This is a genomic window from Rhodovulum sp. P5 (assembly GCF_002079305.1).
GTDB lineage: Bacteria > Pseudomonadota > Alphaproteobacteria > Rhodobacterales > Rhodobacteraceae > Rhodovulum.
Window position 1 is genome coordinate 3,044,249 of record NZ_CP015039.1, and the last position, 55,835, is coordinate 3,100,083.

The following is a 55,835-nucleotide window of genomic DNA, read 5'->3' on the forward strand; positions in this document are numbered from 1 at the left end:
ACCGTCGAACATCTGGTCATTCGGGTCATAGGGCATGATCCATGGCGCCAGGACCGCCGCGGCCACCATCGTGCCGATCACGATCACCGCGAAGGCAGAGCGCGGCCGTCGCAAGAGTTGCAGCACGACTGGACCGCCGATGGTGGATGGTCGGCTCTGCGTGGGGTGCGCCTTGCTCATGCCCGGCCTTCCCGTGGGTGGCGGTCGGTCTCGCGCAGGTACAACTCGGCTGCGTCTTCCAGCGCGACCCGTTCGACCATGGCAAAGGTGCGCAGCTTCTTCAGGGCTGCGATCTCGTCCACACCATGGGACGACATGATGGCGATCACCGCCCGGATCAGGATGTCGCGCATTCCGGCGCGGCGGGCGGCCTCGGCTTCGCGTGCGCGGTGCTGCACTCGTGCGGCATGCTTCGAGGCGGCGATCACCAGCGCGGAATAGACCAGTTCGGGCGCAGCCTCTGAGAGAAAGGCGTCGAGGTTCTGGCGCATCGCCCATGCCAGTCGTCCCGGGCTTTCCGACCGGATCACGCCGATAACTGGTATCGGTGCAAGTCCGGGAGACCATGGCAGTTGCTCGTCGTGCCCCATATCGATGTCGATGAACAGGAAATCCGTTCGCGTGTCGGGCAGATCGGGCCAGTCGCCGCAGGTGTGCAGCCCAAGGATTTCCAGACGGGACACCAGCCGTTGCCGAACCGTCTTGGTCGGGTGCAGCACCACGGCGCGACGACCGGTGAAATTCAGGTCCAAAAGCTCGGTCATGACACGATCCTGAGATTGGCTTTGCGCCCTGAAGATGCGGGCGGGGGAACGCGGGTCAGGTAGGGGTCGGGGGCCACCGGCGCGACGCTGTCATGGATGATTTCAAAGCTCCCGGCACGGGCTGTGGCCATGCGCGGAACGAGGCTGGTATGGCGCGTTACCGGATCGATCTCTGCTGGCCCAAGAACCGTGGTCAGTGGTCGGCCGGCGATCGCGTCGAAGACCGCGCGCGGCTCGTCATGGCCGGTCCGGGCCAGTCCCTCCGCAAGGAGCCGTACAGCGGTGTAGGCCGTCGCGAAGTTGCATGACGCACGATAGCTCTCCCCGAAAGCCCGCGCGATCCGGTCGCGAAAAGCCATGTTCTCGGGCGTCTCGATCCCCTCAAACCACGCCGCGATCGACAACATCCCGTCGGCCGCTGTCCCCAGGTCATCCAGATCGGCCTCGGTCTGGTTGGCGCTCAGGACCAGACAGTTGCAGCCCAGATCGGCCACCCCTTTCATGAAGGCGTGGTTGGACGGTCCGATCAGGCTGTTCACGATCAGGTCGGGCCGGCAGACGTCGATTTCGTCGATCAGATGCCGGCACTTGGTGTCGCCCAGCGGTACGAAGCGTTCCGCGGCGATGTCGACGCCGGCCGCGGCAAGCCGTTCGCGGGCCACGCGCAGGGTTTCCCATCCCCAGACATAATTCGACCCGACAAGAATGGCGCGGCGCGGGCGCGCCCGCAGCACATGGTCGACAAGGGGAACGAGATGCTGATTAGGGCAGGCCCCCAGATAGACGACGTGATCGTTGCACTCGAAGCCCTCATAGGGACAGGGATACCACAGCATCGCGCCGTGCCGTTCCAGGACCGGAATCATGTCTTTGCGCGACCACGACGTGATACCGCCGACGATGTGACGCATTCGGCCGTGTCCCACCAATTCATCGGTGAATTGTTCATATAGCTGCGGGATGCCTTCGGGGTCGCGGAGCTCCGGCGACAGGGAAACCCGTCCTTCGGCATTGACCTCGTCGACCGCCATCAGGGCGCCATCCAGCGCCGAACGGCCAAGGGCCGCGTAAGGGCCGGTCGTCGAAAAGAGCAATCCGATCCGGTACGGCGTTTCGTGTGTCAAAATTCCCCCGACGCGTTGCCACAAAGAAAAAAGCCCCTTGCCTCGCGGATGGAGGTTTGGGGCTCGATTGCCGTTGCACGTGCTTCAGATGCGTTTGGCCAGAGTGAGACAAATTCAGCGCAGCCCGGCAAGGACTTTCCCGGCCTGACTGGCCCTGTGCGGGTCGCGCCGGGTAACAGCCGACCAATTTGCCCAATATTTGGGCGTTCGCCGTCCGAGTCCGGCTGGCGAGGAGGTGTCGATCGATGCGAACCGGAACCCGACATCCCGGTGGCCCCGGCGCATCATCATGCGCGCCGCGTCACACGCCCGCGGCCAAGACCGGGGTTCGGTCGATCCCACGCGGGCCGGTTGCAGCGGGGCGGGATTTGCGATACCCGGTTGACGCTTCGATAAAAGGAAAAGGCCGATGTCCAAGTTCGATCTGGTGGCCGAACTGTTCCAAGACATCCCGTATATGCGGCAGTTCGAGGCGGAAATCCTGCGCGATCTCATCTTGCAGGAAGGCGCGCGGAAGATCATCGAGGTCGGCTTTTATCAAGGCAAGAGCAGCGCCTATATCGGAGCGATCCTTGAGGATCAGGGGGAGGAGGGGAGCCTTCTGACCCTCGATATGGCCTCCGCCCGTCGGCATCGCCCGAATATCGAGGACCTGCTGGAAAAGGCGGGTCTTGCACAGCGGGTCACGCCGATCTTCTGCAAACGGTCCTACACTTGGGAATTGCAGCGGCTGATCAGCGCGCCAGAGCGGCCGCTGTTCGACTTCTGCTATTTCGATGGTGGACACACCTGGGACTCGACCGGATTTGGCGTTCTGCTGATCGACATGCTGCTGCGGCCGGGCGGTTTGCTCCTGCTCGACGATATGGATTGGACGATGAGCCGGTCCAAGCACTACCAGTCCAAGCCCGAATTGCTGCGGAAATTCGATGCCGACGAGGTGGAGTCAAAGCCCGTGCGGCTGGTCTGGGACACCGTGCTGACCCATCTGGGGTATGAGCAGGTGCGCGAATATCCCGACGCCCATTGGGGGCTGGCCCGCAAGCCGTTCTGACCCAAGTCTCAGGGCCGGCGGGGCAGGCTTTCGATCTGCATGCCTCGTGGTCCGTCCGTCGCTAGCAGAATCTCAGTTTCTTCGGGCAGCGCGTCGAGCAGCGGACCGACAGCTTCGTCTTGACGGTCTTGCCCACGCAGCACGACAAGGTCGGCATGGCCCAGGCGTTCCGGCGCGATCTCGGCGGCGGGAAGATACGCCAACGCGGTCAAGCGGAAATCGGCCGAAACCATGTCGCGGGTGATCTGGCCAAGCTCTGCGCCAAGATAGGCCGACGCCCCCGCCGCCAGGAAGCCGACGCCCGAGAGCCCCAGTCCGGTGCCGATCTCCACGATGGTGCGGCCAGACAGTTGCTGGCCAAGCTCTGCTGGCAGGACCATCGCACCGCCTTCCGCGGCGCGCACGATCAACTCCGCATCGAAATCCGCCGTGCGCCATGGGTGATCGGCGGCGTTCAGCCAGAAGCCGCGCAGGGCCGAAACGGGGCCGCGATCGATCGGAAAGGGGGACCGGTTCCGGGCCGCGCTGTCGGTTTGTGCGGCGACCAGTTCGGCAAGGACCGCAAGAAGGATCTCGGTCTCTTCTGCCCGGGGCAGGGCGGCCGAACAGATGTCCCAGTCGCGGGCAAGGGCGGGGTCGAGGGGCAGTTCTGCGACCCGCGCATATGCCCCGGCCCAGTCCCCGGAAGCGGCCCGTTCAGCGACCCGGGCCGCCGCGAGAAGCCGTCCGCCCCACGGGTCGCGGACCGTGTTCGAAACCGGCTCTTCCCTTATCATCTGGTCCTGCATGTCGAGTTCAGCGAGGCTCTCCCACTCCGGGCCGGGACGCGCGGCAAGGATGTTGCACCAGGGCGCTTGTTTGGTTTCCACCGGGGCCAGCACTCCCCTCCCAAGGAGCACCTCCAGAAGGGCCGGCAGTTCGGGGTAACCGGGGTTGAGGCCGTTCTTGAAGAGGATCACGCTCTCGGGGTCGAGACCCGCCGCCACGCCGGCGAGGCACTGAAGCAGCCCAGAGGCGCTGCGCGGTGCATCGATCAGGCACAGGCCGATACGGCCCCCAGGCCAGACGAAATCCCGGCAATCGGTTTCGTGAACCTGCACGGGCGGGTCAAGATGCGCGACAGTCGCCTCGAACAGCGGCCGGAAGGAGGCGCCGATTTCGGCAAGACCCGGCCACGCCGCCGCGTTGCTTTCGGACCACAGGAAGCGGTCCACGACATGCAACTGCCCGTAGTCGGCAAGGATCAGGCTGACCCCGCCCAACCACGGCCCGATCTCGACCAGGGCGGACTGCGGCGGCAGCCGCGCCGCCATCGCGCGGATCAGATCCAGGTCGGCCTCGCCCATCATCCGCGGGACGTCGGCGGGCGCGTCGGGCCCCGGCTTGTTTTCGGTCAGCGTGGGATTCATAGTGGCGCGCAAACCCGGCTTTGGCAGTGAGGCATGTCGGAAAGCACGTTCCTTCAAGATCTTGCGGCGGTTCGCAGGCAACTCGCCGAGATGTGTTCCGACGGCCGCTTTGCTTCGGGGCAGCTTATGCTGGTTGGGGCGGGCTGCAACGCGGAAACGCATCCCGGGCTGTGGGAATACCTTGCGCGGCAGGCGGACGATGGGGGTAACGCCACCCTTGCCCATGTCGCGCGACAGCGGCTGTGGGACGCGAACTGGCGGTCATACGATGTTGCGCTGAAGGAGGCGGCGCATTTCCTGCAGGAGGGCGACAGCGACAGCGCGGCCTTCGTGATCGAGGATGTCTGCGGTCGCGATCCGCAGGATATCGAGGCGCGTCTGGTGCTGGCGCGCTGCCATCTGATGGTTGCAAAGCGCCGGGCCGAAGGGGGCCCGGTGCGGACAGATGCGGAATTCGCCAAACGCCTTGCCGGAACGACGCGGCCACAGCGGCTGGACGATCTGTTGATACTGATCGATCTCTTGCGGTTTTCGGGAGAGTTCGACCGGGCGCTGGCCCGGATCGATGCCGAGCGGGACCGTTTCCCCGATGATCCGCGGCTCGACATGCGCGCGGCCAGCATTCAGGACCAGCGCGGCGCGGCCGATGAGGCGATTGCGCTTTGGCTTGGGGTGGCTGGCCGGTTCGCGTCCTACCGCAAGGCTGCCCTGTTGCGGGTGATCCAGACGCTGTCCCGTCTCGACCGGTGCGAGGAGGCCGTGGAACATGCCGCGGCACTCCTTGGCGAGGACCTGGATGTGGCCGAGCGGATCCGGCTGGGCATGCTGATGGGGCAGGGCGATGTCGTCGAGATTCTGGCCGAATACGCAGCGGCCGGCGGTGATCCTGCGGCCCCGCTGGATCGTGCCCAGTCGGTCGAGATCGGCGACATGCTGCTGGAGGGCGGCTATATCGGTCTTGTGCATTGGCTCCGCCGACAACGGGCGGGGATCAGTGAGCGGGCAAAGTCGGTGCTTGATGCCTGCGGTTTCGATGCGCAGGGAAACCTTCCCCTGCCGCGGAACTTTGCCGCTTCCGCCCGCATCAGGTCGCCCGATTTCCTTGTGCCCGTGGCCGATTTCCTGAACCTTCCCCCCAAACCGGCTGGGTGGCCGGGTGAGGGGCGGCTGCCTGCAAAGCTGTTGATGGTGAATTTCTCGCTCGCGGCCGGCGGGGCGGAACGGCAGTTCGTGGAACTGATCCGGGCACTGTCGTCGGGCCCCTTGCCCCCCGGGGCCATCGAGGTTGCATGTTACACATTGGCGCATGATCGCGGGCATGACCGGTTCCTGCCCGAACTGGAGGACCTCGGCCTGCGGGTCCATGATCTGACCCGGCGCAAGATCGCCAACACCACCGTCCCACCAGAGGCCGAGCGGCTTATCGCGGCCCTGCCTGCGCCGGTGCAGGGCGATACCCGCGCGCTCTGGCATCTGGCCAACGAGATCCGTCCCGACGTGCTGCATGGCTGGCAGGACAAGTCTGCGCTCGCCGCGGGGCTGGTCGGGCATCTGCTGGGGATCAAGCGGGTCGTGCTGAGCATGCGGAACATGAGCCCCGACACCCGCCGCGACGCCGACCTTGCCCGGATGCGCGCGCTTTACGCCGATTACGCGGCAACCGGGCAGTTCAGCCTGACGGCCAATGCCCGCGCCGGGGCAGAGGATTACGCGCGCTGGATCGGCTGCGCGCCGGCGCGGATAGCGCTGTTGCAGAACGCGGTGGACGAGACGCGTTTCACCCCCGCCCTGCGGCAGCCGGCGAGCGATCATGCGCTCCGGATCGGCGGGATCTTCAGGCTGGCCCCCAACAAGCGCCCCGGTCTGTGGCTGCACACCGTTGCCACGCTGGCCGGTCGGCTTGACCGTCCCGTGGCCCCGTGATCTTCGGCTCCGGCCCGCTGGAGGCAGAGACCCGGGCCCTTGCCCGCGACCTGGGGCTTTCCGAGCTTGAGATCGTGACGGGCACGACGGCGCCCGAAGACCTCTATGGTCGGCTGGATCTGTTGTTGCTGATGTCGCGGGTCGAAGGCGTGCCGAACACCCTGATCGAGGCACAGGCCTGCGGGCTGCCGGTCGCGGCCTGCGATGTGGGCGGCGTGGGGGAGGCGATGCTGCGGCGCGGGCCCGCCGCCGGGTTGCTGATGGCGCCCGACATCGCCCCCGGGGACGCGGCCGATTCACTGGCCGAGTGGCTTGACGGTGCGCTGGCCGCCGATCCTGCGCCGCGCGTCCGGTTCGCGCACAAGGGCTTTGGCCGGGCGGCGCTGGCCGGGGCGGCCTTGGCGCTTTACCGCGGGAAGGAGCCCGGCAGATGACCGTTGCAACGACCCGCATCGGGGTGTTCGGGGACTGGACCGACCCGGCCATGCAACTGATGGAAGACGCCCTGTCCGACCAGAATGCCGAACTGGTCGTGATCGACGACCCGCTGGCGGATGCGGCGGCCATCGACCGGTTGATCGTGCTGTCGCAGGCTTGGGCGCTGGCGCATTTCGCGGCGCTTGTCCGCTCTGGCCTTGATGTCACGATCCTTCTTCGGCGCCACGGTGCGTCGGTCGATCTGCCGGCATGGCGGCAGGGGCTCGACTGGCTTGCGGCCGGGATCGAAACAGCCGCGCCCACGCAATGGCGGTTTGCAGCCCTGACGCCAGAGGCGGCCGAGGTGCTTTCCTCGATCATCCGTCAAGCGGTCGATGCACTGCCCGCCCTTCCCGAGATCGCAGGCGAGCGACCGGTTCTGCCGCTGGACCGCCGGCAGGAGGTCGCGACATTCTCGCAGGCAACCCCGGACGGACGGCGCGAAAGCCGCCGGGTTCATCCAGAGTTTTTCAACTGGGTCCGGCTGCGGCGCCTCGCGCGGCTCAGGGCAGCCGACGCCGACGATGCCGACCTTGCCGATCTTGTCAGTTATGCCAATGGCGTTCCCGGTGCGGCGCCGGTTCTTCCCCGTGCCCGGCCATCCCAGCTTTGCATCCTGTCGGTCGTGCCGAACGGGGTCGGGCTTGGGCATGTGACGCGGATGATGTCTGTCGGCCGGGCCCTGCAGGAGGAGTGCGGCGCCCGCGTGATCTTCTGGAGTTTCTCACGCGCCGCCGAGATCATCCATGCCGCGGGGTTCGAGGTGATCCTGCGGCAGACCGCGCTGCATCTGAGCGCCCATCCCCCCGACTGGCGGCACTGGGAGACGCTGGAATTCGCCGATGCGCTGAGGCATTTCCGGCCGAATGTCATTACCTATGACGGCGGCACCTTCGATGTTTTCATGATCGATGCGCTGCGGCAGGCCGGATGCGGGCGCGCGGGCGTGGCCTGGATCCGGCGCGGTATGCTGCAACCGGAGTCGGATGCGCAACTGCTCGAGTCAGAGGAATATTGCGATGTCGTCCTGGAACCCGGCGACATCGCGATCGAGCGCGATCAGGGGCCGACACGGCTGAGGCAGGCCCAGTTCAAGGGGTTTTCGCGTTATCACTATGCGGCCCCCGTGACGCTGAAACCGTTTCTTGCGACCTATCCGCGGCGCGTGGCGAAACGGCGGCTCGACCTGGGGCGGGGTCGGCATTGCCTTGTCTCTCTTGGCGGTGCCTTCGGCGACTGGGAGGAGTTGCAGCGCCTGATCGAACTGCATGCCGCGCGTCGGCGGATCACCCTGATCTGGGCGAAATCGCCGCTGGCGCCCGCGCCTGCGAAAACCGCAAAGGGCACGAAGATCCGTCAGCTTTACCCGCTTGGCAGTTATCTTCCAGCGTTCGATGGCGTGATCTCGGCTGCGGGCTACAATTCCTACCACGAGCTCATGTTGGGCTATGACGGGCCTGTCCTGATGACGCCCACGAACAATGACCGGCTTGACGATCAGGTGGCCCGCGCGACCCATGCCGCCGAAAAGGGGTGGTGCGATCTCTATCTTGTGGGCTCGCCCGAGAACCAGGAACATGTCGTCGCCCGGTTCATGGACAGGGTCCGCAGTGGAGAAAAGATCACCCACCGCCCGCCTGAACATTTCGGCTGTAGCGAGATGGCGCGCGAAATCCGCGCCGTCGCCGCGCGTTACGTTTGACCGGTTAGGGAGAGGTTTCCGACCATGCGCCGCCCGACCGACATCGCGCTTCTGAACCGGCTGGCCCGTGAAAACCGGCAAATGGGTCAGCGGCTGGCACAGCTTGAACTGCGCGACTTGCTGTCGGATCTGGACAATCCTTCGCTCTTCGAGCTTCGGATCGACTTCGGGGCCGAACGCCCGCCGGCGCAGCCGTTCTGGCCGGTCACCCATGCCACGCCCCTTGCGCGGCGGCTTGCCGAACTCGACGTGCCGCTTGGCAAGATCGCCTGGGCGGAGGACCCCCGGGCGCTGCCGGTGATCGGCATCCATGTCCCCGGCACGCCAGAGGGCTGGCGCGACCCGCTGCGCGACCTGATGAAACAACATCACCTGAAACCTTTTGCGCGTTTCATCTTTCTGTGTGCCAGCCTGCGGCCGGTGCCGTTCTTCGGGCGCTATGGATTCGCCTATGATCATGTCGGCGATCTGGCCGTGGCGACGATTGCCGACAGGCTGTCGTGCCGGTTCGGAATCCGGCAGATCCGTGACATCGTGACGGGGGAAAAGGTCTGGTCTGCTGCGGAACCTGCCGAAATGACCGACAGCTTTCACAATTTGGCCGACAACTGACCCTTTCTAAGACGTAAACGACCGTTATCAATAGTGTGGGGGTGAAAAGGCTTGCGTCGCATCGGGCCGAAAGGTGATGCGGGGCAGGAGAGGGCGAGTGGATGAAGACAATCGGATTGGTACTCTGTGCGGGTCTTGCGGCCTTGTCGGGCGCACCGGCGTCTCACGCCGCAACCTGCGCCGAACGAAATCATGTGGTCGGTCAGCTTGAATCGCGGTTTGGCGAGGTGCTGATCGCGAATGCGCTGGGCACAAACAACGCGGTTCTGGAAATCTACGCCACGCCGGGCGGCAAGACATGGTCGATCGTCGTGATCCTGCCGGAGCGCGGTCTGGCCTGCCTTGCGGCCACCGGCAAGGGCATCTCCGACCTTCAGGCGGCCGTTGGCGCAGACGTCATCACGGGGATCGAAAAGGCGGCGTACCCGGTCGGATACTGAGGTGATAGCAGGGTCTTTGTTGGCGCATGAAAGGCCCATGTGAGCCGCCCGTTTCCTGCGCCGCGGGGCATGGCAGCGGTCGATAGCCGCTCAGACGCTCATACCCCGGTCGCCTGTTCCGAAGTCGTTCCCGTTCGGGCTTTCGCCGGCACGCCCGGTGTCCTTGTCGTTGCCCGGGTTGCCCGCGCCCTGGTCGCCGCTGCTGCCATTCCCTTGACCATTGCCATTGCCGGCGCCATTTCCGTTGCCGTTGCCGTTGCCGTTGCCGTTGCCGTTGCCGTTGCCGTTGCCGTTGCCGTTGCCGTTGCCGTTGCCGTTGCCGTTGCCGTTGCCGTTGCCGTTGCCGTTGCCGTTGCCGTTGCCGTTGCCGTTGCCGTTGCCGGCACCATTCCCGTTCCCATTGCCGCCGTCGCAATCGCCGGCGCGGGTTTTCCAGACCCAGTTCTCGATGAAATAATCCCGCGTCTCGCCCTGCGGCAGGATCAGGGCGGTCCGGACGCCGATATAGGTCTCGATGTCGCCGCCCCGACCGTCTGCCACGAGCGTCTCGATCCAGAACCGGTCAAGCGCGGCGATCTCTTCGAGTGTCGCCATGCTGTAGGACTGGCGGATCCGTATCTCCAGTTCATCGGCGATCAGGGCACCCGCAACGAAATCCTGTATATCGATGCGGAGATCCGGACGCCGGCGCGGGGTTTCAAGCTCCGACCGCAGGTCGTCCCATCGCGATTCCTGTCGTTCGGGCATGCGGAAGACGTAGGGTGGAAGCACCGCCGCGAAGGCGCGTCCGCAGATCGCAAGCCCAAGCAGGGCGAGCCCCAGAAAACGTGTCCATCTCCGGATCAGGTTAGTTCGCGACACCGGGAGTTCCGCCTTCAACAATAATACCGGCGACCGAGAAGTCGTTCGAGGAATCGAACGGGGCAAAGAACCTTACGGTATCCACCTCGAACTTGTCGGAGAGTTCTACGCCGAGTTCGCCATTCGACCAGTCCCCGGCCGCACGCTGGCGGATCGCGGTTTCACGGAGTTCTGCCAGACCGTCGGGATCGAAAGACAGCGCCTTCAGCAGGTCGAAGTTCTGGGTGCCTGCAAGAAACATCCGGGCATTGCGGAAACCCGACAGTATCGTCGAAAGGTCGATCTCAACGGTTTCCACCCCTTCGAAAACGCCCCGCTTGTCAGCATCGACCTGACCAAGGGGTATCCGCAACGACAGCGCCGCCCCACCGGCACCGGTGCCATCCGCGATCACGGTGATGACGTCGTTGTCGATCAACAGGCGACGGCGCAGATCGCCATCTTCCAGAAACAGCGTCGACACGTTCTGGTTGAATTGATGATCGGGCAGTTCGACCTCGCCCTTGACCGTGAAATTCAGGATTTCCCGACCTTCCGACGCCAGCGCGATGCCTGCCACCTCGACATCGTCCGGAACGCCCTCGACCCGATCATTGCCGGCCGCGCCGTAGCGCTTTTCCTCGCCAAGGAAGAGGTCGCTGAGCCAGATCTTGCGGATACGCACCGGCGCGGCGAACCGGATCGAAAGGCGTTCGTCGATATCGACTTCGTCATTTTGCGCGCCGTCAGTGATGCCAAGACCGTCCACCGGATCCCAGTAAAGACGCGCCGGTGTCCAGCTTGCCCCGTCTTCGGTCTGCCGTTCGGCGGTGACGGTCACGTTGCCGACCACGCAGACGGGACGGTCGGCACATGCCTCGAACGACCGACTGCGGAAATCGAGCGCCCCGAAAAGTTCCCGGTCGATCAGGGCCCGGCCATCCTGCTGTGCCGAAACACGCGTCCCGCTCAGCGCAAGGAGCGTCAGCCCGGCAACAAGGCAGGTCGTCCTTAGAATTGCGCTCGGAAGCTTCGCCGGCATCGTCTGTCCGAATAGGTCTATTTCCGGTCACATTTCCGGAATTTTGACACATAGATTACACTTTTGCCTTGTGGTAAGCCACGCCTTCGCCAACGTAAATCCGGCAACGCACCGTTTCCCCACACGAACAGGGCGTATTGTTGAATTTGTCACACTATGAACTCCAAAATGCGGCGACGTGCCGCGCGGGCACAAAGCTGACAGCCGTGATGCTGGCGGCCCTTGTCGCCGCTTATTCCTTTGCCCTCCCCTGCGCCGCGCAGGACAGGCTGGATGACCCCAAGGCGGTCTATGATGCAGCCGAAAACCTCCGAAAGGGCACCGACGGAGACGTGGATCTGGTCCGGGCGCTGGAACTTCACGAGGCGCTGATCGCCGAAGGGTACAACCATTCCCTGGTGCGCGCCGCGGACATCTATGAACGGCAGGGCCGGTATGCCGAGGCCATCGAAGCCTTCACCCAGGCGGAAACACTTGGCAGTGCCTATGCGGCCGTCCGGCTTGGCCGCGGCCATGCGAGGGGCGATTTCGGTGCCCTGTCGCGCCCGGCAGAGGGACTGGCAAAGCTGGCCGACCTCGCCGGCACGGGCGACAACGATCTGGCCGAATTCTATCTGGCAGATGTCCTTGCGGCCCAGGACGGGCCAGCGCCGGATCCCGCGCGCGCCATCGCGATCTATGAAAAGCTGTCGGCGCGCGGCTACGTCTTTGCCGATGCCCGGCTTGGTCGGGTCTATCTGGACGGCGAATTTGTCAGGCGCGATGTCGATCGGGCCATCGGGTTCTTTCGCGCGGCGGTGGCGGGTGGCTATGACAATGCCCGGATCGGGCTGAGCCGCGCGCTGATCGAGGCCGGGCGCGGCCCCGAGGCGTTGCAGGTCATAGATGCGGCTGTTGCCGAGGGGGTGAACGGGGCCGCAGCGCTGCGTGCAGAATGGCATCGCGACCGTTCGTTTGGGGATGCGTCCGACCGTGAGTTCGGTGCCGCCGATCTTGGGCGTCTGGCTGAGGCCGGCGATGTGTCCGCAGCACGGCGGGCCTTGATCTACCATGAGCGGCGGTCGACCCGGCTTCCCGATCTTGACTTGCCGAAGGTTCTGGCTGGGCTTGAGGCCGCCGCAAGCACCGGCGACCGGTTGGCGATGCTGGGTCTTGCGCGGGCCTATCGCAGGCTGGACTGGCTGATCCCCGATGCCGCCGAACGGCATCGCAAGCTGATCGACGAGCACGGGGACAGTTTCGACGACCGCAACGCGGTGGCAGAGCAGATCACGGCGCTTTACGATTCGGACGACCACAACGGCTCCCGCGTGGCGGCGTATCGCCTGCTGGATGCGCAGCAAGGCGAGGCGTTTTCCTACGGCCTGATCCGGCTGCGGTCGATCGAGCAGACGGCCTTCGTTTATGTCCTGCAAAACGAGCTTGCGCGGCTTGGCTACGATGTCGGGCGCATCAATGGTTTCATGACCCAAAAGACGCTGGCCGCGACGCTTCAGTTCTGTGCCGATACCGGCATCGCCGGGAAATGCCGGCATGGTCCGATGCTGTACGGCGCGGGGCGCTTGATTGCCGATGCGCTAGCAGAGCGGCGTGAGACCTCCGACGAGAATTAGGGGTTGGCCTCACGGGGACCTGCTGCGGAAAAGTACGGGACGATAGGCACTTGCGCTGATCCGCGGGCCTATGGGGCGTTGGGCATCTGATCGCTCAAGTTCACCAGTAAAACGCGTAAGTGATTGATATCGTTATGGCGAGATTGGCCAAAATGTAACTACGCGAGGGTGATCAGGCGGGTTTTGGCAGGTTCAGGGTGTCGAAGAGGTCCAGTTGTTCGGGGGTCGGGGTGGTGAGGCCGTCGAGCTTTCGGTCGGCGATCCGGGCTTCGTGGCGGTGGATGCGCGCGAGCATGTCGAGGGCGGTTCGTGGGCTGGCGTCATGTCCTTTTGCCTTCAGCCGCATGCGCATGACGCGGTAGAGGACGAGGGCGAGAAAGCAGATCAGCGCGTGGGCGCGGATGCGGTCGGGCAGCCGATGGTGGACGGGGGCGATCTCGATATCGGATTTCAGGACGCGGAAGCCGCGTTCGATATCGGCCAGCGACTTGTAGCGGGTCACGGTTGCGGTCGGCGTCAGGTCGGGGGCATTGGTCAGCAGGGCGAGCTTGCCGTCGAAGAGTTCGGCTCGGGCGACGGCGTCTTCGTCGATGCTGTAGCTGAACCGGTCGGCCTGCAGGTCTGCCTTGAGGAACCGGGTCAGTTCGGCCTCGGCCACGGCGCGCGTGAAGCGGCTATAGGCGCCGCGGTCGGAGGCGCGGCGGCCCCGCGCCGTCTGGCCGTCGTCTTGCGCATCGAGCTTGGCGACCATCTTTTCGGCCTGGGCTTCAAGTTCGGCGATGCGGGCGCGACGTCGTTCGGATTGGTCGGCGGCTCGAACGGGATCATGGGCGACGATCAGGCGATGGCCGGCAAAATTGCTTTCCGCCAGGCCGCCTTCGTCGAAGGCAAGGCCCCGAAAGGTCTCGACCAGATCGGCATAGCGACGGGCGGGGACGGCGAGGATGAACTCCAGCTTGCGGTCGTCCTGATCGGCCAGGGCGGTCAGTTCGTCGATGTTTTCAAGGCTGAGCAGGCCACGGTCGGCGACCAGGATGACACGCTGCACGGGAAACCGCTGCAACACCGTCTGCAGCATGCCCTGCAGGGTTTTCGTCTCCCCGACATTGCCGGGGTGGACCGTGTGCATGAGCGGCAGGCCGTCGGCGGTTTGCACGACGCCGAGCACGAATTGCCGGGCGATGCCACCGGTTTCCTTGTTCATGCCATAGGCGCGGAGGTCGTCGTCAACCTCTCCGTCGCCATGGATGCGCACCGTGGTCAGGTCGTAGAAGACCACGGCCAGGTCCCGATCGACCAGCGGACGGATTTGTCTGGCCAGTTCCATCTCGACCCGCTCGGCATGGTCCATCAGCGCATCCATGGCGCGGAGCAGATGTTGATGCGTGACGGTGTCCGGCATCGCGGGCATCGCGACCGTTTCCAGCCAGCGCAGGCAGCCCAGCTTGCTTGTGGGGTCGCACAACCGATTGAACACCATGGCGCGGACCAGCGCCTCCACGTCGACTTTCCGCTTGCCGGAACGCAGCGCACGGCCGAGGGCATGATCGAAACCAAGGTCCTTCCACAACTCGTGCAGGGCAAAGACGTCGCCATAGCTGCGCGCCGCCTCGTAGGTGATCTCGGCCTTCTCGGGCTCGACCCGACCCGCGGCGCGACTGAGCCCCCGGATCAGCGCATCGAGCTGGCCATCCTTCATCCCGTCCACGCGCCCCAGATTGGCCACGACGCGCAGCCGGGGCTTGCCCGCCTCGTTACGGAAGGACTCGACAATCTGCAGATAGCGACGCCCGCCGCTCTCGGTGATGCGCGTGAACATGGCATGCAGGATATCGCACGTTTGGGCGCATTCATAGGGTCTTAAACATCATAACGTGTAACTACACGACTTCGGCCGAACTGCCCACCTCGCGCGCCTTAAGCTATTGAAATCCCATACCTGCGCTGAACGCGCTCACGCAGATTCCCCCGGATTTTGTCGAAGTTCGGCGTTCCGTTGACCGCTTTGGCAGCAGTGCGAACATGTGCTATCGCCTCATTGCCTACAGCGTCAGCGTTCCCGCTAGGGTGCGATGTGCTGTGACACACCAGTCAACGTCCTACTATCCGCGAGACAAAAACGAGACAACGACTGGAGAGGGTATCAGCTAAGTGCTTGATTTATTGGTCGGAGTGAGAGGATTCGAACCTCCGGCCCCTGCCTCCCGAAGACAGTGCTCTACCAGGCTGAGCTACACTCCGACCGTGGCAGGCGGATTAACCTGCTGCGAGGGCTTTGGCAAGGGTCAAACGGACGGATCTTCATCGCTTAGCAGGGCGGGGTCGGGGGCGATGCCGGGGCGGTCTGTCGCAGTCAGGGCGGGTTGGGTGCGAGAGACGTCTGGCTTGCCTTCGCGCAGAAGCACGATCAGGCCGCTGGCCACGATCACCGCCGAACCGAGGGCCGTTCCGGTGTCTGGCACTTCGGCGAAAAAGACATAGCCAAGCACCACGGCCCAGAGCATCTGCGAATATTGCATCGGGGCCACGACGACGGCCTCACCCGCGCGATAGGCGGCGATCATGAAGCTCATGGCCACCAGCGCACCGACCGAAACAAGCGCGAGCGCGCCGAAATGCAGAATTGGCATGGGCTGATAGACAAGCGGCAGCAAAAGGCCCATCGCGAAGACATTGCCCAACATCGGGTAGAGCAGCATCACGACGCTGCGTTCCTCCTGCCCGATCTTGCGCATGACGACGGCGACCAGAGAGCCGCTGAGCGCACCGACGAGCGCGGAGAGATGGCCAAGGGTCAGGTCGGTTGCGCCGAAGGGCCGCAGCACGATCAGAACGCCAAGCAGTCCGACCACGACGGCGGCCCAGCGGCGGGGCCCTACATGTTCCCCCAGGATCGGCACCGAAAGCGCCGTGATCAGCAATGGCATCGCGAAGATCAGGGCATAGACCTGCGTGATGGGAATCGTGGCAAAGGCATAGAAGACGCACAGAAGGTGGATCATGATCGCCCCCATCCGGAGCGCCGTCCAACCCGGCCGGACAGGGCGCAGGCTGCCGACCTCGCGCTGGCGGATCAGCATCAGCAGGATCAGCGGAAAGCCCAGAAGCACGCTGAAGAAGACGATCTGGACGGGATGGTAATGGGCGCCGAGCGCCTTGATGATCGCGTCGTGCAGCGAGTAGATCGCAAAGCCGGTCAATGCCAGCACCGCGCCGCGGAGGTTGGATGATCCCATTGGGCCGATTCCCGGAGAAATGTCGGGATCACCCTTGCCGCAGGCGGGCGCGCGGGCAAGCCCCGCGTCGCCCGTTGGGAGCTATCAGAGCGAGGCGTCCAGCGCAGCGAGGATCGCGTCGCCCATCTCTCGCGTGCTTGCCGGGGTGCCGCCCTCGGCCTGCATCAGGTCCGCGGTGCGCACGCCATCGGCCAGCACTTTCTCGACGGCCTTTTCCAGCCGCGTCGCTTCGTCCCCCTGGTCGAAGGAGTAGCGCAGCGCCATCGCAAAGCTGAGGATACAGGCGCAGGGGTTGGCCTTGCCTTGGCCCGCGATATCGGGAGCCGAGCCGTGCACGGGCTCGTAAAGCGCCTTGGGTCGGCCATTGGCCATCGGAGCGCCGAGGCTGGCCGAGGGCAGCATGCCGAGAGAGCCGGTCAGCATTGCGGCCACGTCGGACAACAGGTCGCCGAACAGGTTGTCGGTGACGATCACGTCGAACTGCTTGGGCCACCGGCAAAGCTGCATGCCACCCGCATCGGCATACATGTGGGACAGCTCCACCTCCGGGTAGTCCTCATCGTGCACCTTCTGCACGACCTCTCGCCAGAGGATGCCCGACTCCATCACATTGGCCTTCTCCATCGAGCAGACCTTGTTGCCGCGCTTTTTCGCCAGTTCGAAGGCTGAGCGTGCGACCCGGTCGATCTCGCTTTCGGTATAGCGCTGGGTGTTGATGCCGACGCGCTCGTTGCCTTCCTCGAAAATCCCGCGGGGTTCGCCGAAATAGACGCCCGAGGTCAGCTCGCGCACGATCATGATGTCGAGGCCCGCCACCACATCGGTTTTGAGCGAGGAAAAATCGGCCAGCGCGTCGAAGCACTGGGCAGGGCGCAGGTTGGCGTACAGGTCCATTTCCTTGCGCAGGCGCAAGAGGCCGCGCTCTGGCTTCACGCTGAAATCGAGCGTGTCGTATTTCGGCCCGCCGACGGCGCCCAGCAGGACCGCGTCGACTTCCTGTGCCTTGGCCATCGTCTCGTCTGCCAGCGGCACGCCATGAACGTCATAGGCCGCCCCGCCCACCAGATCCTCGGTCACATCAAAGGCCAGCCCGCGCTTGTCCCCGAACCAGTCGATGATGCGGGAAACCTCGGCCATCACCTCGGGGCCGATGCCGTCGCCGGGCAGGATCAGAAGGGTGTTCGTCATGGGCTGCGGGTCCTTGTCCTGAAAAGCTTGTCGCTGAGAGTCGGCAAGGGCGTAGCGGCTGGCCCAGACGGGGTCAAGGCAGCGCGATATCCACCCAGACAAGACGGTGGCGAGAGGCGCGTGCGACGGTTTCGGCCAGTTCGCCCCCCTCTGGCCAGAAGACCCCCGACCCTGTGACGGACAGGTCGGCAGACGGCAGAACATAGTCCACCCTCAGGTTGCCCGGTCCGTCAGCGGCATCGTCCCAGTCGACCGTATCAAGGGCGGGGTCGCCCCGGTCATCCAGATTCGCGCCGCCCTGCAAATGGCTGGCCGCGGTGGCGCCATCGCTGGTGGGCTTGGGGTCGGTCAGGCGCGGGTCGTTCAGAAAGGCGCGCATCGCGGCGCTGCGCCCATCACCGTCCTCGGGGTCCAGGTTCGCGTCGCCAAGCACCACGAACGGCGCGGCGGGTGGAACGGCACCCGCCAATGCACCGTCAAGATAAAGCGACCACAGGCGCAATTCATCCCGGTTGCGCAGCCCGTTGGCATCCTCCGGCCCGTCAAAGACCGGCGGGGTCGCGTGAAAGGTCAGAAGGTGGAGAACTGTATCGCCCACCTTGACGGGCACATCCCAATGGGCCGTCGTCGAAAGGCGTTGTATCGCCTGCGCCTCGGCCGAGGGAAACGGGCCCTCGTCTTCTGGCAGGGTCGCGCCCGGCAGATCGGGCCAGAGCATGGTGGAGAACTCCCGAACCTCGTCTTCGAGAATCGGGAACCGCGACAGGATCGCGATCCCGCCCTGACCCGCGAAATAGCCGAAACCCTGCGCGTCGCGCGGGCCGCCGGTGCGGCCATCGCCATCCATGTCCAGACCGGTGCGCAGCCCGGTATTCGGCGGGTGCGCAAAGTGATAGGTCAGGTCCAGTCCCTGCGCGCTGATCCGCTCTGCCAGCGCCTGCACGGCCAAACCATCCAGATCGTAGTCTATCCCCTGCAGGGCAAGAATGTCCGGGCGCATATGGGCGATGACCGCGACGACGGCGCGCACCTGCGGGTCGTCGCCTTCCATGATGTCGCGCAACAACAACCCCGGACCTTTCCGGAACAACTCGGTATTGTAGGTGGCGACCCGCAGGTCGGCGGCCCATGCCGGGGGGACAGACACCCCAATCAGTGCGGCCGCGCCCATGCCGGCCAGAAAACCCGTAAGCGGGGCTTGCATCCTGCAACCTTCTCAATTCCGTCACGTGACTTTACTAGACCGGCATCGACGGAAGAAGCCCGTGACAAGCAAGGGAGGCGCCAGATGGCGACCTATCAGGCAATCTTGATGCATGGTGGCCGCGAGGCCGAGGCCACGCGTGAATTCGACGGCCCGGACGATCTGATGGCCGGGTCCCCGGCGGCAGTGATGCGCACCTATATGGAATGGGTCGACGCCCATGCCGGTGTCGGCCATGTGGATTATGAGCTGAACGCCGCGATGAAGAGCAAGGATGGCCGTGTCGTCACGACACTGGGCAGCCTGATCTTCCACGGGAACGATCATCAGCCCTTTGTCTGCATGATCTCGAAAGGCTGATCGCGACCTCGCCGGGGCCGGTCGGCCCCGGTGTCGTTGCGTCGGTTTCCGGCCCGATCAGACCCAGGGGCGTTCCTGCGCCATCTTGCCTTCGAAGCCGTCGATGGCGGTCACCTTCTCAAGCGTCAGGCCGATATCGTCGAGCCCTTCCAGAAGGCAGTGCTTGCGGAAGGGGTCCACGTCGAAGGCGATCTCTTCGCCGTCCGATGTTGTGATGACCTGATTTTCCAGGTCCACCGTCATCCGGGCATTCGCCCCCTTCTCGGCATCCTTCATCAGGATATCCACCTGCTCTTGCGGCAGAACGACGGGCAGGATGCCGTTCTTGAAGCAGTTGTTGAAGAAGATGTCGGCAAAGCTGGGCGCCACGATGCAGCGGATCCCGAAATCCTTGATCGCCCAGGGCGCATGCTCGCGCGAGGAGCCACAGCCGAAATTGTCGCCCCCGATCAGGATTTCCGCGTCGCGGTACGCGGGCTTGTTCAGGACGAAATCTGGGTTTTCATTCCCGTTGTCGTCATAGCGCATCTCGTCGAAGAGATTGACGCCCAGCCCCTCGCGCTTGATCGTCTTCAGGAACTGCTTGGGGATGATCATGTCGGTATCGACATTGACCAGCGGCAGCGGTGCGGCAATGCCGGTGAGTTTTTCGAACTTGTCCATCTCCGGGCCTCCTTGATGCACATGGGCCTGTGCCTTGGCCGCTTCTGTTACTGGACAATCCGCGCCGGTGCAATCGGCACTGGGGCCATGGAGGGCGTTAAAAGCAAAGGGGCCGCGCACCCTGCGCGGCCCCTGTCATTTTCAATCCCTGGCAAATCAGGCGTTGCGACGGCGGGCGGCGGCCCCCATGGCAGCGATGCCGGAGACGAGCAGCCAGCCGGCGGCCGGCAGCGGAACGACCGGGCCCGGATCGACGATGCCGTTGCGCGCTTCGAACAGGAAGCGGCCCTCAACCCCGATGTTGGAACCGACGTTCAGTGCGTTCGCGCCACCGTTCAGGAAGGCACCGTTCACGGCCGAACCTGCCAGTTCGTAGAACGTGCCCGCATCGCCCGTGCCGTTCGAAAAGCCGGCGCGGGCGGAATCGCCGCCCAGACCGTCCACACCGTTCGAGGCATCACCGGTTTCCCACTCGATATCGCCGTAGTTGAACTCAATATCGAAGTTGCCTGCGCCGGTGTCGGAGCGATCGATCAGCACAAGCTGGAACGAGTTCAGCTTGTCGGTGCGAACCGAGAAGTACCCGACGTCGATCCAGTTCACGCCGAAGGCGGCATGCCCGTCGACCGTACCGGTGCCATAGCTCACCAGGTTGCCGGAACGCGTGTCGACGTCGGCGAAGAACGGCGCGATGATCTGACGCCCGGTCGAGGTCAGATCGAACGGCGTGTAGGTGCCCAGCGCCGAATCGAATGTGACGTTGCCGTTGTTGTTGACGTAAAGCTGGGTGTTTTCGACGCCGAAGAAGTTCGCCGTGAACCCGATGCTGACAAGGCCCGTCGAGCTATCGTCGTTCGCCGCCAGCGTATTGCCGTCGAAGCCAGCGCGGATCGTGTCTGCGAGAGACGCACCAGCCGAAATACCAAATGTTGCGATAGTTGCAGCTGCAAATACAGCCTGTTTAAGAAACGACATGTCTTTCCCCCTCGTAAAGAGTCGGTGCCGAAATAGCGCCAACCTACGTTGGGGAAACTACCAAACAGCCGCCTTGCTGCAAGCGGAATGCGGCAACAATGTGTCGCACTGGCGCTCAAAATTTGAAACTGTTCCCAAGGCGTGGACGGTTGTTTGGAATTTCAAATATTTTGCATTATTTGGGGGTTTAGCGCCCGGCCGGAAAGGCTTTGGGGGTTTAGCGCCCGGCCGAAGGGAACTGGTGCCGGCCGGGCACAGCGTTTTGACTCTGCTCAGGTCAGGGTCCGCACATCCGTCAGATGTCCGGTGATGGCGGCGGCGGCGGCCATGACCGGGCTCATCAGATGGGTGCGTCCGCCGCGGCCCATGCGGCCCTCGAAGTTGCGGTTGGACGTGGCCGCGCAGCGTTCCCCGGGGGCCAGCTGGTCGGGATTCATGCCCAGACACATCGAACAACCCGCAAGGCGCCACTCGAAGCCGGCATCGGTGAAGATGGTGTCGAGTCCTTCTTCCTCGGCCTGCGCCCGGACAAGGCCAGAGCCCGGCACCACCATGCCGCGCACGCCGTCGGCCAGCTTCTTGCCCTTCAGGATTTCGGCTGCGGCGCGCAAATCCTCGATCCGCCCGTTCGTGCAGGAGCCGATGAAGACCGCGTCGACCTTGATGTCGGTGAGCGGCGTGCCCGGTTCCAGCCCCATATAGTCGAGTGAGCGGCGCGCGGCGTCGACCTTGCCGCCGGCGAAGTCCTCTGGCGCCGGGACCTTGTCGGTGATGGGCAACACGTCCTCGGGGCTGGTGCCCCATGTCACCACGGGCGCGATCTCTTCGCCCTTGATCGTCACGACCTTGTCCCAATGGGCGTCGTCGTCGGAATAAAGCGTCTTCCACCAGGTCAGCGCCGCTTCCCACTGGGCACCCTTCGGTGCATGGGGCCGGCCCTTTACATAGTCAAACGTCTTTTCGTCCGGGGCGATCAGGCCCGCGCGCGCGCCGCCCTCGATCGCCATGTTGCAGACGGTCATCCGGCCTTCCATCGACAGATCGCGGATCGCCTCGCCGCAATACTCGATGACATAGCCGGTGCCGCCGGCGGTGCCGGTCTTGCCGATCACGGCCAGGGTGATGTCCTTGGCCGTGACGCCGGGGCGCAGTTTCCCGGTGATCTCGACCTTCATGTTCTTCGATTTCTTCTGGATCAGCGTCTGGGTGGCCAGAACATGCTCCACCTCGCTGGTGCCGATCCCGTGGGCGAGCGCCCCGAACGCGCCATGGGTGGCGGTGTGGCTGTCGCCGCACACCACGGTCATGCCGGGCAGCGTCCATCCCTGTTCGGGGCCGACAATATGCACGATGCCTTGGCGCACGTCGGACACGGGATAGTAGTTGATGCCGAAATCCTTGGCGTTCTTGTCCAGCGCCTCGACCTGAATGCGGCTTTCCTCGGTCATGTTGGCGACGTTCTCGCGCCCCTCGGTGGTGGGCACGTTGTGGTCGGGCACCGCGATGGTCTTTTCGGGCGCACGCACGCTGCGTCCCGTCATGCGCAGCCCTTCGAAGGCTTGCGGGCTGGTGACCTCGTGCACGAGATGGCGGTCGATATACAGAAGGCAGGTGCCATCCTCGGCCTGATCGACCAGGTGGGCATCCCAAAGCTTGTCATAAAGTGTCTTGCCGGTCATGGACCTCTCCGCGGCTAGTCTGCTGTCAGTTTGAAACGGGAAGGGTGTTCCGCCTCATAGGCGGGCAAGCACCGAATGCGTCGCGCCATAGAAGCGCCAGGGCAGGCGCGCGCGATCGTCCATGTCGAAGACGCGTTTCATGGCGACCGAGATACGCCCTTGGCCCCCGGCGATCAAGGGCATGTGCTTGTCGATGCTGCGCCGCTCATGCCATGCTTGCCCGACGCCCGCCTTTTCGATGGCGGGCCTTGGGAAACGTGCATGGAAACCGATCCGATACCGATCATGCAGGAGCTGCAGGCGCTGGCCGACCAGGCCCGTATCTTCCTGCTCAGCCTGACCCGGCCGGGCTGGCGTCTGTACCAGGTCGGCATCCTGCTTTCGCTGGCGGTGTTTGCGCATCTTGCCACCATGGCGCTTCGCGGCCGCGTCCACGACTGGCTGCGCCGGCGGGAGGGCTGGCGGGTCTGGCAACTGCGGATGTCGCTTATCCTGCTGCGGCGGCTGCGCCTGATTACGTTCATCGCGCTCATCTGGCCGCTGATCTGGATCATGCGAGAGGTCACCTGGCCTTCGCGGACCTACCTTCTGGGTATCGCCGCAACGCTTGCCAGTGCTTGGTTGCTGGTCGGGCTGGCCGCCCGCCTGGTGCATAACCCATCGCTCCGCCGCGTCGTGACCTGGGGGCTTTGGGTTTATGCCACGTTCTATGTCCTGAACCTGACCGAATGGGCGGCATCGATTCTGGACGATGTCGCGGTGACCTTCGGCTCGTTCCGCCTGACGGCGCTGATGCTGCTCAAGGCGGCCGTGCTGACAGCCCTGCTGTTTACCGGCGCCCGGTTCGTCGCCCGAATCTCTGCCGCGCGCATCCGGGCGGACGAGGATATCTCGCCCTCGATGCGGGTGCTGATCGTCAAGGTGTTGCAGGTCGGCCTGTATGGCGCGGCGGTCTTTGTCGGGCTCAAGGCCGTGGGCTTCGACCTGACCGGCCTTGCGGTTCTATCCGGCGCCGTCGGGGTCGGGCTGGGCTTTGGCCTGCAAAAGGTCGTGTCCAACCTCGTCTCGGGCGTGATCATCCTGCTCGACAAGTCGATCAAGCCGGGTGACGTGATCTCTCTGGGGGACACCTTCGGCTGGATCAGCCAGCTTGGCGCCCGATACGTCTCTGTCGTAACACGCGACGGGAAGGAGTTCCTGATCCCCAACGAGGATCTCATCACCAGTCAGGTTGTGAACTGGTCCCATTCCAACGAATTCGTGCGGCTGGATATCTTCTTCGGTACGTCCTACGCGGATGATCCACACAAGGTGCGCGCCATCGCGGTGGAGGCCGCAAAGGGCGTCAACCGGGTTCTGCACTCGACACCGCCGGTCTGTCATATCGTGGGCTTCGGCGACAGTTCGGTCGACTATATCCTGCGCTTCTGGATCGGCGATCCGACCCAGGGCCTGACCAATGTCCGGGGCAATGTCTATCTGGCCCTTTGGGATGCCTTCCAGACGAACGACATCTCGATTCCCTTCCCTCAACGAGAGGTCAAGCTGCTGCCTGGCAGTCGGGTCGAGCGGGCAGGGCCCCCCGACCCGGGGGACGGTTCGGCGACCTGATGCCGCCCTTTTCGGCAAAGATTGAGATTTTAACTTTCAAATGCTAGATTGTTGTCATGCCCAGCGTCGGGGCAAGGGCGGCGCGCAAAGCAGGAGGACAATGTCCTGTCTCACTATGCTGATGCGGCCCCGGGGCGGGCCGCGGCGAACGCAGCCATGACCGGGCTGATGCCTGATGTGTCGAGCGAAGAGCTTCTGGAACACATCCTTCACTCCATCTCCGAGGACAAGGCCGAAGACATCGTGACCATCGACCTGCGCGGCAAGTCGAGCATGGCCGACTATATGGTCATCTGCTCGGGGCGGTCGACCCGGCAGGTGTCCGCGATCTCGGACAAGCTGAAGGACCGGCTGAAGGAGGATCTCGGACGGTCCTCCAAGCTGGAAGGCAAGGATCAGGGGGATTGGGTTCTGATCGACACCGGCGACGTGATCGTCCATGTCTTCCGCCCCGAGGTGCGCGCCTTCTACCAGCTTGAGAAGATGTGGCTGCCCGTGGGCATGCCGGCCCCACAGGCCTGAATGCGGGTTCATGTCTGCGCGGTGGGCCGCCTTCGGGCGGGCCCTGAACGCGAGTTGATCGACGACTATGCCACCCGGTTCGACCGGGCAGGGCGTGGTCTTGGTCTTGGGCCGCTGCACTTCACCGCAGTCGAGGATCGCAAGGGCGGCGGACAGGCCGAGGAGGCGCGGCTCTTGTCGCGCGCCTTGCCAGAGGGGGCGGTTCTTTGCGCGCTGGATGAGCGAGGCAAGACGGTCACCTCTCCGGCTTTCGCGGACATGCTTGGCCGTTGGCGGGACGAGGGACGCTCTGACGCGGTGTTCGTGATCGGCGGGGCGGACGGGCTTTTGCCAGACCTGCGCGCGCGTGCCGATACCATCCTGTCCTTCGGCAAGATGGTCTGGCCGCACATGCTGGCCCGCGTCATGCTGACCGAGCAGTTGTACCGCGCCGCCTCCATCCTAGCCGGGGCGCCTTACCACCGCGCCTGAGCCGTTTTTTGTCCTCAAGCGCAGCGCCCGGGAAACGGGCGCATGCCTGTGATCTGTTGGCCCGCATGGCGGCCTTCGTCGCGCGAACGGTTGTCCCGCGGGCAGAGCCCGCCTAGAAGGGCACCGACATCGAAGGACACTCCCGCATGACCACACCTAAACCCGTTGTTCTGTGCATTCTTGACGGCTGGGGCGTCGGTCCCACCCATGACGACAACGCCCCCCTTCTGGCGGAAACGCCCAATTTCGACCGGCTGATGGCGACCTGTCCCCATGCGACGCTGACCACCCACGGCCCCGATGCGGGGCTGCCCACGGGGCAGATGGGCAATTCAGAGGTCGGCCATACCAATATCGGCGCAGGCCGTGTGGTGGCGATGGATCTGGGGCAGATCGACCTTGCCATCGAGGATGGCAGCTTTTTCCAGAACGCCGCGCTGAAGGATTTCATCGCGCGGGTGAAGGCTGCGGGCGGAACGGCGCATCTGATGGGGTTGGTGTCCGACGGGGGCGTGCACGGGCACATCACCCATATCCTTGCCGCCGCCCGCACGATTGCCGAGGCGGGCGTTCCGGTTGCCATCCATGCACTGACCGACGGTCGCGACGTGGCCCCGAAATCCGCCGACCGGTTCATTGCCGAGTTGCAGGACGGGCTGCCCGAGGGCGCCCATATCGCCAGTGTAATCGGCCGCTATTACGCGATGGACCGCGACAACCGGTGGGAGCGGGTGAAACTGGCCTATCACGCGATGGCCAGCGGTCTGGGTGAGGAGGCTGCAACGCCGGTCGAGGCCGTCACCGCGGCCTATGCGCGGGGCGAGACCGACGAATTCATCGAACCGACCGTCATTGGCGACGCGCCGGGCATCAGGGATGGTGACGGGCTGTTTTGTCTGAACTTCCGGGCCGATCGGGCGCGGGAAATCCTGCGCGCCTTCGCCCAGACCGATTTCGATGCGTTCGACACCGGCAAGCGCCCCGACCTTTCGGCGATCCTTGGCATGGTCGAGTATTCGACCGACCACAACCAGTGGATGACGACGGTCTTTCCTAAGCGGAAGATCGTCAACACGCTGGGCGAGTGGGTCGCCAAACAGGGGCTGCGTCAGTTCCGTCTGGCCGAGACCGAGAAATACCCCCATGTCACCTTCTTCCTGAACGGCGGCAAGGAGGAACCGGAAGAGGGAGAGGACCGCTTCATGCCGCCCTCGCCCAAGGTCGCAACATACGATTTGCAGCCCGAGATGAGCGCGTCGCAAGTGGCCGACAAGCTGGTGGAGGTGATCGGCGCGGGCTACGATTTGATCGTGGTGAACTTCGCGAACCCCGACATGGTGGGCCATACCGGCGTGGTGGAAGCCGCGGTCAAAGCCTGCGAAGCGGTCGACCAGGGGCTTGGCCGCGCGCTGGAGGCGTTGGAGGCGGCCGGCGGCGCAATGATCGTCACCGCCGATCACGGCAACTGCGAAACCATGGTCGATCCGGCGACCGGCGGCCCCCATACCGCCCACACGCTGAACCCGGTGCCGGTAATCCTTGTCGGCGGCCCGGAAGGCGCGCGGTTGCATGACGGTCGGCTGGCCGATCTGGCGCCGACGCTGCTGCAACTGATGGACCTGCCCCAACCGCCGGAGATGACCGGCCAATCCCTGATCGACGGTTGAGACGCGCGCGCGGCCCCCTGCTTGCCCTGATCCTTGCCGGTGCCACAGGCGTGGCTCTGGCCCAGCCCGGCCCGGCCGAGACGGCCCGCGCCGCGGCCGAGGCGATGCGGGCGGCCAGCCGCGTGCTTGAGGGGGCCGAGACCCGGCAGGACCGCGTGGCCGCCCTGACCGAAACCGTTCAGGCCTATGAGGCCGGTCTGGCCGCATTGCGCGCCGGGCTGCGGAGCACTGCGATCCGGGAACGTGCGCTCCGCCTCGATCTTGAAGGGCGGCAGGCGGACATCTCTCGCCTTCTGGCCATTCTGGGATCGATGCAGCGGGCGCCCGAGGCGCAGATATTGTTGCATCCGCAAGGGCCCGTTGCGGCGGCCCGCGCCGGGATGTTGCTGGGCCATGTCACGCCCGTGCTGCAAGCGGAGGCCGAGGCGCTGCGCGGTGAACTGGAAGAAATCGCCCTTATGCGCGCGCTGCAAGAAAGCGCGGAAGCGGCCCTTGCCGACGGGTTGGCCGAGGTTCAGACTGCCCGCACCGCGCTGTCCCAGGCGATATCGGAGCGGCGCGATCTGCCCCGGCGGTTCACGGCGGATGCCGCGCGCATGCAGGTGCTGCTGCTTGACAGTGAAACATTGGATGCCTTCGCCGTGGGGTTGACGCGTCTGGCCGAAGACACGGCGCCGGATGCCGCGCCGGCAGGCTTTGCCTCTCTCAAGGGGCGCCTGCCCCTGCCGGCGGATGCCACCGTCTTGCGTGGGTTCGATCAGCCCGACGCCGCCGGCATTCGCCGCCCGGGGCTGGTTCTGGCCACGCGACCCCTTGCCCTTGTCACAGCGCCGGTTACGGCGACCATACGCTATCGTGGCCCGCTGCTCGACTACGGGAATGTGATGATTCTGGAGCCGGCCGAAGGCTATCTGCTGGTACTCGCCGGTCTGGCACAGGTCTATGGTGCCGAGGGTGAGGTTCTGCCCGCAGGTCATCCGGTGGGGCTGATGGGAGGCGAGGACCCGACGACGGCCGCGTTTCCGGCAACCACGACAGAAGGTGGTGGCGATTTGCGAACGGAAACGCTTTATATGGAGCTGAGAGAGGGCGGACGCCCCGTGGACCCGGCCCCGTGGTTCGCGCAAAAGGAGAATTGAGGACGCCATGAAGAAATTCGCGATGGCCGCACTGGGCGGCACCCTTGCAGGCGCCGTCCTTGCCACGCAGGTTGCAGGTCCGCTGATCGCGCAGGAAACGAGTCGCAAGAGCTCGGTCTACGAACAACTCGACCTGTTCGGCGACGTGTTCGAACGCATCCGTGCCCAGTATGTCGAAGAGGTCGACGAGGGCGAACTGATCGAGGCCGCGATCAACGGCATGCTCACCTCGCTCGACCCGCATTCCAGCTATCTGCCGCCGCAGGATTTCGACGACATGCAGGTGCAGACCCGGGGCGAGTTCGGCGGCTTGGGCATCGAGGTCACGCAGGAGGAGGGCTTCGTCAAGGTCGTGTCGCCCATCGACGATACCCCCGCGGACGAGGCCGGGATCGAGGCGGGCGACTTCATCACCCATGTCGACGGTGAAAGCGTGCTGGGCCTGACGCTGGACGAAGCCGTGGATCTGATGCGCGGCCCGGTGGGCAGCGAGATCGTCATCACCGTGGTGCGCGAGGGTGTGGACGAACCCTTCGACGTCACGATCATCCGCGACACGATCAAGCTGACCGCGGTCCGGTCGCGTATCGTGGGCGATACCGTGGTTCTGCGGGTCAGCAGCTTCACCGACCAGACCTACCCAAACCTGATCGAACAGTGGAAGAAGTCGGTCGAGGAACTGGGCGGCATGGACAATGTCAACGGCACCGTGCTTGACCTGCGCAACAACCCCGGCGGGCTGTTGCCGCAGGCGATCAAGGTCTCCGATGCCTTCCTTGATGCTGGTGAAATCGTGTCGACCCGCGGTCGCAACCCGCAGGACAGCGACCGGTACAACGCCACCAAGGGCGATATTTCCGAAGGCAAGCCGCTGGTCGTGCTGATCAATGGGGGGTCTGCCTCGGCCTCTGAAATCGTGGCCGGCGCGCTGAAAGATCATCGCCGCGCCATCGTCGTGGGCACCAAGAGCTTCGGCAAAGGCTCGGTGCAGACGGTGATGCCGCTGAAGGGTGACGGTGCGATGCGCCTGACCACCGCGCGCTATTACACGCCGTCCGGCCGGTCGATTCAGGCGCTGGGCGTCGCCCCCGACATCGTCGTCGCCCAACCGCCCCGCCGCCCCGAGGCCGAGGGCGAGGACGAAACGCAAAGCGCGGCACGCCGTACCCGGTCCGAGGCCGATCTTCGCGGTGCGCTGAACAACGACAGCATGACCGAGGACGAGCGCAAGCAGGCCGAGGAAGAACTGAAGAAGGCAGAGGATGCCGCGAAGCTGCGCGAGGAGGATTATCAACTCGCCTATGCGATCGACATCCTCAAGGGCTTCGCGGCCCTCGACCCGCAGTAATCGGTTGAAGGGACGGGGCCGGTGTTGGCCGGCCCCGAAACGGTCATGACCCCAGACAAAATCTCGAAACTCCCCTATCGTCCCAATGTCGGCGTCATGCTGATGAATGCCGAGGGGAAGATCTTCGTCGGTCAGCGCCAGGACTGGGACGAACCCGCCTGGCAGATGCCTCAGGGCGGGATCGATGACGGCGAAGACGCAGAGACCGCGGCCTTGCGGGAACTTGAGGAAGAGACCGGTGTTTCGCCCGATCTGGTGGAGATTATCGGCCGCACCCCGGATTGGGTCTATTACGACCTGCCGCCAGAGCTTCAGGGCAAGATCTGGAAGGGCAAGTATCGCGGTCAGAAGCAGCTTTGGTTCCTGATGCGGTTCCTCGGCTCCGACGACCAGATCAACATCGAGACCGACCATCCCGAATTCTCTGAATGGGCATGGCTGGACCCGTCGCATCTGGTGCAAGGCATCGTGCCCTTCAAGCGCGCGGTTTACGAACAGGTGGTGGAAATCTTCTCGCCCCACTTCTCGTGACGGCATCGCTTGCCCACAGTTTTGAAATGGCGCATTGAACCCGAAACCGCGAGGGAGCGAGGGTAAGATGGGCGAAAAACTGGACACCCGCGCAATTGGTCTTGATGTGGGCCTGTCCTTCATCCGCTGGCTGACCGGGGCGGAAAATCTGCATTACGGGCTTTGGACCGGGTTGGAGGCGCGGGCCGAGAATCTGGGCCGGGCACAGGCGGCCTATACCGAGAAGTTGTTCACCTATCTGCCGGAAGGGCGGCTCCGCATCCTTGATGTCGGCGGCGGTGCAGGGGTGACGGCGGGCAAGCTGACGGCGCTGGGCCATGAGGTCGACATCGTCGTGCCAAGCGCCTTTCTGGCGGGCCGCTGCCGGGAGAATGCGCCGGAGGCCCGCGTTCATCAGATGCGGTTGCAGGAGTTCCGGTCAGAGCCGCGCTTCGACCTGATCCTGTTTTCCGAAAGCTTCCAGTACATCCCCCGCAGCGAGGTCTTCGACAAGGCGCTGTCGCTTCTGGCCCCGGATGGGGACATCCTGATTGCGGACTGCTTCCGGTCGGACGACTTCCAGCGTGGTACGGGCCCGCGCGCATCGGGCGGTGGGCATCCGATCTCGGACATCCGCTCGCTGATCCCGCAAAAGGGACTGACCGTCATTGCCGAGGAAGACATCACCGAGGCGGTGGCCCCGTCCATCGATCTGGAACAGGCGCTGTTCAACGTCTTTGGGCATGGCATCGCGCGTATCGACGCGGAACTCCGACAAAAGCGGGCGCGAAGCCGGTGGCTGATCGCGCGCGCCCTGAACCTGATTGCGGGTCGTGATAAGCTGGGCAGCCTTTCCGCACGCCTGACAGGGCAGGAGCGGAACGCGGCGCAGTTCCGCCGCGATAACCGCTACATGATATTCCGCATGCGCCGGGCTGGCTGACCGGTCACGCCGCGTCGTTGAGCCCGCGTCCTTTCAAGAGCGCCGCGACCCCAGGCAAGCGCCCGCGGAAGGCGGTATAGAGCGCCTCGGGTTCCTGCGTGCCGCCGGTGGACAGGACGTGGCGTTCCAGCGCCTCCGCCGTGGTGGGGTCGAACGGATCGCCCGCTTCCTCGAACGCGGCAAAGGCGTCGGCGTCCATCACCTCTGACCACATGTAGGAGTAATAGGCCGCGGCATAGCCGCCACCGAAGACATGGGCGAAATGGGGCGTCGCATGGCGCATCCGGATCGCGCGGGGCATCCCGATCCCTTCCAGGATCTCGGCCTGTTTCTGCATCGGGTCCGCAGGGGGTGGGCCGGCGTGAAACTCCAGATCGACTAGGGCGGAGGCGATGAACTCCACCGTCTGGAAGCCCATGTCATAGGTCGCGGCCTCCAGAACACGGTCCAGCATATCCTGGGGCATCGCATCGCCCGTCTCTGCATGGGTGGCGAAGGTCTTCAGCACGTCGGGTACTTCCAGCCAGTGTTCGTAAAGCTGGCTGGGCAGTTCGACGAAATCCCGCGCGACCGAGGTGCCCGACACGCTTTCATAGGTCACGTCGCTGAGCATCTGGTGCAGCGCATGGCCGAATTCGTGGAACAGCGTCCGAGCATCGTCATAGGACAGAAGCGCCGGCTGCCCCGCGCCCGGCTTGGCGAAGTTACAGACATTGATGACATGGGGCCGGATCTCGCCAGCCAGTTTCTGCTGGCTGCGCAGGGCCGTGCACCATGCGCCCGACCGCTTGCCAGAGCGCGCGAAGTAGTCGCCAATGAATACCGCCATATGGCGGCCATCCCGCGTCACCTGCCACGCGCGGGCGTCTGGATGATGCAGGGGCACGTCAAGGGCCGCGAACTCCAGCCCGAACAGGCGATGGGCACAGTCAAAGGCCGCCTCGATCATCCGGTCGAGTTGCAGGAAGGGTTTCAACGCGGCCTCGTCGAGGTCATGTTCGGCCTTGCGGCGCTTTTCGGAATAATAATGCCAGTCCCAGGGTTCCAGCGGGGCGGGATGGCCGTCTGCGACCAGCATTCCCTCCAGCACCCGCGCATCGGCATCCGCGCGCGCCTTGGCGGGCCCCCACACTTCCATCAGCAATGTGCGCACGGCCTCGGGCGTCTTGGCCATCTCGGTTTCCAGCTTGTAGGCGGCGAAATTCTGATGGCCGAGCAGCGCCGCACGTTCGGCGCGGAGCGCTAGCGTCTCTGCCACGATGGCCCGGTTGTCGGTCGCGCCACCGCGCGCGCCGCGTGCTGTCCAGGCCTCATACGCCTTTTCCCGCAGGTCGCGCCGCGCAGAATATTGCAGGAAGGGAACGATAAGGGAGCGCGACAGGGTGATGACCGGCCCCTCCGTCCCCTTTTCGGCACCTGCTGCGCGGGCGCCCTCCACCACGAAGTCGGGCAGCCCCTCCAGATCGGCCTCGGCCAGCGGCATGGTCCAGTCGCGTTCATCGGCCAGCAGGTTCTGCCCAAAGGCGGTGCCCAGTTCCGCAAGGCGGGTGTTGATCTCACGCAGGCGTGCGCGGCCTTCCTCCTCCAGCGCCGCGCCGGCCCGGACGAAGTCGCGATGCTTCAACTCCAGAACGCGTGTCTGCTCCGGCGACAGGTCAAGATCTTCGCGGGCCTGCCAGACAGCGTCGATCCGCGCAAAGAGGTCGGTGTTCAGCATCACATCCGAGGAGAACTCCGCCAGTCGCGGCGCGAAGGCCCTTTGAAGTGCTTCCCGTTCGGGATTGGCCTCGACCGAGGCCAGAAGAAAGAACACGCCAAGGACGTCATTCAGGGCCTGTCCGGCCAGTTCCAGCGCCTCTATCGTATTGGTGAAGTCGGGCGCGTCGGGATTTGCCGCGATCGCCTCTATCTGTGTTTGCGCCTCTGCTAGCGCGGTGTCGAATGCATCGGCGAACTGGTCGTCGGCGAATGCGGCGAAATCGGGCAGATCGAACGGCGCCGTGCGCGGCGCGAGAAGGGGATTGGTCATAGAGCCTCCGTTTCCCCGAAAGGCTTAGCTGGATGGCGGGCCGGTTCAAGGCTGCATTTCACGGCGAAGGACGTGGCGTCGCCTTTGGGTCGTTAGAGTTTTCGCCAAACCCTCTGTTTTCCGCACGGCTGCGATGATCCGGAGAAACCAAATATGAACCGGCCGCCCCGATCTTCGGCCGCACGTCCTGCACTCAGAACGAGGTAGTCATGATCGCGCGAACCGGGTCGCTGATACTCGCCTTTGCATACGTTTTTGCCGGGTGGGCTGCCCCCGTGTCCGCGGAGCAGATGAGCCTTTTCTCGGCCTCTGCCTTTTCCCGCGGCCCCGAAACCCTGGTTCCCGCGTCGCAGCCTGTCTCCGTTGCCGCGCCCCCGGCCGCCGGGGCCAGCCTTTTCGCGGGGCGGGAAGGCGGCAGTTTGTTCGCCCCCCTGCCGGAACGGGAGTTCGACGCCGATGGCGCGACCCGCGCGGCCATCCTCGACGCACTGACGCCCACCGGGGCAAAGGCTGTTCTTGCCGAACGTATCCGCCACCTGATCGGCCGGGCAGAGGCAGGCCGCCGCGGCTATGATGCCGTGCAGCACGGGGCGACACGCCGGCCTGCAAAGCTGCCCACCCGCATGACCATCGCCGAAATCTATCGTTGGATCGACAACACGCCCGGGCAGCCGCATGCCATCGGGCGCTATCAGTTCATCCCGGCAACCTTGCGGCGTCTGGTCCGGGATCTGGGGGTCAGCGAAGGCGTCGTGTTCTCGCCCCAGCTTCAGGACAGGCTGGCCGATCTGCTGCTGGAAGAGGCGGGGCTGAGCGACTATGCCGCTGGCCGGATGGGGCGGCAGGCGTTCATGAACAACCTTGCCAAGATATGGGCGGGCTTGCCGACTTCCAGCGGTAAATCCCACTATCACGGCTATGCCGGAAACCGCGCCACGATGACGTGGAGCCAGTTCGAGGCGGCGATGATGAAGATGTCCCGCGGCTGAGCGCGGATGTTCAAGCCGCCGCGGCGGAGCGCCGGCAATTCGGTTCAAATTTTCTTATTCTTCGCTCCTTTCTGCCACGTTGCCGCCCGAGGGTGTGACTAGCTTTCCACCATGACGTGCAGCGCATCGGCCTCCGGTTCACGGAACGCATGTTCTGCGCGGTCAGGGTAGCGCCCGGATCGTTGTGCAAGGCTGCTTCGGACGGGCAAGTGAGCGAGTGAAGCAGATGCAGATTTCCGTCCTCCCGTTTGAAACCCAGCAGGACCTCGATTGCCATGTCGCATCGCTGATGGCGGATGAGGAAGATCGCACCTTCTGTCTGCTGCATCTGAACGCGACGATGGACCCGTCGAGCGCCTTGGCCTGCGCCAGCCGCCGCGGCACGGTTCTTATTGGCGGAAGCTCCTGCCAGGGCGCGATCACCGATGGGGGAATGGCGGGCGGCGCCATCTTTAGTATTCGCGACGCGAAAGGTTCTTACGGGGCTGCGTTGCGTTCCTTCGGCGACACGGCCGAGACGCAGCCGGAACAGGCCGCGCGCGACGCCACGCTGGCGGCAATCCGGGATGCGGCGCGGCCGGGCGAACGGCCCGGTCTTGTCTGGGTCTATGGCACGCCGGGCGAGGAAGAGGCGGTCCTGAAGGGTATCGAAAGCGTCGTCGGCAGTGAAACGCCGATCCTCGGTGGCAGCGCGGCGGATAACAGCGTTGCGGGGGAGTGGTTCATCTTCGCCGAGGGGAAGCGGACGAGCCGGGGCGTGGCGGTCGGGGTGCTTTACCCGTCCTGCGAGGTGTCGATGGCCTACCAGAACGGCTATGCGCCGACCGGGAACAGCGGCATCGTCACCCGGGTCGCGGGGCGGCGGGTGCTGGAAATCGACGGGCGGCCCGCGGCCGAGGTCTATGATGACTGGACCGGCGGACTGATTTCAAAGGCGGGGGACACATCGCGGCCCCGGTCGATCCTCAGCGATAGCGCGTTCTGGCCGCTGGGCCGGGAAACGCACCGCGTTGCGGATGTTCCATTCTACATTCTGGCCCATCCCAGCGTGGTCGATGCCGATGGCGGACTGGAGCTTTTCGCCGATGTGGCCGAAGGGGAACGGCTGACGCAGATGACGGGGTCGGTCTCGGGGCTGACGTCGCGTGCGGCTCGGGTGGCGGACCTTGCCGCCAAGGCCGGTGGGCTTGATCCCGACAGTATTGCCGGGGCGCTGGTGGTCTATTGCGCCGGGTGCATGCTGAGCGTGCGCGACCGGATCGGCGACGTGGTCGGCGGCGTCCGCGAGGCGATCCCGAATGTACCATTCGCCGGGGTTTTCACCTTCGGTGAACAGGGGCCGATCCTGAGCTCGGGCAACCGGCACGGCAACCTGATGATTTCCTGTGTTGTGTTTTCGAAGGAGGAGTTGGGAGCATGGTAATGGAAAACGACGAACGTCTGCGTGAGTCCCTTCTCGAACTTCAGGTTCTGCGGGACCGCGAACGGCAAGCCCACCAGGAGACGTCTGGCCTTTTGTCCGCGATCGAGGGGTATGCCCGTGCGAAATCGCCCGCTCTTGCGGTGGCGTCGCTGTTTGGCTCTCTCAACGCGGCGACGGGCGCGGCAACCTCCGTCATCGTTGAGCAAGGCGCCGACGACATTGCGTGCGTGCTGATCGGCACCGATGATGTGGATCGCGGCAAGACTCTCGCGCTGCCCGCGCCCATGCTGTCCCGCGCCCGCAATGTCGCGGATCTTTCCGCGCTTGGGGATTTGGCCGGCAGCTTCGACACCGCGGCGTATCTCAGCATGGTGTGCACCCCGCTTGAACCGGCCGAGGATGGGCGGCAACGGGCGCTGCTGTGCTTTGGCCCGAACCGCGCAATGTTCACGCCGTCCCATATGCGGCTGGTGACGCGCCTGGCCCGGCTGTTCGCACCGGCGCTTGAAACCGCACGCCTTGCCGCCGACAATGCCCTTCTTGCCGCCGTGATCGAGGGCGCCTCTGCCGGGTTCGCGATCACCGACACCAGCGGGAATGGCGACCCGCTGGTCTATGTCAATCGCGCCTTCGAGGACTTGACCGGCTATACCGCGGACGAGGTCGTCGGGAAGAACTGCCGTTTCCTGAGCGACGAACGTCTCGACGCGACAGAGCGGGCCCGGCTTCGCGAAGCTGTCCAGAACCGGTCGAAAGGTCAGTTCCTGCTGCGCAACCGGCGCAAGGATGGCGAGCCGTTCTGGAACGAGCTGACGCTGTTCCCCGTCCGCGACGCCGCCGGGAACTCCACCCATCTTGTGGCTACGCAAACCGATGTCTCTGCGCGGGTAGAGGCGGAACTGGAACGCGACAAGCTGCGCAAGCGGATGACGCAAGCCCTGACCATGACCGAGGATGCCTTCCTTCTGCTGTCGGAGGAGGGAGAGGTGCTTCTGGCGAACGATGCGATGCGCGTGGCCTTTCCCGCCCCCGGCGCCGACTGGGAGGTCGCCAGTTCCTTCGGCAAGAACCGCGGTTGCCACATCACCCATCTGACACCCGTTGTCGGGACATCGACCTTGCCATCGTTCCACGCGTTGCGCGAAATCGCGCGGTTCGAACAGAGCACCGATATCACCCTGGCCAACGGCAAGTCCTATCTGCTGCGCTGCCGTCGCGATGTCGATGGAACGTTGGTCCTGACCGCGACCGAGATCACACGCGTCAAGAAGATGGAGGCCCTGCTGCGCCAACGGCTTGCGGCGATCGAGGCGACCTTCGACGGGATCGTGCTGCTGGATGAGGACGAGCGGATCGTCTACATGAACGGCTCTGCCAGCGCGATGCTGGGTTATTCCCGGGCCAATGATGCGCGCACCCTTGACTGGCGCAGTCACTACGTGACAGCGCCGGAAGAAGGCGACGGCAAGCAGGTGATCGAGTGCAAATGCGCACGCGATGGGGCGCCCAGGACGCATGAGATCACGCGCTCTACACTTGATGGCGGCAGGGCGGTGCTGATCCTGCGCGACATCACTGAACGCCTGGCGGAGGAGAACCGCCAGAACCAGCTTCGTGGTGCGCTGGCCCGGGCCCAGAAGCAGGAGGCCCTGACCCAGTTGGCCGCGGGCATCGCGCATGATTTCAACAACCTTCTGTCGGTGATCCACGGGTCGGCCAGCATGATCCGCATGGACGGCAACACCGGGGAAACCGGCCGCGACCATGCCCGCCGGATCCTGACCGCAGGGGAGCGTGCAGCCCGGCTGGTCAATCGACTGCTCGACATCGGGGGGGAGCCCGAGATGACGGCGTTCGAGTTGCACATGGCGTTGTCGGACGTGACGACGATGATGGGGGCCTCGCTGCCGTCCAATGTCTCCCTCGATGTCGGGATGGAAGATGAACTGATGCTGCTGCGGGGCGATCCCGGAACGCTGAACCAGATCTGCGTCAACCTCATCCTGAATGCCGCCGACGCGATGCCGGCGGAAGGGGGCGAGATCGACCTGTCGGTGACGGTCGAGGCTGTCCCCCATGCCCGCGCCCTGAGCGTCGGCATGCTGGGGGCGGGGCAACGCTATGCCCGGGTCGAAGTGGCCGATACCGGTTCGGGCATGGATGCCGACACGATGGCACAGATATTCGAGCCGCACTTCACGACGAAAGGCGCGCGGGGTACCGGGCTCGGCCTGACCATGGTTGCCCTGGAAAGCCGGAGCGCCGGCGGCGGGGTTGAAGTGCACAGCACCCCCGGCGAGGGCTCAAGCTTTGTCGTCTACTGGCCGCTGGAAGATGCGGGGGCCGAGATCGACCTTTCGGCGGACGCCCCACCGCTGGAGGACCTCAGCGGCCAGAGCTTCCTGATCATCGACGATGATCTTCAGGTGGGCGAGGTTCTGCAGGCCTATCTGGAAAGCCGCGGGGCAGAGGTCGCGTTCTGCGAGATGCCCGAAGTCGCGCTCGATGTGATCGAGGAAGAACCCGAGGCGTGGACCGCGATCATTTCCGACTATGACATGGTCGGAATGAATGGCGGGGACCTTGTCGAACGACTGGGCCGGACCGTGCCCGATCTTCCGGTGATCCTGATCACGGCGCTGGCCCGCCGCCTGACCGATCCGCGCGTCGCCCCTGGCAAGATCGCAGGCCTGATCGCCAAGCCCGTGGACCTGGGAGAGTTCGAGCGGACCCTGTCGGCCGTGGCCACCCGGCGAGAGATGCCCTGCGCCGCCTGAGCGGGGCAGGGCCGTCGCCCGGGGCGTCAGGTATTTTGACCAAGCAGAAGGGACGGGGGCGACCCTGTCCCTTCCCTTGGCTAGAACATCACCGGTGCCGCCATTCCCGCGCCCTATGGCAGGGGGTCAGGCGCGCGCCCCCGCGAACTGCGCCTGCCAGCCTTCGCGCTCTTCATCGGTAATCTTTCCGAACATCACGTCCGGCACGGTGAAGGCGTGGCCGGGTTTCAGCGTGTCGAGGGCAGCGACCAGATCCTCGGGCCAGGTGTCGTCATCGCTGTTCATGGCCTTGAGCATGGTCGCGCTGGCATCGGGAAGGAAGGGCGACGACAAAACCCCGTAAAACCGGATGAGGTTCAGCGAGAAGCGGACGATTGCGGCGGCGGCATCGGGGTTGGTCTTGAATTCAGACCACGGCGCGGCGGCCTGCAGGTATTCGTTGCCCGCGACCCAGATCGCGCGCAATTCTGCTGCGGCCTTGCGGACCTCGATGGCCTCCATATGCTCCTGATACGCCCGCAGGCGGATATACAGATCGTCGATCAGTTCGTTTTCGCGGTCGCCATAGGCACCGCCTTCGGGCACCACCTCGCCGAATTTCGACCGACAGAATTTCGTGACGCGGCTGACGAAATTGCCCAGAACGTCGGCGAGGTCCTTGTTCACGCTGGCCTGGAAGTTCTCCCAGGTGAACTCGCTGTCGGAGTTTTCCGGGGCGTGGGACAACAGCCACCAGCGCCAGTAATCGGCGGGCAGGATCGACAGCGCCTGATCCATGAACACGCCGCGGCCCTGGCTGGTGGAGAACTGCCCGCCATCGTAGTTCAGGTAGTTGAACGACTTGATGTAGTCGACCAGCTTCCACGGATCGCGGGAGCCCATGATGGTGGCGGGGAAGGACAGGGTGTGGAAGGGCACGTTGTCCTTGCCCATGAACTGAACGTATCGCACGTCGTCCGCGCCTTCATCGGTGCGCCACCAGCGGCGCCAGTCGGCGTCGGACTTGTCGTTGGCCTCGGCCCATTCGGCAGAGGCGGCAATGTATTCGATGGGCGCGTCGAACCAGACATAGAAGACCTTGCCCTCCATCCCCGGCCAGTCCTCTTCGCCCTTCCTGACGGGGATGCCCCAGTTCAGGTCGCGGGTGATTCCGCGGTCCTGCAGCCCGTCGCCATCGTGCAGCCATTTCTTGGCGATCGAGGTCGTCAGCACCGGCCAGTCGGTCTTGCTGTCGATCCAGGCCTCCAGTTCGCCTTTCAGGGCGGACTGGCGCAGATACAGGTGCTTGGTCTCGCGCACTTCCAGATCGGTAGAGCCCGAGATTGCCGAACGCGGCTCGATCAGGTCGGTGGGGTCAAGCTGCTTGGTGCAGTTCTCGCACTGGTCGCCGCGGGCCTTTTCATAGCCGCAATTCGGGCAGGTCCCCTCGATATACCGGTCGGGCAGGAACCGGCCGTCGGCGTTGGAGTAGACCTGTTTTTCGGTCACCTCCTCGATAAAGCCGTTGTCCGCCAGCCGGCCCGCGAAATACTGGGTCAGCTTGTGGTTCTGCGGGCTGGAGGACCGGCCGAAATGGTCAAAGGACAGCCGGAACCCTTGGGCCAGTTCCGACTGAACCATGTGCATGCGGGCGCAATAGTCGGCCACGGGCTCACCCGTTTTCGCCGCGGCCAGTTCCGCGGGGGTGCCGTGTTCATCGGTGGCGCACAGGAACATCACCTCGTGCCCGCGGGCGCGCATGTAACGGGCGTAAAGGTCGGCGGGCAACTGGCTGCCGACGAGGTTGCCCAGATGCTTGATCCCGTTGATGTAGGGGATCGCCGAGGTGATGAGGATACGTGCCATCTGCGGTTGCCTTCTTCCCGGGGGTGCGGCTCCGTTTAGCGGATGGTTTTGGCGATGGCTAGCGGGTCTCGTCCTCGCCATGGTCGCGGCCGGGCTTGATCAGCCGGCCGACGAGGAATGAGGTCTGCGGCGTCCAGACATAGGGCGTTCGTGCGCCGGCAGCGCGGATGCGCATGCTGGTCAAACCGAACAGCACAAGCCCGGCATGGCCCGCTGCGATCAGCCCGAAAAGCGCGGCCGGTCCGTGCTGCGCGACAAGGCCGGAGGCCACCAGCGGCGAGGCGATGGCCCCCACGGCGAAGAAGAACAGCATGGCCGCGGACAGATCGACACGTTCGTCGTCGCTGGCGCAGTCATGGGCATGGGCGGTGGAGACCGAGTAGACCGGGAAACTGGCGGCCCCGAACAGGGTGGAGGACAGGAACACGGCGGCGGTGCCCCCGGCGCTGACGGCAACCGTGATGGCGCAGGTGGCAATGGCGGCGAGCGACAGGCCGATCAGTACGCGGCGCCGGTCGAACCGGTCGGCAAGCGCGCCCACGGGATATTGCGCAAGCGCCCCGCCGGCCACGAAGGCCGCAAGAAACAGGCCGATCTGATCGGGCCGCAGGCCGACGGCCTGCCCGTAAACCGGGCCGACCATGCGAAAGGCGGCCGCCGACAGCCCGGCCACGATCACACCCACGGTCGCCAGCGGCGAACGCCGGATCGCAAGGCCGGGGCGCAGGCGCGGCGCGATGGGCAATTGCGGCTGGCGCAGGGGCGTGACGGTCAGCGGCAGAAGGGCCGCGACGCAGAGCAGCGCCAGCAGGTTGTAGGAGACATAGGCCGCAGGGGGCAGCACCCCGATCAGGAGTTGCGCGGAAAGCGAGGCGCCCATTTCCGTGATCCGGTAGCTGCCCATGGCGCGGCCCCGTATCGCGTTGGGCAGCCGGGCGTTCAGCCAGGATTCAATCGCGGTGTGGCATCCCGCGATGCACAGGCCCGTGGCCACGCGCATCCCCGCCCAGGCGATGGGGTCGACGATCATCATGTGGGCGATCAGACCCATCGCCCCGGTGGCGGTGAAGGCGGCGAAGGCGCGGCTGTGGCCGACCGCCCCCATCAGGCGCGGCGCCCACCAGCAGCCGATGAAGAAGCCCAGGAAATGCGCCGAGCCCAACAGACCGACCTCGGCCGTGGAAAAGCCCAAGGCCAGACCCGAAAGCGCATCGAGCGGCCCGACCCCGGCCGAGGACAGTTGCAGCAGGATGACCGACAGGAACAGGGCCGCGAGGGAGAAAAGCAGGCGCATGGCCCCTTCCTTGTAGCCGAGCGCTGGCCAGAGGGGCAGTGCGGAATCCGGACGTGCCGGCGGGCCGGGGCGTGTTCAGGCCGTTATCGATGCAGGGGCAAGGGACAGACGCCCGCCCCTTGCCTGCAAGCGCCAGGCCCGGGGCGGGGCGGTGCGCGCCCGGCGGCGTTCCAGGTACCATTCGGTGCGGCCCGGCGCATGGCAGGGCGCCATGTGCCAGCGGGTTTCCACACCGGCCGCGCCACCCTCGCCCGGTGTCAGGATCAGCCCCAGCGGCGCCGGGCCGCCCTTGCCCGCGCCCTGCTCTGCCGCCAGATGCAGCCGCCGGACCGGGGTCAGCGGGGGCGGTTCGGGCAGGTCTGCCACCACAACGGGCACGGTGCCGGAGCGCAACGCCTCTTCCATGCTCCACAACAGGTCATCGGCGCGCCCGGGATGGACGAAGATCAGCCGCCCCGGCGCCATCCATTGCGCGACCGCGTCGGGATAAAGCCGCTCTGCCACCCAGGCAGAGGCGATCCAAAGCACCGGGCCCGTTGCAGCCGCCGCCAGGATCAGCGCCAGCATGTGGCGGGAGGGGCCGCAGACCTCATGCGCACGCCCCTGCGGGAAGGGCAATGTGCCAAGCACGGTCAGCCCCGGACGGTCGCGGTGGGGCAGGCGGGTCAGAATCGGGGCGGTCATGGCGACAGGATAAAATGTTCCCCATATGTTCTCAATGATGCTTTCCTTATGGCGGGTGACGAAAATCTGTTACCCTGATCCGGCGAACAGGGAGGACGCATCGATGAAAGAACTCGCACTGGCGGGGCTTCTGGCCCTTGGGACGGTGGCTGTGGCCAAGGCCGAAACCCATCATATCGCGCTTCATGTGAACCAGAACGACGCGCAGGTGATGAACATGGCCCTCAACAACGTTGTGAACCTGACGAACTACTACAAGGACCACGGGGACGACGTTGTGGTCGAGGTGGTCGCCTACGGGCCCGGCCTGGTCATGTACATTCCCGGCAAAAGCCCTGTGGCCGACCGGATCGCGACCATGTCGCTTGAGATGGAGAACCTGTCCTTCTCGGCCTGCGGCAACACTTATGCCAAGATGAGCGCGAAGGCCGGGCACGACATCGCGCTTCTGGACGAAGCCAAGATCGTGCCTTCCGGGGTGGTTCGGCTGATCGAACTGCAAGAGCGTGGATTTAGCTATATTCGTCCGTGATTTGGGGGTTGTTCTTTAATTCTTGACCGATAACTCTGTTGCCGAACCGGAAACACCCGAAACAGAGGTTGGCCATGAAGAAAGTGAATTTGGGTCGCACCGGGATCCAGGTGTCAGGGATCTGTCTGGGCTCCATGACGTGGGGCAGCCAGAACGATCAGGATGAGGCCCACGCCCAGATCGAAATGGCCTATGAGCATGGCGTGAACTTCATCGATACCGCCGAGATGTACCCGGTGGCGCCCGTGCGGGAGGAAACGGTCGGGCGCACCGAGCGTATCATCGGCAACTGGCTCCAAAGCTCGGGGCGGCGCAAGGACATGATCATCGCCACCAAGATCACGGGCCCCAACGGCGGTTTCGTGCGCAAGGGCGAAGGCATCTCGCCCGAGACGATCCGGGAGGCGATCGAGGGGTCGCTCCGCCGCCTGCGCACGGACTATATTGATCTCTACCAGTTCCATTGGCCGAACCGGGGATCCTACCACTTCCGCAAGCACTGGGGCTACGACCCGTCCGGTCAGAACCGCGAGGCCACGCTGGCGAATATGGTTGAATGCCTCGAAACGCTGGGTGATCTGGTGACCGAGGGCAAGATCCGCCATTTCGGTCTGTCCAACGAAAGCGCCTGGGGCACCGCGCAATGGCTGCGACTGGCCGAGGAAAAAGGCCTGCCGCGCGTGCAGTCGATCCAGAACGAGTATTCGCTGCTATGCCGCCTGTATGACACCGATCTGGCAGAGCTTGGCGTGAACGAGGATGTCACGCTCTTGGCATGGGCACCGTTGGCTGCTGGGCTTCTGACCGGGAAATACGCGGGCGATGTCACCCCCGACGGGTCGCGCCGGATGCACCAGCCGGACCTGAACGGCCGGATCACGCCGCGGGTCTGGGAATCGGTGTCGGCATATATGGGGCTGGCGCAGCATCACGGGCTTGACCCGGTGCAGATGGCCATCGCTTTCGTGATGAGCCGGCCGTTCCCCGTTGTGCCGATCATCGGTGCCACCTCGGTCACGCAGTTGGAGCGTGCGCTTGGTGCGGCGGATGTCACCCTGTACGACGATCTGTTGTCCGACATCGCCATCGCCCACAAGGCCCATCCGATGCCGTTCTGAACCTGACGGAGCAGGGCACTGCCCCGCTTGCGCGAAGGCCGCTCGTTGCAGTCTTGAGACGGTTTTGTGCGGAAGTGGCGCCGCCGGGGCTGAAAGGTTTGCTGGGGATTTGCCGTCGGGCATGATGCCCGCGCTGGCCTTGGGGAACTTCATGCTGCTGTCGAAGAACCGGGGGGTGCCCGTTACTCGCGCCGCAACCGGATGGGATGACGTGCGAAACCGGCGCCTTTGCCGGGTGCGCCACTGTGCGTTCGGGGCCGCATATTCCCTCCCCAAAGGCGCATTGGGGGTGCAGAGATGACCGGTGTGGCCGCGATCCTTGGCGCAGGGACGATCGGTGGGGGATGGGCCGCGCGCTTTGCCCTGATGGGTTGGCAGGTTCGCGTCTTCGACCCCGCGCCGGAAGCGATCGCGCGGCTGCAACAGGTTCTGGACAATGCCCGCCGGGCCATGCCGGGGCTCTACGACACGCCACTTCTGCCGGAGGGCGAGGTCGTCGTGGTCGAGACGATCTCCAAGGCCGTGACCGGAGCAGACTGGATTCAGGAGAGCGTGTCCGAACGGCTGGACCTGAAGCGGACGCTTTACCAGAAGGTGCAGGAACATTGCGGGCGCGATGCCATCCTAGCCTCCTCGACCGCGGGGTTCACGCCGTCCGCCCTACGGGGGCAGGGGGGGCATGGTGGCCCGGTGCTGGTCGCGCATCCGGTGAACCCGGTCTACCTGCTGCCGCTGGTCGAACTGGTTGCCACGCGCGATACACCGGCAACCTTGATCCGGCGGGCCCGCGGGGTGTTGACCGGGATCGGCATGGTGCCGCTGCCGGTGCGGCATGAGATCGACGGCCATATCGCGACCCGTCTGCTGGAAACCGTCCGGCGCGAGGCCTTGTGGCTGGTCAAGGACGACATCGCCACGACCGGCGAGATAGACGAGGCGATCCGGCTGGGCATCGGGCTCAGCTGGGCGCAGATGGGGGTGTTCGAGAGCGGTCGGATCGACGGCGGCGAACCGGGCAAAGCCGATTTCCAAAGCCGCGTCGGGTCAAGCCTGGCGGCGCCTTGGAGTCATCTGATCGATGTTCCCGATCTGACAGAGGATCTGGCCCGCAAGATTGCTGACCAGTCGGAGGCCCAGTCCGGCGCGCGCTCCGTTGCGGAACTGGAACGGCAGCGCGACACGAACCTCGTCGGCGTTCTGCGCGCGTTGAAATGGACCGGTGCGGAGGCGGGGGCGCATCTGAACGCCCACGACGCCGGGGCCGAAGCCGAGGTCATCGACATCACCCGCCCTATCGCCACGCAGGATCGGGCCGTGCCGCTGGACTGGACGGACTATAACGGTCACATGACCGAGTCCCGCTATCTCTACGCCTTTGCCGACGCGACCGACCGGTTCATGGAAATCATTGGCTGCGATGCAGACTACATCGCCACGGGCGGCAGCTATTTCACCGCAGAGACCCATATCCGGCATCTGGCCGAGGTCCATGCCGGTGCGAAATTCCGGGTGGAGACGATCTGCCTGAATGGCGCGGGCAAGAAGATGCACCTGTTCCACCAGATGTATTCGGGTGACACGCTTCTGGCGACGGGGGAACATCTGCTGCTGCATGTCAGTCTTGAAACCCGGCGCTCGGCCCCACCGGCCCCCAAGATCGCGCAGCGTCTGGGCGAGATCGCCACCGCCCATGCCAACTTGCCCCGGCCGGACGGGGTCGGTCGGGCGGTGTGCCAGAGGCCCGGCACATAGAAGGCAGGCACGGATCGGTTTCTACTTGGTGGCGCGTTGGGCCGTTTGCCGGGCAGGGGGGCTTTGACCCAAAGGCCGGGTCCTTTGCAGGTCGCTTGTCGACGGTCGCGAGTGATTCTGCCGGTGCTGCTTGCCCGCATGTATGCGCGGAAAATCCGGATATTTTTCACGTGTTCCCGTCTGCCCCCGGCTGTGCCAAGGCCGATGACCGCGTCCTGGCCATTTCGATGTCGGAAGGCGGTGTGCTCCAGCCAGTCGCCACAGCCGTGGCCCCCGTATCGGGGCCAGTATCGTGTGCCCGGCTCTTCTGTCCGGTGGCCCGTGAAGATTGTTCTTTTCTTTCAGGATGCTGCGCCTGCCTGGTCCGTATGGGCGCCGTCATGCCCAGCCTTCCCGGAACAACGGTTTCATTGCCGTCCACGTTCCCCCGCGCTGTGTCTGCGCGCCGAACTGGTCCAAAAGCCATGCTTCTGGTTCCGCAAAGCCGGTCGGTTCCGGCCCAGATCCCGACATTTCCCAGCCAAGGGCAAATTTACGCCAATTTGTAATCAAATACGAATGTTCACCGCGATTTAACGGCTGTGGCGTCATTACGTCATGGCGCACTCGGAGGAACGCGATGCCGCGTGATGACATGGAAACGAACGCCAGCGGTCGGATCGGAAAGAGCATTCCGATCCCGACCTCGCTTGGAGGCTATGACCGCAAGACCGTCGAGACGGTTTGCCGGGCAATCGAACGGCGTGAACTCATGCTGGCGTTTCAGCCGGTCGTGCAGGCCTTCGAAAACGGCCGCATTGCGTTCTACGAGGGACTGGCCCGCGTTATGGACGAGACGGGCCGGGTGATCCCCGCGCGCGATTTCATCGAACCCGTGGAACCCACCGAGGCCGGCCGCGTTCTGGATTGCCTCTCGCTTGAAATGGGGCTTGTCGCTTTGGCAGAGGCGCCCGATCTGCGCCTGTCCATCAACATGTCGGCGCGGTCCATCGGCTATCCTGACTGGGTTGCCACGCTCAAGGAGGGGCTGGAACGCGATACGACCGCGGCAGAACGTCTGATCCTTGAGATTACCGAGACGTCCGCCATGGTGATGCCCGATCTTGTCAGCACGTTCATCAAGGACATGCAGGCGAAGGGAATCGCCTTTGCGCTGGATGACTTCGGCTCCGGCCAGACCTCGATGAGCTATCTGCGAGAGTTCCGCTTCGACATTCTCAAGATCGACGGGAAATTCATCACGGGCATCGAGCATGACGCCGACATGCAGGTGCTGACAGAGGCGATGATTGCGATTGCCCGGCATTTCGACATGTATACGGTGGCCGAGAATGTCGAGACCGCAAGCGATGCCGCATGGCTGACAAAGGCCGGTATCGACTGCATGCAAGGCTATGCCTTCGGGGCGCCGTCGCTGGTGCCGCCGTGGCGCGAGGGCGGTGAAAAGCGCCTCGCCTGATAATCTCGCTGCGGTGCGGCGCGATCGCAACCCTATGATGGTAAGGATCTGATCCCGGTCGAGGGGGCTGTATTTCTGCGACTGCATCCCTATAGTGCGCGCCGACATGCACCCGAGGGGAGAAGGACCTTACCCATGACCAATGTCGTTATCGTATCTGCCGCACGGACGCCGGTCGGCAGCTTCAACGGATCGTTCGCGACCGTCCCGGCCCATGATCTGGGCAAGGTGATGCTGGAAGCTCTGGTCGAGCGCGCGGGAATCGACAAGTCGGAGGTTTCCGAGACCATTCTCGGTCAGGTCCTGACCGCCGGGCAGGGGCAGAACCCGGCCCGTCAGGCCCATATCAATGCCGGCCTGCCCATCGAATCGGCCGCGTGGAGCATCAACCAGGTTTGCGGATCGGGCCTGCGTTCGGTTGCGCTTGCCGCACAGCACATCATGCTGGGCGATGCCGCGATCGTCGCGGCCGGTGGCCAGGAAAACATGACGCTTTGCCCCCACGTTGCGCATCTGCGCGCCGGCCACAAGATGGGCGACGTCAAGTTCATCGACGCCATGATCAAGGACGGTCTGTGGGATGCCTTCAACGGCTATCACATGGGCCAGACCGCCGAGAACGTCGCCGAGCAGTGGCAGATCAGCCGCGAGCAGCAGGACGAATTCGCGCTGGCATCGCAGAACAAGGCCGAGGCCGCCCAGAAGGCCGGCAAGTTCCAGGACGAAATCGTCTCGGTTACCGTGCCCAACCGCAAGGGCGATATCGTTGTCGACGCCGATGAATACATCCGTCACGGCGCCACCATCGAGAACATGCAGAAACTACGCCCGGCCTTCGCCAAGGACGGCTCTGTCACCGCGGGCAACGCCTCTGGCATCAATGACGGTGCTGCCGGCGCCCTTCTGATGTCGGCCGAAGAGGCCGAGAAGCGCGGGCTGGAGCCGCTGGCGCGCATCGTCTCCTACGCGACGGCGGGTCTCGACCCCTCGATCATGGGCACCGGCCCGATCCCGGCGTCGCGCAAGGCGCTGGAAAAGGCTGGCTGGAAGGCCGAGGATCTGGATCTGGTCGAGGCCAACGAGGCGTTCGCCGCGCAGGCCTGTGCCGTGAACAAGGACATGGGCTGGAACCCCGAGGTCGTGAACGTGAACGGCGGCGCGATCGCCATCGGTCACCCGATCGGCGCCTCGGGTGCGCGTATCCTCAACACCCTGCTGTTCGAGATGAAGCGCCGCGACGCCAAGAAAGGTCTCGCCACGCTGTGCATCGGCGGCGGCATGGGTGTCGCCATGTGTCTGGAACGCCCGTAAGCGGTGATCCGCGAAATGACGGGCGCGCAATATTGTTGCGCGCCCTTTTTATATTCCGTAACAACGTTGCGGATTAACGAATGATCATCCCGGAGGAATCATGTCCAGAGTTGCACTCGTCACCGGCGGCAGCCGCGGCATCGGCGCGGCCATCTCCAAGGCGCTGAAAGACGCAGGCTATACCGTTGCCGCCACCTATGCCGGCAACGATGAAAAGGCTGCGGCCTTCACCGCCGAGACCGGCATCAAGACCTACAAGTGGAACGTGGGCGACTATGCCGCGTCCAAGGAAGGCATCGAGAAGGTCGAGGCCGATCTGGGCCCCATCGACGTGGTCGTGGCCAATGCGGGCATCACCCGCGATGCACCGTTCCACAAGATGACCCCCGAACAGTGGCAGGAAGTGATCGACACCAACCTGACCGGTGTCTTCAACACCGTCCACCCGATCTGGCCCGGTATGCGCGAGCGCAAGTTCGGCCGTGTGATCGTGATTTCCTCGATCAACGGGCAGAAGGGCCAGTTCGCGCAGGTGAACTATGCCGCGACCAAGGCGGGCGATCTGGGCATCGTCAAGTCGCTGGCGCAGGAAGGCGCGCGGTTCGGCATCACCGCCAACGCGGTCTGCCCCGGCTATATCGCCACCGAGATGGTGATGGCGGTGCCGGAAAAGGTGCGCGAAGCGATCATCGGCCAGATCCCGGCCGGGCGCCTGGGCGAGCCCGAGGAAATCGCGCGCTGCGTGGCGTTCCTCGCCTCGGACGACGCCGAGTTCATCAATGGCTCGACGATCTCGGCCAATGGCGGCCAGTTCTTCGTTTAACCGCCGTTACTTGAAACGATCCGGGCCGGTCCTGCGGGGCCGGCCCTTTTGCATGCGCTTGTCTCCTGGCGTCGCAGGCTGCGCGCGTTGGCCTCTGGCATCAGCGGGCCGGGGCGGATAAGGCCACGCCATGACCCGCCTTCGTGCCACAGCCATCGGATTTGCCGCCGTCCTGCTTTGGGCGCTGCTGGCGCTGTTCACAGTCGGCTCTGCCCCTGTGCCGCCCTTGCAGCTTAACGCGCTGTGTTTCGCCATCGGTGGGGCGATCGGGCTGATCTGGGTGGTGGTCTCGGGCGAGGTGCGGGCGCTGGTCCGGATCCCGCTGAGGGTCTACGTCTTCGGCACGGCGGGGCTTTTCGGGTATCACGCCCTCTATTTTTCGGCGCTCAGGCTGGCGCCCGCGGCGGAGGCGGGGTTGATCGCCTATCTCTGGCCGTTGCTGATCGTTCTGTTCTCGGGGCTCCTGCCCGGAGAGCGGTTGCGGGCGGGTCATATCGTCGGCGGGCTGGCCGGGTTCGTCGGGGCCGCGCTGATCGTTGCACAGGGTTTGACCGGGTTCGACGCGGCTGCCCTGCCGGGATACGGGCTGGCGGCGCTATGCGCGTTGACATGGTCCAGCTACTCGGTTCTGTCGCGGCGGCTGGGCGACATCCCCACGGCAAGCGTCGCCGTCTTCTGCCTGTTGACCGCGGCACTTTCCCTGCCGTTGCATCTGGCGTTTGAGACGACGGTCTGGCCGCAAGACATGCTTGGCTGGTTCAGCGTGCTTGCCCTGGGGCTTGGGCCGGTCGGTCTGGCCTTCTATGTCTGGGATATCGGGGTGAAGCGTGGGGACATTCAGCTTTTGGGGGTGGCGAGCTATGCCGCGCCGCTTCTGTCTACCCTCGTTCTGGTCGGCGTGGGCATCGCGCGCCCGACGCCTGTTCTTTTCGGTGCAGCCCTGTTGATCACCGGTGGGGCGGCGCTGGCCGCATGGGCCAGCGCACATGGGCGTGTCAGGCCTGAGACAGTTTCTCGATCTGATCCTTGAGACGAAGCTTTTCCTTTTTGAGTTCTGCGACCTGAAGGTCGTCTACGGCGGGCGCGCGTTGCGCTTGTTCCACCTGTTGCGCGAGAGTCTGATGCTTTCTGCGAAGCTCCTGCAGATGCGAACTCAGATTCATGGTCGATGCTCCTCTCATGGTGTCATGCAACCATTACAGTGCAGCACGAAAATCGAGTCGTGTCACCTCCTTGAAACGTTGGCAATAAAGCTTAACCGGATTTGTCAAGCCGGCCATTTCACCGCGGCGCCCTGACGCAGGATCGCGGTGATCTGTGGGGTGTAGCTGTCACAATCTCGTGTGTGGTGTGTGCCGCCATGCAGGACAAGCGGAGCGTGCAGGCGAAACGCGCCGCGCCCGCCTTTTCGTGCCCTGAGAATCACGAGCTTCGCCGCCCGGTCCTGCCGGGGCGAAAGCGGCAACACCTCGCCACTGCCCAACCGATCCGTCAGGGCGCTCAGCATGTCGGGCAGGCGTTCGGCCCGCTGGATCATCGTCAGCCAGCCACCGGGGACAAGCCGCCGGGTCGCGGTTTCGATCCAGTCCCGCAGCGGGGTTTCCTCGCCCAGGGCGGTTTCGCGCCCGGCGTCCTGCGCCCCGGTTCCCCGGTCGCGCTGAAAATAGGGTGGGTTGGCGATGACGTGATCGAAGCTTTGCGCCTTGAGAACCGTTGGCAACCGCGTGAAATCGGCCGTGACAACCATCAGGCCGATGTCGTTTTCAACCGCGTTTCGGTGCGCGAGATCGGCATAGTCGGGCTGAAGCTCGACGCCGGAAAGTGACAGGTCGGGCACGCGCGCGCCGAGACACAGGCTTGCCACGCCCACGCCGCAGCCAAGTTCAAGAATGCTTTGGCCCGCGCGGGCGGGGACGGAGGCGGCCAGCAAGACAGGGTCGATCCCCGCGCGATACCCGTCCCTGGGTTGCCAGATATGCAGGCGCCCCCCGAGAAAGCGATCCTGCGTCAGCGCCGCTGCGGTCACCCTATCCGGCCTCGCTGACCTCGATGCCATTGTCGCGCAGAACGGCGCGGGCGCGGAACAGATCGCGGTCCACCACCATGATCCGGCGCGGCAAAACGCCTATTGAGCCTTCAAGCACGCTCATGTGGACATCCATCTGAAAGCAGTCTATCTCCTCGCCCTGAAGCAGCGCCGTGGCGTAGGCGATAAGCGTCGGGTCGTTGGTGCGGATCAGTTCTTTCATGACAGCGACTTAAGGGTAAATCTTTCCCTTTGTCGAGTAACGAGACGAGGCCGCGATGGGCTTGGACGACGCAGTCAGAAAACCGCATGAGCGCCTTGGCGCCCTGTTGTCCGAGGAAATGGCCGCGGTCGACAAGCTGATCCGCGAGCGGATGACCTCGGAACATGCGCCCCGCATCGACGAGGTCGCGGCGCATCTGATCAGTGCCGGTGGCAAGCGGCTGCGCCCGATGCTGACCATCGCGTCCGCGCGGATGTGCGGCTATGACGGCCCCTATCACCTGTATCTGGCCGCAACGGTGGAATTCATCCATACCGCGACCCTTCTGCATGACGACGTGGTGGACGAAAGCGGCAAACGGCGCGGGCGCCCCACGGCGAACCTCTTGTGGGACAACAAATCCAGCGTTCTGGTGGGCGACTACCTGTTCGCGCGGTCGTTCCAGTTGATGGTCGCGCCGGGCAACCTGAAGGTGCTGGACATCCTGTCGAATGCGGCCGCCGTGATCGCTGAGGGCGAGGTGCTGCAACTGACCGCTGCGCGCGACCTGAAGACCACTGAAGAAATCTATTTCAAGGTGATCCGCGGCAAGACGGCCGCGCTCTTTGCCGCTGCTACCGAAGTGGGCGGCGTCATCGCGGGAATGGACGACGAAAAGGTTCGCGCGCTTCACACCTATGGCGACGCGCTGGGGGTCAGCTTCCAGATCGTGGACGACCTGCTGGATGTGGCCGGCGATACCGCGGCGACGGGCAAGAATGTCGGTGACGACTTCCGGGAGCGGAAGCTGACGCTGCCGATCATCAAGGCCATCGACAAGGCCGATGAGGAAGAACGCGCCTTCTGGCTGCGCACCATCGAGAAGGGCGACCAGCGCGACGGGGATCTGGAGCATGCGCTTGCCCTGATGGACAAGCACGGCACCATCGACGCCACGCGCGCTGCGGCGCTCGACTGGTCGGCGCGGGCGAAAGAGGCACTGACCCATCTGCCGGAGCATGAAATCCGCGACATGCTGACCGATCTGGCCGATTACGTGGTCGCGCGGATCAACTAGGGCCTCATCGCCGACCCCCTGCCGGGACGACACGGGCAGAGGGCTGGCGCGATCCGGTCAAGCCCAAGCTTGAAATCAACAAAATGCGGGCGCGTGCCTTTGGATGCACGCGCCATTGTTTGTGTCAGTTGCCGGTTGTCGCGGGCAATTGGTCGACAAGGCGTGCGACTAGGGCCGGAACGGTCTCGTTGATCCAGGCCCGCGCGCCGTCGATGACCGAGACATAGGCCGTCATCGGCGGCTCCAGCATCGGGTGCAGGCCGGCGATCTGCGGGGCGAGGGCATAAACCGCGATCACCATGGCGGCAATCGCAACCACGCCAAGAAAGCCGCTGCGGAAACTGCTGCGTCTGCTATCCCTCTCCCGTTTCCACGCGGCCATGTCGGTCACGCGATCGGAACTGGCACTGAGGGTCGAGTTGATCTGGTCGATGTCCGGCAGCCGCTCCCGTTTCGACTGGGAAGGTGGCACGGGGGGCGCATCCACCTGCGCGTTCCATCCTGTCCCGCTGTCGGGCATATCCGTTCTGGGAGCGGGTTTTTGCGGTGCGCTGTCGAGGCCGAGTTCCGCCTGTTCCGCGAAGGTTTCGGTGGTCGCCTCCTGCTTGCGGGCGCGCCGTTCGCGCTCTGCCTCCTCGCGCAGGATTCCCAGAACGGACTGGTCGATTTCCCGCCGCGATGGCTCGGGTGGCACAGGCGGTTCCACCGAACGGGTCTGCGTTGTCTGGACCGTTTCCCGAGCCGGAGGAACGGCTTCTTGCGCCGCCGGGACGGCAGGCTGGGGGGCAGGGCTGGGGGCGTCGGCCAGCGGCGCAACCGGCTGGGCGGTGTCCCCTTCCGGGCCGACGAACCAAAGATGTCCGCAGTTCGAGCACTGGACGTCGCGGCCCTCATCAGGGATGACCGCAGGGTCCACCTCATACTCGGCGCTGCACTCTGGGCAAATCAGTCGCATGTTGTTGCCTGTTGCGCCCCGTTCCGGGGCTTCGACCCTGCTTGTCATTTTGTTCATGTTGTATCACTGACCTAGAAAATTCAAAGCCTTTGACGCCTTGGGCAATTGAACGCGGCACGCGCCTCGGGCATACCCATGGTCCAGCGGGGTGGAGACGGGCATGATCGAGTTCGAGAACGTGTCCCACAGCTATGGCGGCGGCGAACTCCTTTCGGGCATTTCTCTGCGCCTGGCACCGGGGGCGTTTCATTTCCTGACCGGCCCGTCCGGCGCAGGCAAGACCACCTTCCTGAAAATCTGCTACGCAGAGCTTACCCCGCGCGAAGGCGATGTGCGACTTTTTGACGCATCCGTGCGGGGTATGGACCGGAACGACGTTGCCCTGACGCGCCGGCGGATCGGCGTCGTCCATCAGGAATGCCAGTTTCTGGATCACCTGCCGCTGATCGAAAATCTGGGGCTGCCGCTTCTGGCCGCGGGCCGCGACCCCGATGCCGAGGCCGCCAACCTGCAGGAACTTCTGGTCTGGGTCGGGCTGAAGTCCCGGGCCGAGGCATTGCCCCCAGAGCTTTCGGGGGGCGAGCGTCAGCGCGCCGCGCTGGCGCGGGCGGTCATCATGGCACCCGATGTGATACTTGCCGATGAGCCCACGGGGAACGTGGATTGGGAGATGTCGCTGCGGATTTTGCGCTTGCTGGTGGAACTGAACCGGTTGGGCAAGACCATCCTGATCGCGACCCATGATCTGAACCTGATCCGGGCCGCGAAGGCGCAGGTTGCCGCCCGCGTGCTTCGGATCAAGGACCGGAAGGTGCAGCAGGCAGGGGTTGATTTGTGATGCAGGTCATCCGCGACATTCACAAGCTTGCCGGCGATCCCCGGGTCGGTCGCATCGTGCCCAGAAACGATTTCACGGCCCGCCTGACCGTCTTTACCTCGGCGGCCATGGCCTTTCTGGCGGTCTTTGCGCTTGCCCTGACGCTGGCCTCCGGGCGGTTGGCGGAGCGTTGGTCGGATGCGCTGGCGCGGACGGCCACAATTCGGATCTCGGCCCCCGCCGGACAGGTCGAGGCGCAGACGCAGGCGGTGCTGGACGTTCTGAAGACGACGCCCGGTGTGGCGTCCTCCCGGCTGATTTCGGACGAGGAACAGCGAGACCTGCTGGCACCGTGGTTTGGCCCCGACCTGCCGGTGGAGACATTGCCGTTGCCCCGGCTTGTGGAACTGACCGAGACGGGCGAAGGCTTCGATGCCGCTGCGCTGCGCCTGCGGCTGGCAGGGGAGGCACCGGGCGCGGTGCTGGACGATCATGCGCGCTGGCGCCGCCCGCTTGTCCAAGCGGCGGACCGGATGCGGCTTCTGGGCGTGCTGTCGGCCGCTCTGATCGGGGCGGCCATGGCGGCGATGATCGCGCTGTCGGCACAGGCGGCGCTGTCGGCCAATGCCCGTGTGATCGAGGTACTGCGGCTGATCGGGGCCGAGGACACGTTCATCGCGCGGGCCTTCGTGCGCCGTTTCACCCGGCGGGCGATAGAGGGGGCGGCACTCGGGACGCTGGCGGGGATCGGGGCGGTTGCCCTGATGCCCGGTACGGATGGGGCCGGCGGGTTTCTGACCGGCCTCGGCTTCAACGGGGTGGAGTGGTTGTTGCCGTTGGGGTTGGTTCCCTTCGCCGCCATGGTTGCGTTTCTTGCAACCCGGTGGACGGCGATGCGGGTACTAAGGGGGATCACCTGAATGCGATACGCGGTTCAATACCTGCGCTCACTGGTTTTCGTGACGCAGATGTATCTGATGATGCCGGTCGTCGCGCTGCTCTATACGCCGCTGGCGGCGGTCTCGCGGGCATGGGCGTATCGCGCAGTCCATCACTATTGCTTCTGGGTGCGTTGGACGGCGGGGTGGATGATCGGTCTGAAGTCCGAGGTGCGGGGAACGCCACCGACAGGCGAAGTGATGATCGCCTCCAAGCACCAGTCCTTCTTCGACATCATCATGCTGGCCAGCGCCACGCCGCGCCCGCGCTTCATCATGAAGAAGTCGCTGAAATGGGCGCCCATTCTCGGCTGGTACGCCCTGCGGATCGGCAGCGTGCCGGTCGACCGCGGCAAGCGCGGGCAGGCGATTCAAGAGATGGTTCGGCGGGTGGCCGAGGGGCAGCAGGAGCCGGGCCAGCTTGTCATCTATCCCCAAGGCACCCGGGTCGCGCCCGGCGTGGTTCGGCCGTACAAGATCGGGACAGGTGTGCTCTACCGGCAGTTCGGGCATGAATGCGTGCCGGCGGCCACGAATGTCGGTGTGTTCTGGCCCCGGACCGGTATCTATCGCAAGCCGGGAACGGCCGTGGTCGAGTTCTTGTCCCCGATCCCGTCTGGCAAGCCCGTCGACGAGTTCATGCAGGAACTGGAAAGCAGGGTGGAAGGCGCGTCGAACCGCCTGATGGCGGAGGCGGGTTTCACACAAGGTTAGGGGGCCAACAGGCCGCTCAGCATGGGGCCAGCGACCTTGCGCGCCTTACGCGGCTAGCCCGCGCGACCCCATCTTCAGGAACTTTTTCCGGCGGTCTGCAATCAGCTTGTCCCGGTCAAAGGCGCCGAGGTCATCCAGCATCGCCTTGATGTGCTTGCCGACGGACTCGATGGCTTCCTCGCGCCCGCGCTGGGCCCCGCCAAGCGGTTCCGGAATGATCCGGTCGATCACGCCCAACCGGTGCAGGTCCTGCGCGGTCAGCCGCAAGGCTTCGGCGGCCTCGCGCATCTTCTCGGCATCCTTCCACAGGATCGAGGCGCAGCCCTCGGGCGAGATCACCGAATAGACTGAATGTTCCAGCATCGCGACCCGGTTTGCCGTGGCAAAGGCCACCGCCCCGCCCGATCCGCCCTCGCCGATGATCACGCTGATCAGCGGCACACCGATCTGAAGGCATTTCTCCGTCGACCGGGCGATCGCCTCGGACTGGCCGCGTTCCTCGGCGCCCTTGCCGGGATAGGCGCCGGGCGTGTCGACCAGCGTTATCACCGGC

The 55,835-nt window shown here is 64.7% G+C and carries 53 protein-coding genes, 1 tRNA gene and 1 pseudogene (2 of these 55 running past the window's edge); 30 read left to right on the forward strand and 25 right to left on the reverse strand.

Features of this window, described 5'->3' with window-relative positions:
- The 3 genes in view from RGUI_RS14570 to RGUI_RS14580 are tightly spaced (each overlapping or abutting the next) and all read right to left on the reverse strand, a layout consistent with a single transcriptional unit that may run on beyond the window.
- Positions 1-180, reverse strand: partial view of an ABC transporter permease gene (locus RGUI_RS14570; protein ID WP_081534233.1) — the beginning only. Its footprint begins 714 nt before the window's first position; 180 of the gene's 894 nt are visible here — the first part of the coding sequence; its start codon is at positions 178-180; its stop codon lies beyond the left edge, outside the window.
- The gene (locus RGUI_RS14575; RefSeq protein ID WP_081534236.1) at positions 177-764 is read right to left on the reverse strand and encodes a hypothetical protein; all 588 of its coding nucleotides are present in this window, start codon (positions 762-764) and stop codon (positions 177-179) included. The genes RGUI_RS14570 and RGUI_RS14575 overlap by 4 nt, the downstream gene beginning before the upstream one ends.
- Positions 761-1,888 (reverse strand): transporter substrate-binding protein, encoded by a 1,128-nt coding sequence (locus tag RGUI_RS14580; protein ID WP_172841157.1) that lies wholly within the window; start codon positions 1,886-1,888, stop codon positions 761-763. The genes RGUI_RS14575 and RGUI_RS14580 overlap by 4 nt, the downstream gene beginning before the upstream one ends.
- A 409-nt stretch (positions 1,889-2,297) precedes the next feature.
- On the opposite strand from RGUI_RS14580, the gene RGUI_RS14585 reads away from it, so the two are divergent.
- Positions 2,298-2,942 (forward strand): class I SAM-dependent methyltransferase, encoded by a 645-nt coding sequence (locus RGUI_RS14585; protein ID WP_081534242.1) that lies wholly within the window; start codon positions 2,298-2,300, stop codon positions 2,940-2,942.
- 8 nt (positions 2,943-2,950) lie between these two features.
- On the opposite strand, the gene RGUI_RS14590 is transcribed toward RGUI_RS14585, so the two are convergent.
- Positions 2,951-4,351: a hypothetical protein gene (locus tag RGUI_RS14590; RefSeq protein WP_081534245.1), complete on the reverse strand. Its 1,401-nt coding sequence runs from the start codon at positions 4,349-4,351 to the stop codon at positions 2,951-2,953.
- 33 nt (positions 4,352-4,384) lie between these two features.
- On the opposite strand from RGUI_RS14590, the gene RGUI_RS14595 reads away from it, so the two are divergent.
- The 5 genes from RGUI_RS14595 to RGUI_RS14615 all read left to right on the forward strand — a co-directional run bounded on the left by RGUI_RS14595 (position 4,385) and on the right by RGUI_RS14615 (position 9,505).
- Complete coding sequence (locus tag RGUI_RS14595) at positions 4,385-6,274, forward strand: glycosyltransferase (RefSeq protein WP_081534248.1); 1,890 nt, start codon at positions 4,385-4,387, stop codon at positions 6,272-6,274.
- Positions 6,271-6,708: a glycosyltransferase gene (locus tag RGUI_RS14600; protein WP_081534251.1), complete on the forward strand. Its 438-nt coding sequence runs from the start codon at positions 6,271-6,273 to the stop codon at positions 6,706-6,708. The genes RGUI_RS14595 and RGUI_RS14600 overlap by 4 nt, the downstream gene beginning before the upstream one ends.
- Positions 6,705-8,453: a hypothetical protein gene (locus tag RGUI_RS14605; protein WP_081534253.1), complete on the forward strand. Its 1,749-nt coding sequence runs from the start codon at positions 6,705-6,707 to the stop codon at positions 8,451-8,453. Before RGUI_RS14600 ends, RGUI_RS14605 begins: the two co-directional genes overlap by 4 nt.
- A gap of 24 nt (positions 8,454-8,477) precedes the next feature.
- A complete protein-coding gene (locus RGUI_RS14610; RefSeq protein ID WP_081534256.1) occupies positions 8,478-9,065 on the forward strand; it encodes a hypothetical protein in 588 nt (195 codons plus the stop codon).
- Between the two features lie 101 nt (positions 9,066-9,166).
- Positions 9,167-9,505, forward strand: a complete 339-nt coding sequence (locus RGUI_RS14615; RefSeq protein WP_081534259.1) for a hypothetical protein — start codon at positions 9,167-9,169, stop codon at positions 9,503-9,505.
- Positions 9,506-9,595: 90 nt separating this feature from the next.
- Here the strand turns inward: RGUI_RS14615 and RGUI_RS21915 are convergent, their stop codons facing one another.
- Positions 9,596-10,366: a hypothetical protein gene (locus RGUI_RS21915; protein WP_156882976.1), complete on the reverse strand. Its 771-nt coding sequence runs from the start codon at positions 10,364-10,366 to the stop codon at positions 9,596-9,598.
- The gene (locus RGUI_RS14625; RefSeq protein WP_081534265.1) at positions 10,353-11,387 is read right to left on the reverse strand and encodes a hypothetical protein; all 1,035 of its coding nucleotides are present in this window, start codon (positions 11,385-11,387) and stop codon (positions 10,353-10,355) included. The genes RGUI_RS21915 and RGUI_RS14625 overlap by 14 nt, the downstream gene beginning before the upstream one ends.
- Positions 11,388-11,596: 209 nt before the next feature.
- On the opposite strand from RGUI_RS14625, the gene RGUI_RS14630 reads away from it, so the two are divergent.
- Positions 11,597-13,000 (forward strand): tetratricopeptide repeat protein, encoded by a 1,404-nt coding sequence (locus RGUI_RS14630; protein WP_081534268.1) that lies wholly within the window; start codon positions 11,597-11,599, stop codon positions 12,998-13,000.
- 172 nt (positions 13,001-13,172) lie between these two features.
- Here the strand turns inward: RGUI_RS14630 and RGUI_RS14635 are convergent, their stop codons facing one another.
- The 5 genes from RGUI_RS14635 to RGUI_RS14655 form a co-directional block, all read right to left on the reverse strand.
- The gene (locus tag RGUI_RS14635) at positions 13,173-14,819 is read right to left on the reverse strand and encodes an IS1634 family transposase (RefSeq protein WP_081532493.1); all 1,647 of its coding nucleotides are present in this window, start codon (positions 14,817-14,819) and stop codon (positions 13,173-13,175) included.
- A 345-nt stretch (positions 14,820-15,164) separates the two neighbouring features.
- Positions 15,165-15,241 (reverse strand) — tRNA-Pro (locus RGUI_RS14640).
- 44 nt (positions 15,242-15,285) lie between these two features.
- Entirely contained in the window at positions 15,286-16,236 is a 951-nt protein-coding gene (locus RGUI_RS14645; protein ID WP_081534270.1) for a DMT family transporter, read from the reverse strand.
- A gap of 84 nt (positions 16,237-16,320) precedes the next feature.
- Positions 16,321-17,424, reverse strand: coding sequence for a 3-isopropylmalate dehydrogenase (gene leuB, locus RGUI_RS14650; RefSeq protein ID WP_081534273.1), 1,104 nt, complete (start codon positions 17,422-17,424; stop codon positions 16,321-16,323).
- A gap of 73 nt (positions 17,425-17,497) precedes the next feature.
- The gene (locus RGUI_RS14655) at positions 17,498-18,628 is read right to left on the reverse strand and encodes an endonuclease/exonuclease/phosphatase family protein (protein ID WP_253798447.1); all 1,131 of its coding nucleotides are present in this window, start codon (positions 18,626-18,628) and stop codon (positions 17,498-17,500) included.
- A gap of 84 nt (positions 18,629-18,712) precedes the next feature.
- Between RGUI_RS14655 and RGUI_RS14660 the strand changes: the two genes are divergently transcribed.
- Entirely contained in the window at positions 18,713-18,988 is a 276-nt protein-coding gene (locus RGUI_RS14660) for a hypothetical protein (RefSeq protein ID WP_081534276.1), read from the forward strand.
- Positions 18,989-19,045: 57 nt separating this feature from the next.
- On the opposite strand, the gene leuD is transcribed toward RGUI_RS14660, so the two are convergent.
- The 4 genes from leuD to RGUI_RS21920 form a co-directional block, all read right to left on the reverse strand.
- Complete coding sequence (gene leuD / locus RGUI_RS14665; RefSeq protein WP_081534279.1) at positions 19,046-19,651, reverse strand: 3-isopropylmalate dehydratase small subunit; 606 nt, start codon at positions 19,649-19,651, stop codon at positions 19,046-19,048.
- Positions 19,652-19,807: 156 nt separating this feature from the next.
- Positions 19,808-20,626, reverse strand: coding sequence for a nidogen-like domain-containing protein (locus RGUI_RS14670; RefSeq protein ID WP_081534282.1), 819 nt, complete (start codon positions 20,624-20,626; stop codon positions 19,808-19,810).
- 272 nt (positions 20,627-20,898) lie between these two features.
- The gene (gene leuC / locus RGUI_RS14675; protein WP_081534285.1) at positions 20,899-22,305 is read right to left on the reverse strand and encodes a 3-isopropylmalate dehydratase large subunit; all 1,407 of its coding nucleotides are present in this window, start codon (positions 22,303-22,305) and stop codon (positions 20,899-20,901) included.
- A gap of 54 nt (positions 22,306-22,359) precedes the next feature.
- The gene (locus tag RGUI_RS21920; protein WP_216640076.1) at positions 22,360-22,488 is read right to left on the reverse strand and encodes an isopropylmalate isomerase; all 129 of its coding nucleotides are present in this window, start codon (positions 22,486-22,488) and stop codon (positions 22,360-22,362) included.
- A gap of 78 nt (positions 22,489-22,566) precedes the next feature.
- Between RGUI_RS21920 and RGUI_RS14680 the strand changes: the two genes are divergently transcribed.
- The 8 genes from RGUI_RS14680 (at position 22,567) to RGUI_RS14715 (ending at position 30,516) form a co-directional block, all read left to right on the forward strand.
- The gene (locus tag RGUI_RS14680) at positions 22,567-23,916 is read left to right on the forward strand and encodes a mechanosensitive ion channel family protein (RefSeq protein WP_081536108.1); all 1,350 of its coding nucleotides are present in this window, start codon (positions 22,567-22,569) and stop codon (positions 23,914-23,916) included.
- Positions 23,917-24,084: 168 nt separating this feature from the next.
- Complete coding sequence (gene rsfS / locus RGUI_RS14685; RefSeq protein WP_371586879.1) at positions 24,085-24,438, forward strand: ribosome silencing factor; 354 nt, start codon at positions 24,085-24,087, stop codon at positions 24,436-24,438.
- Entirely contained in the window at positions 24,439-24,909 is a 471-nt protein-coding gene (gene rlmH, locus RGUI_RS14690) for a 23S rRNA (pseudouridine(1915)-N(3))-methyltransferase RlmH (RefSeq protein ID WP_081534291.1), read from the forward strand.
- A gap of 146 nt (positions 24,910-25,055) precedes the next feature.
- Positions 25,056-26,576, forward strand: a complete 1,521-nt coding sequence (gpmI, locus tag RGUI_RS14695; protein WP_081534293.1) for a 2,3-bisphosphoglycerate-independent phosphoglycerate mutase — start codon at positions 25,056-25,058, stop codon at positions 26,574-26,576.
- A complete protein-coding gene (locus tag RGUI_RS14700) occupies positions 26,573-27,715 on the forward strand; it encodes a murein hydrolase activator EnvC (RefSeq protein ID WP_253798450.1) in 1,143 nt (380 codons plus the stop codon). Before gpmI ends, RGUI_RS14700 begins: the two co-directional genes overlap by 4 nt.
- A gap of 7 nt (positions 27,716-27,722) precedes the next feature.
- Positions 27,723-29,063, forward strand: a complete 1,341-nt coding sequence (locus RGUI_RS14705; RefSeq protein ID WP_081534295.1) for a S41 family peptidase — start codon at positions 27,723-27,725, stop codon at positions 29,061-29,063.
- A 45-nt stretch (positions 29,064-29,108) separates the two neighbouring features.
- Positions 29,109-29,594, forward strand: a complete 486-nt coding sequence (locus RGUI_RS14710) for an RNA pyrophosphohydrolase (RefSeq protein ID WP_081536110.1) — start codon at positions 29,109-29,111, stop codon at positions 29,592-29,594.
- A gap of 67 nt (positions 29,595-29,661) precedes the next feature.
- On the forward strand, positions 29,662-30,516 hold the full coding sequence (locus RGUI_RS14715) for a methyltransferase domain-containing protein (RefSeq protein WP_081534298.1): 855 nt from the start codon (positions 29,662-29,664) through the stop codon (positions 30,514-30,516).
- 4 nt (positions 30,517-30,520) lie between these two features.
- Here RGUI_RS14715 and RGUI_RS14720 read toward each other — a convergent pair whose 3' ends face one another.
- Positions 30,521-32,545, reverse strand: a complete 2,025-nt coding sequence (locus RGUI_RS14720; protein ID WP_081534301.1) for a M3 family metallopeptidase — start codon at positions 32,543-32,545, stop codon at positions 30,521-30,523.
- Positions 32,546-32,835: 290 nt separating this feature from the next.
- On the opposite strand from RGUI_RS14720, the gene RGUI_RS14725 reads away from it, so the two are divergent.
- The 3 genes from RGUI_RS14725 (at position 32,836) to RGUI_RS14735 (ending at position 37,734) form a co-directional block, all read left to right on the forward strand.
- Positions 32,836-33,534 (forward strand): hypothetical protein, encoded by a 699-nt coding sequence (locus tag RGUI_RS14725; RefSeq protein WP_156882977.1) that lies wholly within the window; start codon positions 32,836-32,838, stop codon positions 33,532-33,534.
- A 226-nt stretch (positions 33,535-33,760) separates the two neighbouring features.
- Positions 33,761-34,957: an FIST signal transduction protein gene (locus RGUI_RS14730; protein ID WP_081534306.1), complete on the forward strand. Its 1,197-nt coding sequence runs from the start codon at positions 33,761-33,763 to the stop codon at positions 34,955-34,957.
- Positions 34,957-37,734: a PAS domain S-box protein gene (locus RGUI_RS14735; protein WP_172841158.1), complete on the forward strand. Its 2,778-nt coding sequence runs from the start codon at positions 34,957-34,959 to the stop codon at positions 37,732-37,734. Before RGUI_RS14730 ends, RGUI_RS14735 begins: the two co-directional genes overlap by 1 nt.
- Positions 37,735-37,860: 126 nt before the next feature.
- On the opposite strand, the gene metG is transcribed toward RGUI_RS14735, so the two are convergent.
- The 3 genes from metG to RGUI_RS14750 all read right to left on the reverse strand — a co-directional run bounded on the left by metG (position 37,861) and on the right by RGUI_RS14750 (position 41,557).
- Complete coding sequence (gene metG, locus RGUI_RS14740) at positions 37,861-39,579, reverse strand: methionine--tRNA ligase (protein ID WP_081534311.1); 1,719 nt, start codon at positions 39,577-39,579, stop codon at positions 37,861-37,863.
- A gap of 58 nt (positions 39,580-39,637) precedes the next feature.
- On the reverse strand, positions 39,638-40,873 hold the full coding sequence (locus RGUI_RS14745) for an MFS transporter (RefSeq protein ID WP_081534314.1): 1,236 nt from the start codon (positions 40,871-40,873) through the stop codon (positions 39,638-39,640).
- A gap of 75 nt (positions 40,874-40,948) precedes the next feature.
- Complete coding sequence (locus tag RGUI_RS14750) at positions 40,949-41,557, reverse strand: ImuA family protein (RefSeq protein WP_081534317.1); 609 nt, start codon at positions 41,555-41,557, stop codon at positions 40,949-40,951.
- Between the two features lie 103 nt (positions 41,558-41,660).
- On the opposite strand from RGUI_RS14750, the gene RGUI_RS14755 reads away from it, so the two are divergent.
- The 7 genes from RGUI_RS14755 to RGUI_RS14785 all read left to right on the forward strand — a co-directional run bounded on the left by RGUI_RS14755 (position 41,661) and on the right by RGUI_RS14785 (position 49,582).
- A complete protein-coding gene (locus RGUI_RS14755) occupies positions 41,661-42,089 on the forward strand; it encodes a DsrE family protein (protein ID WP_081534320.1) in 429 nt (142 codons plus the stop codon).
- A 74-nt stretch (positions 42,090-42,163) separates the two neighbouring features.
- Complete coding sequence (locus tag RGUI_RS14760; protein ID WP_081534323.1) at positions 42,164-43,207, forward strand: aldo/keto reductase; 1,044 nt, start codon at positions 42,164-42,166, stop codon at positions 43,205-43,207.
- Between the two features lie 297 nt (positions 43,208-43,504).
- Positions 43,505-44,959, forward strand: coding sequence for a carnitine 3-dehydrogenase (locus tag RGUI_RS14765; RefSeq protein ID WP_081534325.1), 1,455 nt, complete (start codon positions 43,505-43,507; stop codon positions 44,957-44,959).
- A 619-nt stretch (positions 44,960-45,578) separates the two neighbouring features.
- Entirely contained in the window at positions 45,579-46,418 is an 840-nt protein-coding gene (locus tag RGUI_RS14770; RefSeq protein WP_253798454.1) for an EAL domain-containing protein, read from the forward strand.
- A 135-nt stretch (positions 46,419-46,553) separates the two neighbouring features.
- On the forward strand, positions 46,554-47,729 hold the full coding sequence (locus tag RGUI_RS14775; RefSeq protein ID WP_081534327.1) for an acetyl-CoA C-acetyltransferase: 1,176 nt from the start codon (positions 46,554-46,556) through the stop codon (positions 47,727-47,729).
- Between the two features lie 100 nt (positions 47,730-47,829).
- On the forward strand, positions 47,830-48,552 hold the full coding sequence (phbB, locus tag RGUI_RS14780; protein WP_081534330.1) for an acetoacetyl-CoA reductase: 723 nt from the start codon (positions 47,830-47,832) through the stop codon (positions 48,550-48,552).
- A 130-nt stretch (positions 48,553-48,682) separates the two neighbouring features.
- Positions 48,683-49,582, forward strand: coding sequence for a DMT family transporter (locus RGUI_RS14785; RefSeq protein WP_081534333.1), 900 nt, complete (start codon positions 48,683-48,685; stop codon positions 49,580-49,582).
- On the opposite strand, the gene RGUI_RS14790 is transcribed toward RGUI_RS14785, so the two are convergent.
- The 3 genes from RGUI_RS14790 to RGUI_RS14800 all read right to left on the reverse strand — a co-directional run bounded on the left by RGUI_RS14790 (position 49,548) and on the right by RGUI_RS14800 (position 50,801).
- Positions 49,548-49,715 (reverse strand): YdcH family protein, encoded by a 168-nt coding sequence (locus RGUI_RS14790; RefSeq protein WP_081534336.1) that lies wholly within the window; start codon positions 49,713-49,715, stop codon positions 49,548-49,550. The genes RGUI_RS14785 and RGUI_RS14790 overlap by 35 nt on opposite strands.
- Before the next feature lie 104 nt (positions 49,716-49,819).
- Positions 49,820-50,608, reverse strand: coding sequence for a methyltransferase (locus RGUI_RS14795; protein WP_081534339.1), 789 nt, complete (start codon positions 50,606-50,608; stop codon positions 49,820-49,822).
- On the reverse strand, positions 50,580-50,801 hold the full coding sequence (locus RGUI_RS14800; RefSeq protein ID WP_081534342.1) for a DUF2007 domain-containing protein: 222 nt from the start codon (positions 50,799-50,801) through the stop codon (positions 50,580-50,582). The genes RGUI_RS14795 and RGUI_RS14800 overlap by 29 nt, the downstream gene beginning before the upstream one ends.
- Positions 50,802-50,856: 55 nt before the next feature.
- Between RGUI_RS14800 and RGUI_RS14805 the strand changes: the two genes are divergently transcribed.
- Positions 50,857-51,858, forward strand: coding sequence for a polyprenyl synthetase family protein (locus RGUI_RS14805; protein WP_081534344.1), 1,002 nt, complete (start codon positions 50,857-50,859; stop codon positions 51,856-51,858).
- A 124-nt stretch (positions 51,859-51,982) separates the two neighbouring features.
- Here the strand turns inward: RGUI_RS14805 and RGUI_RS22200 are convergent, their stop codons facing one another.
- Together RGUI_RS22200 and RGUI_RS22540 are read right to left on the reverse strand one after the other, a co-directional pair.
- Positions 51,983-52,552: a hypothetical protein gene (locus RGUI_RS22200; RefSeq protein ID WP_253798460.1), complete on the reverse strand. Its 570-nt coding sequence runs from the start codon at positions 52,550-52,552 to the stop codon at positions 51,983-51,985.
- 165 nt (positions 52,553-52,717) lie between these two features.
- Positions 52,718-52,870 (reverse strand): annotated as a pseudogene (locus RGUI_RS22540) (zinc-ribbon domain-containing protein); the annotation flags it as partial.
- 103 nt (positions 52,871-52,973) lie between these two features.
- On the opposite strand from RGUI_RS22540, the gene RGUI_RS14815 reads away from it, so the two are divergent.
- Genes RGUI_RS14815 through RGUI_RS14825 form a run of 3 tightly spaced genes read left to right on the forward strand, consistent with a single transcriptional unit; the run spans position 52,974 to position 55,282 of the window.
- Positions 52,974-53,651: a cell division ATP-binding protein FtsE gene (locus tag RGUI_RS14815; protein ID WP_081534350.1), complete on the forward strand. Its 678-nt coding sequence runs from the start codon at positions 52,974-52,976 to the stop codon at positions 53,649-53,651.
- Entirely contained in the window at positions 53,651-54,550 is a 900-nt protein-coding gene (locus RGUI_RS14820; protein WP_156882978.1) for an ABC transporter permease, read from the forward strand. Before RGUI_RS14815 ends, RGUI_RS14820 begins: the two co-directional genes overlap by 1 nt.
- Positions 54,551-55,282, forward strand: a complete 732-nt coding sequence (locus RGUI_RS14825) for a 1-acyl-sn-glycerol-3-phosphate acyltransferase (RefSeq protein ID WP_081534356.1) — start codon at positions 54,551-54,553, stop codon at positions 55,280-55,282.
- A 45-nt stretch (positions 55,283-55,327) separates the two neighbouring features.
- Here the strand turns inward: RGUI_RS14825 and RGUI_RS14830 are convergent, their stop codons facing one another.
- A protein-coding gene (locus tag RGUI_RS14830; protein WP_081534359.1) for an acetyl-CoA carboxylase carboxyltransferase subunit alpha crosses the window boundary here: on the reverse strand, positions 55,328-55,835 show its 3' portion. 452 nt of this gene lie beyond the right edge of the window; only the last 508 of its 960 coding nucleotides appear in the window; its start codon lies beyond the right edge, outside the window — the gene reads right to left on this strand; it ends in the stop codon at positions 55,328-55,330.

Bases quoted from the DNA above. Each gene is read 5' to 3' on its own strand.
- RGUI_RS14575 (WP_081534236.1), bottom strand. From the start codon at position 764: ATGACCGAGCTTTTGGACCTGAATTTCACCGGTCGTCGCGCCGTGGTG.
- RGUI_RS14585 (WP_081534242.1), top strand. From the start codon at position 2,298: ATGTCCAAGTTCGATCTGGTGGCCGAACTGTTCCAAGACATCCCGTAT.
- RGUI_RS14590 (WP_081534245.1), bottom strand. From the start codon at position 4,351: ATGAATCCCACGCTGACCGAAAACAAGCCGGGGCCCGACGCGCCCGCC.
- RGUI_RS14595 (WP_081534248.1), top strand. From the start codon at position 4,385: ATGTCGGAAAGCACGTTCCTTCAAGATCTTGCGGCGGTTCGCAGGCAA.
- RGUI_RS14605 (WP_081534253.1), top strand. From the start codon at position 6,705: ATGACCGTTGCAACGACCCGCATCGGGGTGTTCGGGGACTGGACCGAC.
- RGUI_RS14610 (WP_081534256.1), top strand. From the start codon at position 8,478: ATGCGCCGCCCGACCGACATCGCGCTTCTGAACCGGCTGGCCCGTGAA.
- RGUI_RS14615 (WP_081534259.1), top strand. From the start codon at position 9,167: ATGAAGACAATCGGATTGGTACTCTGTGCGGGTCTTGCGGCCTTGTCG.
- RGUI_RS14625 (WP_081534265.1), bottom strand. From the start codon at position 11,387: ATGCCGGCGAAGCTTCCGAGCGCAATTCTAAGGACGACCTGCCTTGTT.
- RGUI_RS14630 (WP_081534268.1), top strand. From the start codon at position 11,597: ATGCTGGCGGCCCTTGTCGCCGCTTATTCCTTTGCCCTCCCCTGCGCC.
- RGUI_RS14635 (WP_081532493.1), bottom strand. From the start codon at position 14,819: ATGTTCACGCGCATCACCGAGAGCGGCGGGCGTCGCTATCTGCAGATT.
- RGUI_RS14645 (WP_081534270.1), bottom strand. From the start codon at position 16,236: ATGGGATCATCCAACCTCCGCGGCGCGGTGCTGGCATTGACCGGCTTT.
- leuB (WP_081534273.1), bottom strand. From the start codon at position 17,424: ATGACGAACACCCTTCTGATCCTGCCCGGCGACGGCATCGGCCCCGAG.
- RGUI_RS14655 (WP_253798447.1), bottom strand. From the start codon at position 18,628: ATGCAAGCCCCGCTTACGGGTTTTCTGGCCGGCATGGGCGCGGCCGCA.
- RGUI_RS14660 (WP_081534276.1), top strand. From the start codon at position 18,713: ATGGCGACCTATCAGGCAATCTTGATGCATGGTGGCCGCGAGGCCGAG.
- leuD (WP_081534279.1), bottom strand. From the start codon at position 19,651: ATGGACAAGTTCGAAAAACTCACCGGCATTGCCGCACCGCTGCCGCTG.
- RGUI_RS14670 (WP_081534282.1), bottom strand. From the start codon at position 20,626: ATGTCGTTTCTTAAACAGGCTGTATTTGCAGCTGCAACTATCGCAACA.
- leuC (WP_081534285.1), bottom strand. From the start codon at position 22,305: ATGACCGGCAAGACACTTTATGACAAGCTTTGGGATGCCCACCTGGTC.
- RGUI_RS21920 (WP_216640076.1), bottom strand. From the start codon at position 22,488: ATGCCCTTGATCGCCGGGGGCCAAGGGCGTATCTCGGTCGCCATGAAA.
- RGUI_RS14680 (WP_081536108.1), top strand. From the start codon at position 22,567: ATGGAAACCGATCCGATACCGATCATGCAGGAGCTGCAGGCGCTGGCC.
- rsfS (WP_371586879.1), top strand. From the start codon at position 24,085: ATGCCTGATGTGTCGAGCGAAGAGCTTCTGGAACACATCCTTCACTCC.
- rlmH (WP_081534291.1), top strand. From the start codon at position 24,439: ATGCGGGTTCATGTCTGCGCGGTGGGCCGCCTTCGGGCGGGCCCTGAA.
- gpmI (WP_081534293.1), top strand. From the start codon at position 25,056: ATGACCACACCTAAACCCGTTGTTCTGTGCATTCTTGACGGCTGGGGC.
- RGUI_RS14705 (WP_081534295.1), top strand. From the start codon at position 27,723: ATGAAGAAATTCGCGATGGCCGCACTGGGCGGCACCCTTGCAGGCGCC.
- RGUI_RS14710 (WP_081536110.1), top strand. From the start codon at position 29,109: ATGACCCCAGACAAAATCTCGAAACTCCCCTATCGTCCCAATGTCGGC.
- RGUI_RS14715 (WP_081534298.1), top strand. From the start codon at position 29,662: ATGGGCGAAAAACTGGACACCCGCGCAATTGGTCTTGATGTGGGCCTG.
- RGUI_RS14720 (WP_081534301.1), bottom strand. From the start codon at position 32,545: ATGACCAATCCCCTTCTCGCGCCGCGCACGGCGCCGTTCGATCTGCCC.
- RGUI_RS14725 (WP_156882977.1), top strand. From the start codon at position 32,836: ATGAGCCTTTTCTCGGCCTCTGCCTTTTCCCGCGGCCCCGAAACCCTG.
- RGUI_RS14730 (WP_081534306.1), top strand. From the start codon at position 33,761: ATGCAGATTTCCGTCCTCCCGTTTGAAACCCAGCAGGACCTCGATTGC.
- RGUI_RS14735 (WP_172841158.1), top strand. From the start codon at position 34,957: ATGGAAAACGACGAACGTCTGCGTGAGTCCCTTCTCGAACTTCAGGTT.
- metG (WP_081534311.1), bottom strand. From the start codon at position 39,579: ATGGCACGTATCCTCATCACCTCGGCGATCCCCTACATCAACGGGATC.
- RGUI_RS14745 (WP_081534314.1), bottom strand. From the start codon at position 40,873: ATGCGCCTGCTTTTCTCCCTCGCGGCCCTGTTCCTGTCGGTCATCCTG.
- RGUI_RS14750 (WP_081534317.1), bottom strand. From the start codon at position 41,557: ATGACCGCCCCGATTCTGACCCGCCTGCCCCACCGCGACCGTCCGGGG.
- RGUI_RS14755 (WP_081534320.1), top strand. From the start codon at position 41,661: ATGAAAGAACTCGCACTGGCGGGGCTTCTGGCCCTTGGGACGGTGGCT.
- RGUI_RS14760 (WP_081534323.1), top strand. From the start codon at position 42,164: ATGAAGAAAGTGAATTTGGGTCGCACCGGGATCCAGGTGTCAGGGATC.
- RGUI_RS14765 (WP_081534325.1), top strand. From the start codon at position 43,505: ATGACCGGTGTGGCCGCGATCCTTGGCGCAGGGACGATCGGTGGGGGA.
- RGUI_RS14770 (WP_253798454.1), top strand. From the start codon at position 45,579: ATGCCGCGTGATGACATGGAAACGAACGCCAGCGGTCGGATCGGAAAG.
- RGUI_RS14775 (WP_081534327.1), top strand. From the start codon at position 46,554: ATGACCAATGTCGTTATCGTATCTGCCGCACGGACGCCGGTCGGCAGC.
- phbB (WP_081534330.1), top strand. From the start codon at position 47,830: ATGTCCAGAGTTGCACTCGTCACCGGCGGCAGCCGCGGCATCGGCGCG.
- RGUI_RS14785 (WP_081534333.1), top strand. From the start codon at position 48,683: ATGACCCGCCTTCGTGCCACAGCCATCGGATTTGCCGCCGTCCTGCTT.
- RGUI_RS14790 (WP_081534336.1), bottom strand. From the start codon at position 49,715: ATGAATCTGAGTTCGCATCTGCAGGAGCTTCGCAGAAAGCATCAGACT.
- RGUI_RS14795 (WP_081534339.1), bottom strand. From the start codon at position 50,608: ATGGCATCGAGGTCAGCGAGGCCGGATAGGGTGACCGCAGCGGCGCTG.
- RGUI_RS14800 (WP_081534342.1), bottom strand. From the start codon at position 50,801: ATGAAAGAACTGATCCGCACCAACGACCCGACGCTTATCGCCTACGCC.
- RGUI_RS14805 (WP_081534344.1), top strand. From the start codon at position 50,857: ATGGGCTTGGACGACGCAGTCAGAAAACCGCATGAGCGCCTTGGCGCC.
- RGUI_RS14815 (WP_081534350.1), top strand. From the start codon at position 52,974: ATGATCGAGTTCGAGAACGTGTCCCACAGCTATGGCGGCGGCGAACTC.
- RGUI_RS14820 (WP_156882978.1), top strand. From the start codon at position 53,651: ATGCAGGTCATCCGCGACATTCACAAGCTTGCCGGCGATCCCCGGGTC.
- RGUI_RS14825 (WP_081534356.1), top strand. From the start codon at position 54,551: ATGCGATACGCGGTTCAATACCTGCGCTCACTGGTTTTCGTGACGCAG.